Here is a 50,816-nt window from a genome sequence, read left to right as displayed (position 1 = left end):
CCACCCAGGAGAAGGACACCGAGCGCCTGATTCAAGAGGGCAACGTCGAAATCCGCCGCGCCTTCATCCGGCTGGCCCGGACCTACAACTCGCCCCTGATGACCCAGCGGCTCGCCGCCGCCCAGGCCAAGGCGCATGAGGTGCTGGCCTCCGCCCCCGACAGCGAGGTGCCCTTCATCCGGGGCCTGGAGGACCGCTTCGGCGAGCTCCAGGCCCGCTACCGCGACTACGGCCGCGCCGCGGAAGCCGTCTTCGCCGTCCTGTCCACGGAGAATCCGGACCGCGAACAGGTCGCCATCGCCACCGCCGAGCTGCGGCAGGAAGAGAACTCCATCGGCCGCGAGATTCGCGTGCTGCGCGCCGCCCTGTCCAACCGCATCCGCGAGCGCGTGGACGGCGCCGAGGAGCGCGAGCGCACCACCGGCCTCTTCATCATCGGCTTCTCCGTGGCCGCCATCGCCGTGGGCGTGGGCGCCACCGCCTGGTCCGCCCGCACGCTGCGCCCCATGCGCAACCTCATCCGGGGCGTGTCACGCATCGGCCGCGGTGACTACAACGCCCAGCTCGGCGTGCGCGGCGACGACGAGGTGGCCGTCCTGGCCCGGGAGTTCGACCAGATGGCCCGCTCGCTCCAGGCGCGCGAGGCCCAGCTCAAGGCCCAGGCCGAGGCCCTCATGCGCGCGGAGCAGCTGGCCGCCGTGGGCCGCATCTCCGCGCAAATCGTCCACGAGGTGCGCAACCCCCTGTCCTCCATTGGCCTCAACGTGGAGTTGCTCCAGGACGGGTTCGAAACCGCCCGCTTCGCGACCCCCGAGGACGCGGCCGAGGTGAAGGACCTCATCTCCGCCGTCACCCAGGAGGTGGACCGCCTGGCGGATGTCACCGAGCAGTACCTGCGCATGGCCCGCCCTCCCCGGCCCGACCTGGACCCGCGCGACGTCACCGCCGTGCTGGACACCGTGCTCGACTTCACCCGCGAGGAGTTGGAGCGCGCCGGCGTGGAAGTGGTGCGCGACTTCGCCCTGGATACCCCGCACGTGCTCGCCGACGAGGGCCAGCTGCGGCAGGTCTTCCTCAACCTGCTGCGAAACAGCCGCGAGGCCATGCCGTCCGGCGGCCGCCTCACCATCATCACCCGTCCGGCGGAGGACGCCGTGGAAGTCACGGTGCGCGATACCGGACAGGGCATGACGGAGGATATCCGACAGCACCTCTTCGAGCCCTTCTTCACCACCAAGGAGGGGGGCACGGGCCTGGGCCTGGCCGTCAGTCAGCAAATCCTCCAGGTGCACGGTGGCTCGCTCTCCTGCCAGAGTATTCCCGGCCAGGGGACGGCCTTCGTGTTAAGGCTTCCTCGCGCATGAGCTTCACTACGTACCGGGACGTGCTGCCCTCCGGGCTGCGCGTCGTCACTATCGAGACGCCCCACCTCCACACCGCCCTGCTCGCCGTCTATGTGCGGACGGGCAGCCGCCACGAGACGCTCGTCAGCAATGGCGTCAGCCACTACCTGGAGCACCTCTTCTTCCGCGGCAGCGAGGGCTGGCCGGACACCGTGAAGATGAACGCGGCGGTGGAAGAGGTCGGCGGCAACCTCAACGGCGTCACCACCCGGGACCACGGGTACTACTACACGCCCATCCACCCCGCGCACCTGCGCGTGGGCCTGGACATCATCGGCGACATGCTCACCCGTCCCCGCCTCACCGACATGGAGGTGGAGCGGCAGATCATCCTCGAGGAGATGCTCGACGAGGTGGACGAGAAGGGCCGGGACATCGACCTGGACAACCTGTCCAAGCACCTGCTCTTCCCCGGGCACCCGCTGGCCCTGAAGATCGCCGGCACGCGCGAGTCCGTCACGAACATGACGCACCCGCAGATTCTGGAGCACTTCGCCCAGCACTACGTCGCGGGGAACATCGTCGTCACCGCCGCCGGCCGGGTGAAGCGCTCGGAAGTCGTGGAGATGACCGAGCGGGCCTTCGCCCGGCTCCCGCGCGGCCCGTCCAGCGTCGAGGCGCCACCGCCCCCCACCCCGGCCGGCCCGCGCCTGCACTTCGTCAGCCATGACGAGTCGCAGACGGAGTTCCGCCTCAACTTCCGCGGCGTCCCCGAGCAGCACGAGGACTACCCCGCGCTGCAGATCATCCGCCGCGTGCTGGATGACGGCCTGTCGTCGCGGCTGCCGTTCGAAATCGTGGAGAAGCGCGGCCTGGCGTACTCCGTGAGCGCGTCGCTGGACGCGTACCACGACGCGGGGCTGCTCGAGATTGAGGCCGCCAGCGCTCCGGAGAAGGCCGCGACGGTCATCACCGAGGCCTTCCGCGTGCTGTCCACGCTCTGTGAGAACGAGGTGGGCGAAGAGGAGCTGGCGCGCGCCAAGCGCCGGCACCGCATGCTGCTGGAGTTCTCCCAGGACTCGCCGGGCGAGCTGGCCGGCTGGTTCGGCGGCACGGAGCTGTTCCGCACGCCGGAGTCGTTTGGCCACCGCGCCGACCTGGTGGACTCGCAGTCCGCCGCGCGCGTGCGCGAGGTGGCCCGGCGCTACTTCAACCGGGAAAACCTCACGGTGGTGGCAGTGGGCCAGCGCAAGGGCCTCAAGGCCCTGGAGCGCGTGGTGGCGGATGCCCCGGGCCTTCCCGGGCCGGAGGCCGCGCCGCTGGCGGTGGTCAGCGGCGGCCGCGGATGATGATCGGGCCCGAGGACTTCTTCTTGGGCTTCGGCAGCAGCGCGTTCAGCGCCTTCTGGGTGCGGAGGTAGTCCGGGTTCTCCGGCTCCCGCTTCAGGGCCTCGTCGATGAGCTTGAGGCCCTGCGTCACCTTCGTCTGCATCCGCGCGTAGAGGGCGGCGAGCTGGGCCTTCTCCTCGATGGTGGCCTCGCTCATGCTGAGCAGCAGCTCCAGCGACGTCTCCGCGTCCGTGATGCGGTCCGCATTCAAGTGGATGCGCCACATCCGGGCGTGAACGGGCGCAAAGCGGGGCTCCGCGGACAGCGCGAAGCGGTAGGCCTCCTCCGCGCCGCGGCGGTCCCCTTGCTCCTCCAGCGAGCGCCCGCGCACGTACTGCGCCCGGGCCAGCCGGGGGTTGAGCTGGAGCGCCTGGTCCACCAGGGATTGCGCATCCGCGCGGCGCCCCTGCACCCGCACCGACTCCGCCAGCCACGCCAGCGCGTCGGCGTTCTGCGGCTGCGCCTCCACCAGCTTGCGCAGGGCCTCCTCCGCGTCCGCGGCCCGGCCCAGGGCCAGCAGCACCCGTGCGCGCAGCGTCACCACCTCCGGCCGCTCCGCGTCAGCTCCCTTCACGGCGTTCAGGTCGGACTCGGCCAGGTCCGGGAAGCCGCTGACCAGGAAGTAGCGCGCGCGCAGCAGCCGCGCGGAGGCCAGCGCCGGGTCCTGGTTGAGGAGCCGGTCCATGAGGTTGGCGGCCAGGAGCTCGTCGCCCTTGAGCCAGAGCACCTCGGCCTCGACGGACTTGGCCTCCGCGTCGTCCGGGTTCTCCCGCAGGATGTTCTCCAGCGTCTTGAAGGCGGCATCAATCATGCCCTCACGCGCCTGGATACGGGCCAGCCGCAGCACGTCCGCGTCCGGCAGATTTCCCGCGTCCCGCATGGTGATGAGCGCCGCGAGCGCGTCCTTGGTGAGGCCCTGCTGGAGGTAGATGTCGGCCAGCTGGCGCTGGATGGTGGGGTCCGAGCCCGGCGACATGGAGGCGGCCTGCTTCAAGGCCAGGATGGCGGCGCCCTCGTTCCCCGCCATGCGGTGGGCCTGCGCCATGAGCAGGTGCGGCTCCGGGTTGTCAGGCGCCGCGGTGGCGGCCCTGCTCAATGCGGCAAGCGCGGCGTTGGCCTGTCCGCTGGACAGGTGGCCGCGGGCTTCAGTCAATGCTGCCTGGGCCCGCTTGGCCTGGTTCTCCGCGGCGGCAACTTCCGGCTCTTTGCAAGCAAGCAGCGGAAGGAGCGCCAGGGTCCACGGTCTGATTCGAAAAAGACGGTGCATCGCTGAGGCGCAGGGTACCGGATGTTATCCTCCTTCGTCGATGGACCCATTCGTTCGGCGCCTCGTGGAGAGGCTCCATGACCCCAGCAAGCCGCTGTCGCGGAACCGGCACTTCCACACGTTCGACACCCCCGAGGGGCGAGCGGCGCTGAAGGTCGTCCGACGGCTGCGCAGCCTCCAGAAGGACATCCTCGCGTGTCACGCGGAGGGCTTCCGCGCGCGGATCTTCCGCCACGCGACTGGGAAGGGTGAACACCGCATCGAGCTCCTCATGGAGCGCCTCTCCGGCCGCCGCGTCTCCATGCTCCAGTCCGACGAATTCGAGCTGCTCACCGCGCTGCCTGGCGTGCGTGACGCGCTGGAAGTGTTCGACGAAGCGGCATAGGCTCCTCGTCATGGATTCCTGTCGGCACCTGGCCCCCGTGTCCCTGCGCCGCCTGCGCGGCTGAGCGCGGCAGCAAGCGGACTGCTCCGCGCTGTTCGGACGCCGCAGCACTGCGTCCGTTCCAGGCGAGGTGTGCCCTGACAGGGCCTCCCCGGTCTCTTTGCTGCCTTCGTGCCCGCTTTCCGCGTCGCGGAAGGCCCGGGCGCGATGTGCCGCGCTCCTGTTCCTGAGCCACGGCCTCGCCTGGCGTGCGCCCCGTGCGTGACGAACCTCCGTCATGCGTGTGCGGCTTCCACGCGCGTGCGGGCTGCCGGGCGCTCACGCCAGGGTCCTGACACCCCGCGCCTGAGGGCCTCCCGCGACTCGTTCCCGGCCATGCGCCGCCACGAGCCTCTGGAGCCCTTTCCGCATGTCAGCGCCCGCCTCGCCCCGCTTTCCGCCGCCCCTTCTTCCACTGCTCTGCTGTCCCATCTGTCAGTCACCGCTTCGCCAGGAAGCAACGGCGCTGCGCTGTGTGGCCCGCCATGCCTTCGACGTCGCCAGGCAGGGCTATGTCAACCTCCTGCCGGGCCACCGCGCCCCGGGCAATGCCGACACCCAGTCGATGGTCGCCGCGCGAGAGGCATTCCTCGCGCGAGGCCACTACGAACCGTTGGCCGCGCGATTGGCGGAGCATGCCGCGCGGCTCACCGGCGCTGATGTGACCGAGGGCTGCGTGCTCGATGTGGGAGCGGGTACCGGGCACTACCTGGCCCGTGTACTCGACCGGTGCCCGGCGCTGACGGGGCTCGCCATCGACATCTCCCGCTTCGCTGCCCGCCGGGCCGCCAGGGCCCACGCCCGGGCAGGTGCCCTCATCGCGGACGGCGAGCGGACGTTGCCCATCCGAAATCACAGCGTTGCACTGGCGCTCAGCGTCTTCGCTCCTCGCAACATCCCAGAGCTCCACCGCGTCCTGAATCGCCGAGGCGCACTGCTCATCGTGACACCCACGGCCCAGCACCTGACACAGCTCATCCAACCCATGGGGCTGCTGAGCGTCGACGCGCGCAAGGAGGAGCGGCTCCACGCGCGGCTGCGGAACACGTTCGAGCCCGGCGTCCGGGAAGCGCTGGAGCTGACGTTGCGGCTGACGCGCGACGACGCGTTCCACATCGCGGCCATGGGGCCCAGCGCGTTCCATGCATCCACGGAGGAGCTGCGGCGGCGCGCGGACGTGTTGCCCGAGCCCTTCACCGTCACCGCGTCCTTCACCGTGGCCAACTACCACCGCGTGGAGAGGGACGGCTCCGCGCGCGCCTGAGCAGCGCTCGCGCGAGGCGCCCAGACCGCGCTGCGACGCGCGGTCTGGGCCCCTGCCCCGCACGGGGCATGGGGTTGGAGCCCAAGGAGAAGCCCGCCGTCCCGCCCCACGGGCTGACGCCGGAGCCCGTTCGGACGATGAAGCGCTTCTCCCAGGCGACGCGCAGGCCACCGCCGGAACGGCTACTCCGGAGGTCCACGCCGAGGCGGCGGCGCGTTCTTCATCCGTTCGTATTCCTCGTCCGTGAAGACGCGGCTGCGGGTGAGGAAGCGCACGCCCAGCGGGGACTCCAGGCTGAAGCCGGCGCCCCGCCCCTTCACCACGTCCAGGGTGAGGTGCGTGTGCTGCCAGTACTCGAACTGCGCGCCGCCAATGTAGACGGGGCAGCCCTCCACCTCGCCCAGGAAGACGTCGCGCTGGCCCACGCGGAAGTCCCCCACGGGGTAGCACATGGGCGCGCTGCCGTCGCAGCAGCCTCCCGACTGATGGAACATCAAGGGCCCGTGCGTGGCGCGGAGCTGGCGGATGACGGCGGCGGCCTCGGGCGTCACGTCCACCCGGGCCACCGCCGTGGCGCCGTCCTGTCCGCCCGTGCCGGGGCCGGCACCGGCGCTACCCATCAGAAGAAGCCCATGGCCTTGGGGCTGTAGCTGACCAGCAGGTTCTTCGTCTGCTGGTAGTGGTCCAGCATCTTCCGGTGGTTCTCCCGCCCGATGCCGGACTGCTTGTAGCCGCCGAACGCCGCGTGCGCGGGGTAGATGTGGTAGCAGTTGGTCCACACGCGGCCCGCCTCGATGGCGCGCCCCGCGCGGTAGGCGGTGTTCCCGTCACGCGTCCACACGCCGGCGCCCAGGCCATACAGCGTGTCGTTGGCCTGGCGGATGGCGTCGTCGAAGTCCTTGAAGGTCGCCACGCTCACCACGGGGCCGAAAATCTCCTCCTGGAAGACGCGCATGCGGTTGTGGCCCTGGAAGACGGTGGGCGCCACGTAGTAGCCGTCCTTCAGGTCGCCGGACAGCGCCAGGCGCTCGCCGCCCGTGAGGACCTTGGCGCCCTCCTTCTTGCCGATGTCGATGTAGCTGAGGATCTTCTCCAACTGGTCGTTGGACGCCTGGGCGCCGACCATGGTGTCGGTGTCCAGCGGGTTGCCCGGCTTCACCTTGCGGACACGTTCGAGCGCCTTCTCCATGAACTGGCTGTAGATGCGCTCGCTGATGAGGGAGCGCGACGGGCAGGTGCAGACCTCGCCCTGGTTGAGCGCGAACATGGCGAAGCCTTCCAACGACTTGTCGAAGAAGTCGTCGTCCCGCGCCATCACATCCTCGAAGAAGATGTTGGGGCTCTTGCCGCCCAGCTCCAGCGTGACGGGGATGAGGTTCTCACTGGCGTACTGCATGATGAGCCGGCCCGTGCTCGTCTCGCCGGTGAAGGCCACCTTCGCGATGCGCGGGCTGCTGGCCAGCGGCTTGCCCGCCTCGACGCCGAAGCCGTTGACGACGTTGAGCACACCTTCGGGCAGCAGGTCCTGGATGAGCTCGGTCCACAGGAGGATGCTGGAGGGCGTCTGCTCCGCGGGCTTGAGGACCACGCAGTTGCCCGCCGCCAGCGCCGGGGCCAGCTTCCAGGCCGCCATCAGGAGCGGGAAGTTCCAGGGGATGATCTGCCCCACGACGCCCAGCGGCTCGTGGAAGTGGTAGGCGACGGTGTCGTGGTCCAGCTCGCTCACCCCGCCTTCCTGCGCGCGGATACACCCGGCGAAATATCGGAAGTGGTCGATGGCCAGCGGGATGTCCGCGGCCAGCGTCTCACGCACGGGCTTGCCGTTGTCCCACGTCTCGGCGACCGCGAGCATCTCCAGGTTCTGCTCCATCCGATCGGCGATCTTGTTGAGGATGTTCGCTCGGGCGGTCGGCGAGGTGCGGCCCCAGGAGAGCCGGGCCGCGTGGGCCGCATCCAGCGCCTTCTCGATGTCCTCGGCCGTGGAGCGGGCCACTTCACAGAAGGGCTTGCCCGTCACGGGGCTGATGTTCTCGAAGTACTGACCACGCGTGGGTTCGACCCAGCGCCCGCCAATGAAGTTCTGGTAGCGGGGCTTGAACTGCACCTTGGAGCCGGGCTGATTGGGGGCGGCGTAGATCACTGCGCTCTCCTGGGCTGGTTTGGTGAACGGGCCACCCCAGAGCAGCGCGCGTGCCAGTGCTCGCATCCGTCGACGTTGCGGCGCGTCGTGTCCCGCTCTGCGACACCTGTCCGGACACGCATGGCGCGGAGCGCGACAGGTGCGTCGCGCGATGGACACCGTCCTCCAGTGAACGTTCAGGCGCGCGAGGGCAGCGTGATGCCGAAGCGCTCCGCCATCCGGTAGAGCGTGCTTCGTGCAATGCCCAGACGCCGGGCGGCCTGCGCCACGTTGCCGCCACTGAGCGCCAGGGCCTCCTGGATGGCGCGGGCCTCCAGCTCGCGCAGCGGGCCGGCGGCGGCGGCACCCGCGCTCGGTTGACTCGGCGGAATGGAAGCAGGCGGCGCGGCGGGCCGTGGTTCTCCCTGGGCCCCGGGCGAAAGCGGGCTTCCCAGCCCTGACGGCAGGGCGTCCACGTCCAACACGGGGGCGCCTCCCGCGCGCACCAGCGCCAACCGCAGCACTGTCTTCAGCTCGCGCACGTTGCCGGGCCAGGGGTGGGCTGCGAGCCGGGTGAGCGCGGCGGCGGAGATGCTCGGCGTGGCCAAGCCTTCTTCTTCCGACAACCGCCGGAGGAGTGCATGGGCCAGCTCCGGCAGGTCGTTGCGCTCGCGCAGCGGTGGCAGCCGCAGCACCGCGCCCTGGAGGCGGAAGTAGAGGTCGGAGCGGAACGTGCCGTTGCGCACGGCCGCGTCCAAATCCCTGCAGGTGGCGCCCACCAGGCGGAAGCGCGAGCGTCGCACGCGGGACTCTCCCACGCGCGAATAGGCACCGTCCTCCAGCACCCGAAGCAGCAACACCTGGAGCGCGGGCGGCATCTCCGCCAGTTCGTCGAGGAAGAGCGTCCCGCCGTCCGCCGCCGCCAGCTTTCCCTCCGCGCCGCCGACACGCGCGCCGGTGAAGGCGCCAGGCGCGTGGCCGAACAGCTCACTCTCCAGCAACGCGGGCGACAGCGCGCCACAGTTCACCGCCACGAAGGGCCCCGTGGCGACCGCGCTGGCCGCGTGCAGTGCACGAGCGAGGAGCTCCTTGCCCGTGCCCGTCTCCGACAGCAGGAGCACCGGCAAGCTCGTGGGCGCGAACCGCTCCGCTTCTCGCAACGTGGCGCGGTGCTGCGGGTCGTTCCCCTTGAGCGCCGCCCACGGTCCAGGTGGCACCACCGTATCCGCCCCCCACAGGTCCCGGGACAGCGTGCGAGGCGCACGGCCCTCAGAGGAAGGCTCCGCCACCACAGGACGTGAATCCGCGCGCCCAGGGGTCATGCCCAGGGACCGGACACCCGAAGACTCCAGCCGCACCAGCACCGCGAGCGCCGAGCGCCCATCCCCCGTCCCCACCGCCTCCGCATGGATGCGCCACGCCGGCCCCTGTGAAGCAAGACGCGTCTCCAGCGCCACGCCTCGCAACGCGGCGTCCGTCAGCACCCGCCACGACACACCGAGCGCCGCCTCCACCTCCATTGGCCCCTGCCCACCGAGCAACGCGCGCGCGGCCGCATTGAAGCGACTCACCCGCCCCATCGGCTCGACGACGAGCACCGGGCCCTCCTCACGCGACAGGCGCGACTCCAATCCTCCCCGCGCCGCCGCGGCCACCCGGGCCCAGGCGACCTCGCGCAGCCGCGCCTCGGCGGCATGGGCCACACTGGCCACCGCCACCAGCACCAGCGGATCCGCCGCGCCAGCCGGCCCCGTGACGTCCAGCACGGCCACCAGCTCTCCAAAGGGGTCATGGACCGGCGCCGCGTAGCAGACGAGCCCATGGTGCCGCTGCGCGTAGTGCGCCGGCCCCACCACCGCGACGGCGGAGGACTCCGCCAGGGCAGTGCCAATGGCATTCGTCCCGCGTGACGTCTCATCCCAGCAGGCCCCCTCCACCAGGCGCACGTAATCCGCGTGGTGGGTGAAGTCCCCGCCCGAGCTCCGCGTCGCCAGGATGACGCCCTCGCGGTCCGCGAGCAGCGCCACCCGCCCCGAAGGAAGGGGCGCCGCCGACAACATCTCCAGCATGCCGCCCAGCTCGTGCCACACCGGCTCCAGCCGGGCCCGGCGCTCGACCAGCGCCAGGCTGCCCACACTGGGCCCTTCGTCCGGCTGTCCGGTGCTCGGGGCGCCCAGCGACCGTGAGCGCTGCCAGCGGGGGAGGATGGAGCGCAACTCCGGGCGCAACCCCGCCTCCCCGTCGAGTGCCCCCACGAGGAACTGCTCCCACAGGAGCGGTGATGCGCTGAGCGTCAGCGTCCCCAAGGACCTTGAATCTTGGTTGAATCCCGATGGCGACAACAACCTGGGAACGCCGCAATGTTTCTGGCCCAACCTGACGCAGCGCATCACACAGTACGGGTCGCCCCCCACCCCACCTTCGACATCCGGTGCCGGGACCTCGCCTGACACGTCATTGACGCGTCAGGCGGCGGTGCGACACGGCGCTGACACGTCAACGGCCCCCGTCCAAACCCAACCCACTCCCCAGGTCCCTCTCACACACCTCTGAGGTTCCCCCCCCATGGCAAACGTGGCGCGTTGCGTGCAGAACACCCCGCGTCTCAAGCATGGCGGACACACCCGCGTGCGCTTTTCCGGCGCCACGTTGAGGGGGAGGAACTCTTGTCTTCACATCCGTATCACCCGTGGCTTGGAGGTCTGGCCGTCCTCTGGGCGGTCACGGCTCAAGCCCAGGCGCAGCGCATCCCCGGCATCGAGCTGGAGCGGCTGCAACTCAATCCCGGTGCACGCGACAGCCTGGTGCTGTCCACCGGCGACCTCATGTCCCGCGGCGAGTACCGCCTCGGCTTCACCGGACACTATGAGAAGGAGCCCTTGGTGCTCGTCTCCGGTGGAGAGCAGCAAGGTGTCATCGTCTCCAACCGCGTGACGGTGCACCTCAGTGGTGCCTATGCCATCACCGACTGGTTGGAGCTCGGCGCGCAGGTGCCCATTGTGTCCCAGTGGGGACCGGACACCGCGGCGCTGGGCGTCGCCACGCCGTCCACGAGCGCGCTTGGCACGCCGTGGGTCCAGGCGCGCGCGGGAATCCTCTCCGAGCAGCGCGGCGGGCTGATGGATTTGGGCCTGCACCTCGGCGCGGCCCTGCCCATTGGCAGCACGGAGACGCTCACCCGGGACCAGGGCTTCGTCTTCTCGCCTCGGCTCGGCCTGGGCAAGCAACTGGGTGGCACGTGGCGCGTGGGCGCCGACCTGGGCGCGCTGGTGCGGACCAAGACGTATGCGCTGTCCCCCAACACGCAGCCGCACCTCGACGAGCTGGGCACGGAGCTGAACGGCGGCGTCAACCTGTCCGCCGGCCTGCTCGGCTTCCGCCAGGAGCTGGTGGTGCGCGGCACCCTGCCCGTCGCGGATGCGCCGGAGTCGATGGAAGTGCTGCTGGGCGTGCGCGTTCCCATGCCCGCGGGCACGGAAGTCTACGCCATGGGTGGCCCTGGCTTCGGCAGCACGCCGGGCACGCCGTCGTTCCGGGTGCTCGCCGGGCTCACCTTCGGCACCCCCGCCGCCACGCCCAACGCATGTGTGGAGGGTCAGCCGCATGACCCCGCCCGCTGTCCAGACTTCGACCTGGACGGGGACGGCATCAAGAACGCCGCCGACCGCTGCCCCACCGACGAGGGCCTGTCGGAGCTGTATGGCTGCCCGGACGGGGACGACGACGGCGACGGCCTGCCCAACCTGGCGGACCGCTGCCCGAAGGAGGCGGAGAACCTCAACGGCTTCGAGGACCAGGACGGCTGCCCGGATGACCCGGACACGGACGGGGACGGCATCTCCGACGCCAAGGACCAGTGCCCGGACCAGGCCGAGGACAAGGACGGCTTCCAGGACGAGGACGGCTGCCCCGACCCGGACAACGACAACGACGGTGTGCTCGACACCGCCGACCGCTGCCCCAACGAGGCCGGCATCAAGGAGAACCGCGGCTGCCCGGACAAGGATACCGACGGTGACGGCATCGTCGACCGGCTCGACAACTGCCCCACCGAGCCTGGCCCGGCGAAGAACCACGGCTGCAAGGAGAAGCAGCTCGCGCAGATTGGCGAGAATCGCATCCAGCTGCTCGAGGCCGTCTACTTCGAGAACAACAAGGACGTCATCATCGCGCGCAGCAACAAGCTGCTCGACACGGTGGCCAACATCCTCATCGCCCACCCGGAAGTGGAGAAGGTGCGTGTCGAGGGCCACACCGACAACCGCGGCAATCCTGACTACAACCTGGACCTGTCCCAGCGCCGCGCCGACGCTGTCGTTCGCTACCTGGTGAGCAAGGGCGTGGCCCGGGAGCGCATGGATGCCAAGGGCTTCGGTACCACCCAGCCCATCGCAGACAACAACACCACCCAGGGCCGCGCGAAGAACCGCCGCGTGGAGTTCAAGATCGTCGGCGACGCAGAGGGCGTGCAGACGCAGCAGGGCGAGCCCTCTCCCGACACCCACTGAGAACCGAGGCAGACATCCCCATGAAAACGCGTGTCCTCTTCAAGACGGCGGCGCTCTGTCTCGCGCTGCTCTCATCCCTGACCGGCTGTGATTCGGGCGGTGCCCGGACAGCCGTGCCCCCCACCGAGCCCGTGCTCGTGAGCCGGACCGCCTCCCTCTTCGGAGACGGCCAGCTCGAGCCCGGCGAGGAATGTGACGACGGCAACACCACCAGCGGCGACGGCTGTTCCGCCTCTGGCACCATCGAAGCAGGCTACCTGTGCCACGTGCCCGGGCGCCCCTGCTCGCTGGCGAGCCTGTGCGGCAACAACGTCGTCGACTCCGGCGAGGCCTGTGACAGCAACGTCCCCGGCTCCGACTGCACGGCGGACTGTGACCTGTCCCTGTGCGGCGACGGCGTGTTCGACAACCGCGCCCACCCGTCCTACGCGCAGGAAGTCTGCGACGACGGCAACCGCTTCGAGGGCGACGGCTGCAACCGCCTGTGCGAGGTGGAGCCTGGCTTCGCCTGCGCCGGCAGCCCCAGCCGCTGCGTGCGCGCGGGCGTGACGGTCTTCAACACCGGCGTGGACGAGAACAACCGCCGGCTGGAGGTCGGCCCGGATCCGCACTGGTTCTACAGCGGCACCACCACGGGCGCGGCCACCGGTCCGCGGACCGCCATCGACTGGCCCCAGGAAATCCAGACGGCCCGCTTCATGGCGGCGCCGCTGGGCGCCCCCGTCTGCGTGTACCAGGACTTCATGGTGCCCTCGACGACCAACGTCTCGCAGTTCCGCCTGCGGCTGGCCACCTTCAACGACAACGAGTTCGCCAGCGCACGGGTGAACGGGCAGGACTTCACGCCCACCGTCGTCAACGAGCCAGCGGGCATGCCCTGGGAGAAGAACATCTTCCGCGAGTTCGGCACCAACGCGCCGTGGGTCGAGGGCCGCAACCGCATCGAGCTGTGCAACGAGAACGCAGCCACCGAGCCCAACGCATTCCGCTACCTGTTCGTGGACGCGTACGACGACCGCTGCGGCGACGGCGCCGTGTCCCTGCGCGAGGAGTGCGACGACGGCAACGCCACCGACGGTGACGGCTGCTCCGCCACCTGCGGCATCGAGGCGGGCTACGGCTGCACCGGCCAGCCCAGCACCTGCGCCCAGACGTGTGGCAACGGCACGCTGAACCCGGGCGAGCAGTGCGACGACGGCAACACCACGGCGGGCGACGGCTGCAACGCGAGCTGCCGCGTGGAGTCCCGCTACGCCTGCCCCACCCCGGGCCAGGCTTGCGTGATGACGTGCGGCAACGGCGCCATCGACCAGGGCGAGCAGTGCGATGACGGCAATGAGTACGACTCGGACGGTTGCTCCTCGGCGTGCCGCATCGAGCGCGGCTACGAGTGCCAGGGCACTACGTCCACCTGCGCCCCCCTGTGCGGCAACGGCCGGATGGACGCGGGTGAGCTGTGCGACGACGGCAACACCACCCTGGGTGATGGCTGCTCCAACGCCTGCACCCTGGAGCTGGGCTACGCCTGCCCCGCCCCGGGCCAGGCCTGCGTGCTCACCTGCGGCAACGGAAACGTGGACCCGGGCGAACAGTGCGATGACGGCAACCTGAGCTCGCAGGACGGCTGCAGCACCGAGTGCCGCGTGGAGGAGGGTTACGCGTGCAGCGCGCCCGCCACCGGCCCGTCCGTGTGCGTGCAGAGCTGCGGCAACGGCGCGCTGGACTCGAACGAGACGTGCGACGACGCCAACACCACCAGCGGCGACGGCTGCTCCTCCGGCTGCCGCGTGGAGCCGGGCTATGCGTGCAGCGGCGCGCCCAGCACCTGCGCCACCACCTGTGGCGACGGCATCCGCGCGGGCGCCGAGGCGTGTGATGACGGCAACACCACCGTGGGCGACGGCTGCAACGCCACCTGCGCGGTGGAGCCGGGCTGGAGCTGCCCTGGCGCTGGCAACCAGTGCTTCTTCACCTGCGGCAACGGCACGGTGGACAGCGGCGAGCAGTGCGACGACAGCAACACCACGGCGGGCGACGGCTGCAGCGGCAGCTGCCGCGTGGAGCCGGGCTATGCGTGCAGCGGCGCGCCCAGCACCTGCGCCACCACCTGTGGCGACGGCACCCGCGCGGGCGCCGAGGTGTGTGACGACGGCAACCTCAACAACGGCGACGGCTGCTCCTCGCGCTGCCTCCTGGAGGACGGCCAGCCCTGCAATGCGTCCGGCGTCTGCGAGAGCGGCGTCTGCAACCCCACCACCAACACCTGCATCAGCCCCAACGTCTGCGGCAACGGCATCCTCGACGAGGGTGAGCTCTGCGACGACGGCGACACCACGGCGGGCGACGGCTGCTCGGCCACCTGCGCCATCGAGGACGGGTTCGGCTGCACCGGCATCCCGTCGGTGTGCGCCGTGACGTGTGGCGACGGCATCAAGGCGGACAGCGAGGCCTGCGATGACGGCAACACCGCCAACGGGGACGGCTGCTCGGCCACGTGCACCGTGGAGAGCGGCGCCGCGTGCCAGACGGCGGACGTGAGCGTGTTCATCACCCGCCAGGGCAACACGCACTGCACGCAGGTGTCGGACATCGACGCCCCCGTGCTGCCCGACGCGGCCATCCAGGCCGGGCTGGGCGTGCCGGGCCGCTACCGCATCCGGTACGTGTCCGGCGCGGTGAGCTACTCGGGTGGCACCCATTGGTACCCCGGCGTCATCGGCGTCAGCGCCAACGCGGGCACGCAGGTGCAGGGCTTCTCGCTGGGCTACACGCCCCACGGGGGTCCGGGCGCGGCCACGCGCGCCGAGGCCATGCCCCTGGGCTTCCCCCTGTCCCGCGACTTCACGGCGGCCACGGGTGACGTGCGCATCGCGCTGGTCGACACCGACTGCGACCTGGCCAACAACTCCGACACGGCGGTGACGTACCGCGTGGACGCGCTGTCCATCTGCCAGACGGCCCCTGTCGTCACGTCCCCGACGCCGGGCGGCACCGCCGGCGAGGAACTGGAGGGCACCGCCACGCCGGGCGCCACCGTGGACGTGTACCTGGACGGCAACCCCGCGCCGGTGTGCACCGTCATCGCCGACGCGGAGGGGAACTGGAGCTGCACGCTGCCGACGGACCTGGAGGAAGGACCGCACACCGCCGTCATCACCTCCACCTTCCCGGGCGCGCCGCAGACGTCCACGACGGTGGACTTCATCGTCGACTACTCGCCGCCGGCGCCTCCGGTCATCACCGGCCCCACGCCGGACGCGGTGCTGGACACGCAGACGCCCGTGCTGAGCGGCACGGCGACCCCGGGTGACGAGGTGACGGTGTACGAGGGCGGAACCGCCCTCTGCACCACCACGGCCGATGCGGCGGGCAACTGGAGCTGCACGCCCACCACGCCCATGGCCGAAGGCCCGCACACGGTGACGGCCACCGCCACGCCTCCGGGCGGCAGCCCCGGCCCCACCTCCACGCCCGTCACCTTCACCATCACCCTGACCACGACGGAGCCGCCGGTCATCACCGGGCCCGCCGACGGCGCGGTGCTCAACACGTCGACGCCGCCCCTGAGCGGCACGTCGGCGCCGGGCACGGTGGTGACGGTGTACGAGGGCGACACGGTGCTCTGCACCACCACCACCAACGACGTGGGCGCGTGGACCTGCACGCCGGCCCAGCCGCTGGAGGATGGCCCGCACACGGTGACGGCCACCGCCACCGACAGCGAGGGCCGCACCAGCGAGCCCTCCGCGCCCAGCGAGTTCATCATCGACACCCAGGAGCCCGACACGCGCATCTCGCGCACGCCGCCCTCGCGCGGCGGAAACCGGACGGCGCCCTTCGAGTACGGCGCCTCCGAGGAGGACGTCACCTACGAGTGCAGCTTGAACGGGGGCCCCTTCGAGCCCTGCCGGGACAGCTATGACGTGGGCGAGGGTCAGCACACCCTGCGCGTGCGGGCCACGGACCGCGCGGGCAACGTGGACAGCACCCCCGCGGCGTACTCGTGGACGGTGGAGCTCACCCGGGCCTTCGCCGGTGGCGGCTGCAGCACGGCGCCCGCCGCGTCCTGGCTGGCGCTCCTGGGCCTGCTCGGCCTCCGCCGGAGGAAGCGCGGCTAAGGGCTGACCGCTACACCTTTCCGCCGGGAGGTCCACACCTCCCTCTGAGGCCAACTCCGCCGGCCTCGTGGGCCTCCCGGCGGATTTTCCCCCCGCCACGCGCCAGCCCGTATGCTGGGGCCGTGCACGTGGCGGGGCGATTGAATGAGACGTACGAGGAGGAGCTCCTCCTCGCGATGGACGAAGGACTGCTCTCCGGCGAGGAGGTGGCGGTCCTGCGTGAGGAAGCGCTCCGCCTGCGGCGTGGCCCTCTGGAGCTGCTGCGAGAGCGAGGCCGGCTGTCCGAGGACTCCCTGGTGGCGCTCCGTGGCGAGCTCGCCTCCGAGAGCACGGACCCGAGCGCCGGCCGGCCGCTCGAGGCCGCCACCCTGACGCCTGTCACCCCGGGCGTGTCCCCGCCCCCCGCCGTGGAGCCGGACGGCCCCACCTTCCCGGTGCCGGACTGGGACCGCTACCAGCCCGTGCGCTTCCTGGGCCAGGGTGGCATGGGCCGGGTGTTCCTGGCGTATGACCCCATGCTCCGCCGCAACGTGGCGCTGAAGTTCGTGCGCGGGGACGACCCGGAGCTGGCCCGGCGCTTCCTCTCCGAGGCCCGCGCGCAGGCCCGCGTCCGACACGAGCGGGTGTGCGAGGTGTACGAGGTCGGCGAGGTGCGCGGCCGGGGCTACATCGCCATGCGCTTCGTGGACGGCCAGCCGCTGGGACAGCTGGCGCGGTCGCTCACGCTGGAGCAGAAGGTGCTGGTGCTGCGCCAGGCCGCCGAGGGCGTGCACGCCGCCCATGGCGCGGGCCTCATCCACCGCGACATCAAGCCCGGCAACATCCTGGTGGAGCGCACCGAGGACGGCGGGCTGGCCCCCTTCGTCATGGACTTCGGTCTGGCGCGTGACTGGCGCGAGGAAGGCGCCGCGCCCAACGCCGTGCAGGGCACCCCGCACTACATGGCCCCGGAGCAGGCGCGCGGCGAGGTGTCCCGCCTGGACCGGCGCGCGGACATCTACGCGCTGGGCGCCACGCTCTACTCGCTCCTCACCGGCCGGCCGCCCTTCACCGGCGCCACCGAGGTGGAGGTCATCACCCGGCTCCAGCACGAAGAGCCGGCGCCGCCGCGCGCGCTCGACGCCGACATTCCGTCGGACCTGGAAGCCATCGTCCTCAAGTGCCTGGAGAAGCAGCGGCCCGCCCGCTACGACTCGGCGCGGGCGCTGGCGGAGGACCTGGAGCGGTTCCTCGAAGGAGAGCCCGTCCTCGCGCGACAGGGACTGGGCTACCGCCTGCGCCGCAAGGCCCGCAAGCACCGGGTGGCGCTGACGTTGGGCTCCGCGGCCTTGACGGTGGTGTTGCTGGCGCTCATCCAGGCGGGCATCGCCCGCAGCGAGGTGGCCGAGCGCGAACGCCTCACGCGCCGCTTCACCGAGCGGGTGGAGCGCATCGAGGCCTCCGCGCGCTACTCCGCCCTGTCCCGCCTGCACGACACCCGTGAAGACCGGCGCGAGCTGCGCGCCAGCATGGACGCGCTGGAGGCCGAGGTGCGCGAGGCGGGCCCCCACGCACTGGGCCCCGGTCAGTACGCCCTGGGCCGCGCGTTGCTCGTGTTGGATGAGCGGGACGCCGCGCGCAAGCGCCTGGAGGCCGCATGGGCCCAGGGCTACCGCGAGCCCCGGGTGGCCTGGGCGTTGGCGCAGGTGCTGGGAGACCTCTACCAGGAGCGGCTGCTGCTGGACGTGGAGCGCCGCAGCCCGGAGCAGCGCGAGGTCCGCCGCAAGGAGCTGGAGCAGAACTACCGGGACCCGGCCCTGGCCTACCTGCGCCAGGCCGAAGGCCCCGACGTCCCCGTCCCACCGCTGTATGTGAAGGCGCTGTTCGCCTTCTACGAGGGCCGCCACGAAGAGGCCCTGACCCACCTGGAGGCCATGGGCCGCGCGCAGCCCTGGTTCTACGAAGCACCCTTGCTGCAAGGCGACGTGCTGCTGGCGCGGGCCACGCAGCGTTGGCACCAGGGCGACAAGGCCGGCTCGCAGGAGGACCTGGACGCGGGCCGCCGCGCCTATGCCGCCGCCGTCGCTACCGCGGAGAGCCAGCCCATGGGCCACTACGTCCTGGCGCGCCTGGAGCTGGCCGCGCTGGTGATGGAGTTGTACGGCGAAGGCAACGTGCTGCCCCACTATGAGCGCGGCGTGGAGGCGGCGACCCGCGCGCTCACCGCCGCGCCGGATCACCACCGCTCGCTGGTCGTCCTCTCCCGCCTGCACCGCCGGCTCGCGGAGCAGCGCACCAGCCAGGGACGCGAGGACGCCGAGCCGCTGCTGGAGAAGTCCATCCACGCCGCGCGCGAGGCCCTGGCCCTGGCGCCGCCCAGCGACCGTGTCGCGCTGGAGCTCGCCATCACCCACAGGCTGTGGGCCCGCTACCGCCAGGAGCGCGGGCAGGACCCGAGCGAGCAGCTCCGTCTGTCCATCGAGGCCTTCGAGCGCCTGCGCCCCGAGGAGCGCGACTATGCCTTCCACGCCAACCTGGGCCTGACCTATCAGGTGTGGGCGGACGCGGAAGCCGAGCGCGGCGTGGACCCGCTGGAGCACCAGGGAAAGGCGATTGACGCGTACCTGGAGGCCATCCGCGTACGGGAGAACCAGGCCGACGCGTGGATCAACCTGGGCAACGCCCTGCGCCGCCGCGCTTCGAATCCACGCGCCGCCGACGCCGCGGGAGATTTGACGCGGGCTCGTGACGCACTGGCGAAGGCGCTGGCGCTCAATCCCGGCAACGTCGTGGCCAGCTTCCGCGGCGCGGAAATCTCCGAGCAGCTGGCGCGCTGGCGCTGGAGCCACGGCGAGCCCTTCCAGGCGGACCTGGAGCAGGCGCTGGCCCTGTTCAGACAGGGGCTGGGCATCAACGCGAAGCTCCCCCCGCTCCACAACGGACTGGGCGTGGCGCTGCTGTGGCAGGCCGAGCAACGCTGGGAGGAAGGCGGCGCCCCCGAGCCTCTGCTCCAGCAGGCGCAGGCGGCCTTCGAGGAAGCCCGGACGCTGGCCCCCAGACAGGTGTACGCCCACAACAACCTGGGCGAGGTGTGGACCCTGACCGCCGCCTTCCAGTCCGCGCGCAGGGAGAATCCAGGACCGAGTGGCCGCGCCGCCGTGGAAGCCTACCGTCAGGCGCTCTCGCTCCAGCCCCAGGACGCCGACCTCTGGGCCAATCTCGGCCGCGTGCAGACACTGCTGGCGACGTGGAGCATGGAGACCGGCGGTGACCCACGGGCGGAGCTGGCGAAGGCCGAAGAGTCCCTGGCGCGGGCCACCGCGCTGAATCCCCGCCAGGGCCACACGTGGCGCAACACGGGCGAGGCCCGCGCGCTCAAGGCCCGCTGGCTGGCACACCGGGGCGCCGCCCAGGAATCGGACTTCGAGCTCGCGTCACAGGCCTTCCAGCAAGCCCTGTCCCTGGAGCCGCGCCGGCATGACTACCGGCTGACCACCGCGAGATTCCAGCTCGACTGGGCCGCGTGGCGTCAGCAGCGGAACGAGGACGCCGCGCCGCTGCTGAACCAGGGGCTCGCGCTCGTGGCGGAAGTCCTGGCGGACCGGCCCAGGTGGGCGCGGGCCCAGGCGCTTCGTGGCGGCGGGCTGCTCGCCCTGGCGGAGACGCGCGCCTCCTCGGAGCAACGCCAGGCCTGGCGTATCGAGGGCCAGGAGGCGTTGCGGCAAGCACTGGCCCGCAACCCTCACCTGGAATTCGAATGGAGTGGCCGGCTCGGCGCGGCTCGCGAGCCACTGGCCGGCCCTCCTACGCCCTGACGTGGCTCAGCACTCCTTGGGCGGGTCCGTCGTCACGTCCAGGTTGCCGTTCTTCGTCTCCAGCTCGCTTCCCAGGCGCGACGCCGCGGGCGCGCTGGGGACTTCCACCGTGAACGGATACGAGCCGACCGCGGCCCCGTCGGAAACGGGGTCATCGCGCTGGGCGGCGGACAGAGAGGTGTTGTTCAAGCTGAACGACGCCGTCGAATCCAGGCACGCGGGGGGATTCACCGTCACGTCCGATGCGCCGCCAATCATTTCAATGGCGAAGCGGACCGTGTCTCCGTGCCGAACCTTGTTGTTGGGGATGTAGCTCAGGTTCCCGGACTTGTTGATGAGAACAGTGATGATGGCCATGGGCCGTGGCTCCTGTGCCCCGCTGGGGCGTGTGATGAACTGCTGCCTGCTGTGATTTGCACACACCATACCAGACAGGTCTGGTTCACAGCGCCCTCGAAGACTCACCACCGGAGCATCTCCTCAGCGGCACCTGGACGCGTCAGCCCCACCCATGAGGTCTGGCCTGACACGTCAGGGCGGCTCAGAGCTTCGGCGGATCCGTCGTCACGTCCAGGTTGCCGTTCTTGGTCTCCGCCTCACCTCCGAGGTGCGGCTTCTCCGGCACGGGAGGGACCTTCACGGTGAACGGATACGTCGTGTACGCAGCCGATTCAGAGACCGGGTCCTCATAGACGGGGGGCGTCGCCGAGGACGTCTTGTCCAGGGTGATGGGGTTCGTTGAAACCAGGCACGTGGGCGGATGCACCGTGGCCCACAGAGGACCGTTGACCGGGTCGAGCACGAAGCGGACGGTGTACCCGCGCCCGACCTGGTTGCTGGGCTCGTAGACCAGATCCCCCGACTTCTTGATGGTGACGGTGACAAAGGTCATGGGCGCGGCTCCCGTACCCCCAATGGGGCAATGAGAAGGATTGCTGCGGGCTGTGAGTTGCAGACACCGTACCAGCCAGGAATGGCGCGCGGCCCCCCCTCGACCACCGACACCCGAGCCCCCTGAAAGGACGAATGGACGCGTCAACCGAACCCACCAGGTCCGGGTTGACGTGTCAGCCAACACTACCCACCACTGAGGCCCAGCTCCCGGACCCGCCGCTGGAGCGCGCGCTTGGAGACCTCCAGCTGCTGCACCATCTTGTCGAGGTCACCCTCGCACTCGTGGAAGCAGCGGGTGATTTCCTCGGGGCTCAAGTCGCGCGCGGTGCGCAGGAGCGAGCTCTTGTCGATGAGGACGTAGACGGACGGCCGGGGAATGCCCAGCCAGTCCGCGGTGGCCTTCAGGTCCCAGGAGCAGGCGCGCAATGCCTCCAGCAACTCCTGTTCACCCACCTCCGCGGGCTTGCGCCGCGGAGCCTTCGCGCCGTCGCCCCCCTCCTCCCCCGTGCGCACGGTCAACGGACGCCCGGGGACTGGCTGCGCGTCCGCGTCCAGCACCTGCTCCAGCCGCTCATCAGCGCGCAGCCCCGGCATGCCCCGGCTGCCAATGACGAGCTGACGGGTGACGTTGCGCAGCTGGCGGATGTTGCCGGACCACGCGTGGCGCACCAGCCGGACGGCCAGGGCCGCGGGCAACCAGGGCTCGGCGCGCGGGTCCGCGGACGTCAACTGACCGCCCTCCCCCATGGCCTCCAGTTCCTGGCGGGCGAAGTGGAGGAAGAGCAGGCCCACGTCCTCGCGGCGCTCGCGCAGCGGAGGCACCAGGATTTCAAAGCCGGCCAGCCGGTGCAGCAGCGGGGCCTTGAAGGTGCGCTCCTGGATGCGGGCCTCCAGATGCGCGTCCGTGGCGGAGACCAGCCGGACGTCGACAGGCACCGGCGTATGGCCGCCCACCGGATAGATTTCTCCCGTCTCCAGCACGCGAAGCAGCGCGGCCTGCACCTCGGGCGGCGCCTCGCCAACTTCATCGAGGAAGAGCGTCCCGCCCTCGGCCGCGCGGAAGAAGCCTTCCCGGTCCCGGCTGGCGCCCGTATAGGCCCCGCGCTGCGCGCCGAAGAGCTCCGCGGCGACCAGCTCCTTGGCGAGCGCTCCCAGGTTGACGCTGACGAAGGGACCGGCGCGGCGGGGACCGCTGGCGTGGATGGCGCGCGCCACCAGCTCCTTGCCCGTGCCCGTCTCGCCGCGGATGAGCACCGGCACGGCGAGGTCAGCCACCCGGATGATGTCCTCGCGCACGCGGTGGATGCCCTCACCGTGGCCGACGATGCCCAGGTCCAGCACGCCCGGCTGGCGGAAGGACGAGGCCAGGTGGAGCAACAGCACCACGCGGTCGGCCAGCACCAGCGGCACTCCAGCGGACAGCTCCTCGCGAGAGAACTCCCGGCCGCCCACGACGGGCTCGTTCGCCACGCGCACCTGGGTGCCGTCCTCCGGCACCAACATCCGGAGGCCACCTCGTGGGCCGGGCTCGAACTCCACCGGCTTGCGGCTGAGGAATGGGTCTCCCAACGGGAGGGCCATGAGCCCCCCGGGCCGGGAGAAGTCCGGCGCGTTGCGAGAAAGGGCCGCCGTGCGCCCCTGGGACGCGAGCACCTCCAGCAACAGCCGCTCGCCAATGCGCTGCGGCTGGGGATGGGACACGATCGTCAAGGCAGGCACGGAGAGCGCCACCGGGCTCTGCCCGGCCTGTGCGCGGCCCGCGGTGGTCGACATGTCTGCGGCGAGTTTCTGCTGCATGGGTATTCGTGTGAGTCCTGGGATACCCGTTGAGCCTACACCTCCGGCCGCCCGAGCGCTGGGTTCATCCACCGAGGAAACGACGTGAGAATCCCGTGGGTTGGGGGAAGTGGCCGGTGCCGGGCCGCGACCTGTCCTCCTCCGCGGCCGCCAACCTCCGAACCCCATGGGATACGTCCACAGCCTCCGAGACGTCGCTTCCCCGCGTGAGTGGGCGCACACGCACTGTCCGCATCTTCACACCCGATGCGTATGACGCCTCACCTGACAGGTCCTTTCCTGTCCTCTCCATTCAGGACTTGCAGAACGTGTTCGCCCATCCCGAGTCCGCGCGCTTCGATACTTGGTGCACCAACCGCCGTGGGACGAGCCCCAAAGCAACGTGGCGGCCCGGACCGAGCCCTCCGTGCGCTTCGTCATTGAAACACTGAAGCCATACATCGAACGCACGTACCGCGCCCGCAAGGGGCCCTGGACGGGGCTACGCGGACCACGAGCGGGACTTGCGACGGCGGCTGCCGGAGGCCATGCGCTGGCTGCTGGGATGACGGCCCCGGCCAGCGCGTCACGGGAGAATGGTAGGGTTTCCGCCAGATGGACGCATTGCTCCCCGCCACGCCCACCGAGTTCTTCGTCTTCCTCCTCGTCGGCGGCATCCTCGCGTACGCCGCCTGGGTCGTCAGGCGCTTCGCCCGCGACGCGGCGGTGGAACAGCAGGTGCTCAAGCACGGCGAGGACGCCGAGGCCACGGTGCTTGAGTTGCGCGACACGGCCTTGCGCGTCAACCGCCGCCCCGTCTTCGAGCTGCTCCTGGAGGTCCGTCAGAGGGGACGCGCGTCGTATCAGGCGCGAGTGAGGAAGCGGCTGGGTCCACACCAGAGCGTCGAGTCGCTCGGCGTGGGGATGCGCCTGAACGTCAAGGTCGACCGGGACGAACCGAGCAAGGTCGCCATCGTCGGCGCGGTCATGACGGCGCCTGTCGGGGCCTTCGTGCTACCGGGAATGCCGTCCGCGGGGGACCCGGTGAAGGCCATGCAGGACCTTCAGTCGCTGATGGACAAGGGACTCATCACCCCGGAAGAGTTCGAGGCGAAGAAGGCGCAGATTCTCGCGCGTATCTGAGAACGCGCATCGAGGTGCTGGGTGCTGACCGCGGTCCTGACGATATTGCCCTTCCTGCTCTTCTCACTCGTCGGCTTCGGCGCTGCGAGGTTCTTCTTCTATTCGCACGCGCAGAAGAAGCGCCTCCGCGAGCACGGAACCGCTGGCGAGGCCACCATCCTCCGGATGGAGCGCACGTCGATGAAGATCAACAGGAGCTACGTCTACGACTTCCTGCTGGAGTTCGAGGTACCGGGCCTCCCCACCTACAGGCGGCAGCACCGCAGCCGGGCGCATGATTGGAAGGCCTTCATCCTGGAGCCCGGCGTGCGCCTCAAGGTGAAGATCGATCCGAACGACCCGCAGCGGTTCGTCGTCCTGGGGCCCGTCAATCAGCAGCGCCCCCAGAGCATCCAGGCCCTCGTCGCGGCGGCCACTGGCTTCACCGAGGCCAGAACCGTGGCCCCCGCGGACCCGGTGAAGGCCCTGAAGGACCTCCAGTCGATGCTCGACAACGAGCTCATCACGCAGGACGAATACGCGCAGAAGAAGGCGGAGATTCTCTCGCGTCTTTGAAGCGGCCTCGCCCTACACGATGGACGCGGCGGCCCGCTGCACCTGGGGCACGCCGGGCAGCGTGGGCGCCGGGTTGAGCGCCTGGACCAGCAGCGAGCGCAGCGCGTCCGCCAGGTCATCCGCCGCGCCCAGGGCTCCCGCGGGAGCCCCCTGCAACGCCGCGGGGACCTCCGCGCCCACCACCACCACCGGCATTCGGACCTCCCAGGCCAGATAGTGCGCGAGCCGCACGGAGGGCTCGGCCACGTCCATCAGCAGCGCGCCCATGGCGCCCGCCGTGAAGGGACGCCACAGCGGCCGCGCCGCCTCCGCGGGGGGCAGCACGCAGAAGTCCAGGCGCAGCACCTCGCTGAGCACCAGGCGCCCCAGCGTGCCGAAGCCGCTCTTCACCGCGGTGGGCTCGGCGGACAGCGCCTCCATGCCGGGCATGCGCGAGAGGACCCGCCGGGCGGCGCTCGCGCCACTGCCGCACACGAAGATCTTCGCGGTGGCCACCTTCGCGGGCGCTCGCGTGCGGAGAATCCGGCCGCGCAGCGCGTGCACCTCCGCCGCGCCCAGCAGCTCGCCGGATGCCGCTTCCACGCCATCCCCGTCCGCGGCCCTCGCCACGCCCCGCTGCATGAGCGTGGTGAGGACGTTGAGCACCTCCAGGTCGGTGGCCGGCGCCAGGTCCAACACCTCGCCCAGGGCGCGTGGCTGGCGAAGCAGGTCCACCACCTGCTGCGTCACCGGATGCTGGTCTCCTTGCAGGTCCGCGTCCGGCGCCAGCATCAGCCGCGTGTGGCGCGGCGGCAGGCCGGGCATCAGCCGGTTCACCTCGTCCGACTGGCGCATGCCCTCCAGCAGCGCGTCATCCATGCCGCGGTTGATGCGCGGCCGTGCCGTGTTGCCTCCGGGTGAGAAGGTGAACGTCCCGTCCACCCACGCCAGCAGGCGGAACAGGGCCTTCTCCCCTTCCACGCGCCCCAGCTTCGCGTTCACCGGGCGGCCTTCGACGACGGAAATCTCGCCCCGGTCGTTGCCGCGCTCCAGCGTCAACCGGCCGCTGCGCCGGTTCATGCCCAACAACTGCATCAGGTCCGGGATGCTGAGCTGACTGAGCGAGCCTTCGATTTCCTGCTGCTCGCTCTTGAGGTCCTTGGCCGCCTCGCTGCGCCGGAAGATGTGCTCGATGCGGCTGAGCACCTCGTCCAGGTTGAAGGGCTTGCGCAGGTAGCCGTCCCGCAGGCCGCGCAGCCGGTCCGACTCGAAGCTCGCGGTGGTGAGCACCACCGGGATGTCCTCGGTGCGCGGGTTGGTGCGCAGAATCTGGATGAAGGTGCGCGCGTCCAGCAGCCGGCAGGCCTCGTCGAACAGCGTGAGGTCCGGGTGGCGCAGCACGGCCACCTCCAGGGCCCGCGAGCCATCCGGCGCGTAGTGCACCTGATAGCCCTTGGTGCGCAGGGCCCGCGACAGCGAGCGCACGGACTCGAGGTCAGGGTCGGCGATGAGGATTTTCCGGACCGGGGCCACGGTGGCGCTCCGCTTCGTGTCAGTAGGGCTGCAGGTCGTATTCGGCCTGCAGCTTGGAGATGAGCCCGTCCACCACCGCGGTGTCCGAGGTGTGGAACCCCCACGTCGCTCCGTGGCCCCGCCGCTGGATGAGCGCGTAGGCCGCGTTCTCGGAGAGCCAGAGGATGAACTCGTGCCGCGCGATGCGGTCGTCGCCTTCCAGGAACACGGGCGTCAGCGCGGGGTGTGACTCCAGGTCGACGCGGCGGCCCAGCAGGTAGATGCGCGACGCCAGATCTGGAGGCGCGGACTCCAGCCCGGCGGCGATGTTCAGGTCCGTGCGAATCTCCGGCCCGCCCACGTACAGCAGGCCGCGCGAGCCTGGGTCCCGCATCATCTCCCGGGCAATCTCCGCCTGGAGCTCGTCGAAGAGGACGTCGGACACCTTGCCCCGGCGGCTCGGCTCGGAGCGCTCGTCCACCGGCAGCCGGGGGCTGTTCGGCGTGCCCAGCAGCAGGTCCACCTCGTCCCAGAAGGGCAGCCCGTCCAGCATCAGCCGGCGCTGCAACGACGCGCGCCGCTCGTCCATGCGGCGACGGCAGCGGTGCACCAGCTCGTCAAAGTCCTCGCCATCCTTGGGGAAGGTGCTGGCCCCGCCCACCATCGCCAGCGGGAGGCGCTGGTCCACCTCCATGGCCTCGGGCTCCTCGCGCACGGCGGCCACGGCACGGCGCACGAACATCAGCGCCCCGAAGAAGTCCGTCTCCGGCAGCAGGAGGTAGAACTCCTGGTCGCTCGCCTTCGCGATGACGTCCGAGTCGCGGATGATTTTACTGAGCGCCTTGATGATGCCGCGCACCGCCTTCTTCGCGTCCGCCGCGCCCTGGCGCACGCGCACCAGCGGCAGGTTGTCGATGGAGAAGGTCAGCAGGGAGAACGTCCGCCCGTAGCGCCGGGCCTTGTAGATTTCCTTGGACGCGTAGTCGGTGAAGTAGCTGAGGTTGTACGCCGCCGTCTCGCGGTCTCTCAGGCCCAGACGCTGGAGCGCGAGCATCTTCCGGCCGTTCTTCAGGCCCACCGCCGCGAAGTCACCCAGCACGCGAGCATCGCGCGAATGCTCGGGCCGGAAGTCCCCCGACAGCGGGTCGGAGAGCTGCGCCAACCCGACGACCTCCCCCGACGCCACCAGGGGCACGTACATCACCGACGAGCGCTCGTCGCGGGCCAGCCACGGCTGGGCCTCGCGCAGCCGTCCGGACAGCGGCCCTTCCGGGCTCATCTTCTCCGCGAGGAACTGTCGGTCCAACAGCCCACGGTAGGCCCGCAGCACCAGGTCTCCCCGGTCGTCCACCACCCACAGCGCGGCGCTCTGCGCGTCGCAGATGGCCGCCAGCTCCGAGGTGAGCCGCTCCTGGAGCCACTCCAGGTCGGGATGGGACAGGAGCTCCAGGCAGCGCTGGTGCAGGTTGTGGAAGCGGGCGAACTCCAGGTTCTCGTCACGAAGCTGCGTCCGCTCGCGGCGCAGGGACGCGCGCTCCAGCGCCCGGTCCACGGCGAGCAGCATGTCGTTGGCGTCCACCGGCTTGGTGAGACAGTCCGCCGCGCCCGAGCGCAGCGCCACCTCCGAGTTCCGGATGTCGGTGCGATGGCTGACGAGGATGACCTCCTGGTCGGGGTCCCGCTCGCGCAGGCGCGCGGTGAGAGCGAAGCCGTCCACGCCTGGCATCACCACATCGGTGATGACCAGGTCGAACGACGTGCGTGCCGCCTCTTCGAGCGCGAGCGTTGCGTTCTCCACGGCCACCACGCGATGCCCGTTATGCGTGAGCAAGTCGCTGGCGAGCTGACGGAAGAACAGGTCGTCGTCGACGACGAGGATGGGTCCGGCCACGGCGCGTTCTGACCTGGGAGCGAGAGGAACGCGGGAGGTTACCGGCCCGAGGGAATCGCGACAACGCCCTCGAAGACGAAGGCCACCGGTCCACGGAGGCGGATGTCGGACAGGTCGGCGGGGACGCGGATGCGCAGGTCTCCCCCTGGCAGGGTGACGCGCAGCCAGGCATCGGCCGGGAGCCGTTTGGCCAGCACGGCGGCCACGGCGGACGCGCAGGCGCCCGTCCCACAGGCCTGGGTGAGGCCGCAGCCTCGCTCCCAGACCACCACGGTGAGGCCGTCCGAGTCCACACGGACGAACTCCACGTTGGTGCGGTCCGGGAAGGACGGGTGGTGCTCCAGCAGGGGCCCCAGGCGCGAGGCATCCTCCAGCGGCTGGTCCAGGAGGACCATGTGGGGATTGCCCATGCTCACCGCGTAGGCGCGCAGGGGCGGATGGCCCGGCACCAAGGCATCCAGAAAGGGCTGCCCCGTGGCGCCCGAAGGCAGGTTGGAGGCGACCAGCCGGGCGGGCCCCATGGAAATGTCCACAGCGACCACACCTCCCTCGCCATACGAGGGGTAGCAGGTGAGCACGCCCGCCCCGGTCTCCACGTCGAGGTGGCCTGGCGTCCGGCCCGAGTCATCCACCAGGAACTTCACCGCGCAGCGCAGGCCGTTGCCACACATCTCCGCGATGCTGCCGTCGGCGTTGTGCACGACCATGCGGGCGACGCCACGCTCGGAGGGAAGCAGCGCCAGCACCCCGTCCCCGCCGATGCCCAGGCGCCGGTCGCACATCCACCGCGACGTAGCGGCGTCGATGTCCTCGCCGGAGCCGCGCCGGTCCAGCACGACGAAGTCATTGCCCAGGCCCTGATACTTGAAGATGCGCTCGCGAGCTTCCACGGGCGCAATCCTAGTCCCGAGCGGCTATTCGCGCTCGCCCGGCTTCGGGGGCGTTTTCTGGGGCGGCAGGTCCAGCGCGGGCACCGCGCCTCGGGGGCGCCGCGCCGGGGCCTTGGCGCCCTGCTCCGTCCCGGCCGGGGGGACCAGCTCATTCCGGGCCGGCTCGGGCGCGTCCAACAGGGCGAAGCTGTCCGCGCGGGACGCCGGCCGCTGCGCCGCGGCCAGCTCGGCCTCGCGGTCCGCGAGCTTCTGCTGGAGGTCCTCCACCAGGGACTGGAGGAGCTCCATCTCCGCGGCCATCTCCAGCACGTCTTCGGGCTGGGAGGACACCTTGAGGGACTCCACGGTGGACAGGAGTTCGGTGCGCTCCGCCTCCAGCGCGTCCACGCGGGCCTTCTGGGACTGGAGCTGGGTTTCGAGCCCCCGGAGCTGTTCATCGAGCTGGGAGCGCTCGGTCTGGAGCAACGCGAGCTGCCCGGCCGCGCTGCCGTCGTGCTGCTGGAGCTGCTGCGTGGCCACTTCGAGCGCCTGGGACAGGCGGGTGCGCTCGGCACGCTCGGCGTCGAGGATCCGGACGGCGTCGGTGGACGCGGCTTCCAGGGCGGTGACGCGGCCTTCGAGGCGGACCCGGGCGGCGCGGGCGACGGACAGGTCGGACTGGAGGCGCTCGCGGTCGGAGTCCGCACGGGCGAGGCGCTCCTGGGCGGACTGAAGCGTGGCCGCCCGCTCCGTGGCGGCGGTCAGGTCGGCGCGAAGCACATCGAGCTGGGACGTGAGCTCGGCGACGTGGGATTCCAGTGTGGCCCTGTCGGCTTGGGCACGGTCGGCGGTGTCGGAGAGCCGGGCCGCGCGGTCGCTGGCCTCCGCCAGTTGCGCGTTGAACTTCGCGGAGGCCTCGGCGAGCCGCGATTCCAGCTCCGCTTGCTGGGCCTCGAACCGGGCGTTGAGGTCCGCCAGGCGGGTCTCCGACTCGGCGCGCTGTGCGTCTGCGGAGGCCGCGACTTCCGCGAGCCGGGACTCCAGCGCCGCGCGTTCGGCCGCGGCGCGAGCCGTAGCCTCCGCGAACTGCTGCCCCGACTCCGCACGCAGCGCGTCGGAACGAGAAACAGCTTCCGCGAGCTGCGCTTCGAGTTCAGCGCGCTGCTGCTCCGTCTCTGCGCGGAGTGCATTGGCCCGCTCGACAGCATCGGCGAGTCGCGCTTCGAGCTCCGCCCGAAGGGCCTCGGAACGAGAGGCGGCGTCCGAGAGCTTTCCTTCGAGTTCGGCGCGCTGGGCCTCCAGCTCGCTGCGGGCCCGCGTCAATCCATCGGCGGAGTCCGTGAGCTGGGCCTCCAGCGCGTTCGCCCTCGCCTGCTCCGTCGCGGCTGCCTCGGTCGCGCGGGCCAGCTCGGTCCGCAGCGTCTCCAGTGCGGCGCGCTCAGCTTCGAGCGAGTTCTCCATCGCGGTGGCCTTGCCCGCGAAGCGCCGCGCCGTCTCGAGCTGCACCATGAGCAACTCGGCGTTCTCCCGCTGCGCCGCGAGCCGGTCCTGCGCATCCACCAACTCGGCATCGAGCCGAGCGATGTGCATGCCCCGCTCGTTCAGGGCCGCCATGGCGCGCTGGAGCTGTGCCCCCAGACGCATGCTCTCCTGCCGCGCGGCGCCCAGATGCGCCAGTTCCTGCTGCGCCGCGGCCAAGGCCGTCCGTTCTCGGTCTCGCTCCGCCGCCAGCGCTTCGATTTCGCCCTGCTGCTGCTCCGCCCGAGCAAGCGCGTCGTCCAGCGACCGCTCGACCGCGGAGAGTCGCTCCTGCGCGGCGGCTTCCTGTCGGGTCAGCGCCTCGCGAGCCTCGGCGGCGGCCTCACTGACACGGCCCGCATCCTCCTCACGCGCCGCTACCTGCTCACGCAACTGGGCGACCTGCGTCTCCAGCGCCTCGATGGTTCCCGCACGCTCGGCGAGCTGGGCATCCGCCGCGCTTCGGGCCGACTCGAGGTCCGCCAGGGACTGAGCCAGCGCGACCGCACGCGCCGCGTCCGACTCCTGCGCCGCGCGCGCCTCCGAGAGCTGGGACTCCAACGCCGAGCGCTGTTCCTTCGCGGTGTCCTCCGCCCACGCCCGCTCCGACTCCAGGCGCGTCACGGTATCGCGCAGCTCCTGCTCGCGAGCCTCGGCCGCCAGGCGCTGCGCTTCGAGCGCGCGCTCCTGCTCAGCCATGACACGTTCGGCGGCAGCCAGTCGCTCCTGCCGTGCCTGGTCGCGCTCGGACGCCTCCGTTCGCAGCGTTTGCAGCGCGGACTCCGCTTCGGTTCGCGTGCGTTGCTCCGCTTCGAGCACCGCGCGGACCTGCGCCAACGCGGCTTCGGCCTCGGCACGGCCCTGCTGCTCGGACTCCAGTGCCGAGCGAGTCTGTCCAAGCGCGGCACCGGTATCGGCGCGAGTCTGCTGCTCCGCTTCGAGCGTCGCACGCGACTGCGCCAGTGCAGACTCAGCCTGAGCGCGAGCCTGCTGCTCCGCGGCAAGTGCCTCACGGGCCTGGGACAGGGCGGCCTCGATGGCCGCGCGAGCCTGCTGCTCCGCGGTGAGCGATTCACGAGACCGCGACAGTGCGGTCTCAAGCTCGATGAGCGTCTGCTGTTCCGCCGTCAGCGACTCACGCGACTGCGACAGGGCCATCTCAAGCTCGGCACGAGCCTGCTGCTCCGCCGTCAGCGACTCACGCGACTGCGACAGGGCCGTCTCAAGCTCGGCGCGAGCCTGTTGCTCCGCCGCGAACGCCTCGCGAGATTGCGCCAGCACGGCCTCGGTCTCCGCGCGAGCCTGCTGTTCCGCCGCGAACGCCTCGCGAGACTGCGCCAGCACGGCCTCGGTCTCCGCGCGAGCCTGTTGCTCCGCCGCGAACGCCTCGCGCGACTCCGCCAGCACGGCCTCGGTCTCGGCGCGCGTCTGCTGTTCCGCAGTCAGCGCAGCACGCGCCTCGGCCAGGGAGGCTTCGGTATCAGCCAGCGACTGCTGTTCCGCCCCGAGCGTCGCGCGGAGCTGAGCCAGCGCGGCCTCCGCCCCCGTGCGGGCCTGCTGCTCCCCCCCAAGCAACCCCTGCACGCGGGCCAGCTCGGCCTCGCCATCGCCGCGCCCCTGGCGTTCGACGTCCAGGTCCGCACGAACCTGGGCAAGCGCCTCACGCTCCGCTGCGAGCGCCTCCTGCGCCTGGGCACGCGCCTCGCGCTCGGAAGCCACCTCGGCCTGGAGCCGGGTGACGACCTCGTCCGCGCCGAAGGCTCGCTCCCGCATCGCGGTGAGCTCCGCGGCCAGCCGTTCACGCTCCTCACGTTCGGAAGCGAGCGCCGTCTGGCCCCGAGCCTCGTGCCGGACCAGCGCCTCCTGGGCCGAGACCAGCTCCGCCTCGGTCCGCTCGCGCGCCGCCAGCGCCTCGTCCAAGCGAGCCTGAACCTCTACAAGCAAGCCCTCCGCCTGAGCCCGTCGCTCCGACTCCGCGGTGAGCGCCACCTCCAACCGCGCGCGCTCTTGCCCCTCCACTTGGAGCAGCGCCTGCGCATCCCCGAGCGCCGCTTCCCACCGAGCGCGCCGCTCCTCTTCGGAAGCAAGCGCGTCCCGAACCTGGCTCAGCGTCTGGCGAGCCTCATCCAGTCCAGCCCGAGTCTCAGCGAGCGTCGCCTCGGCATCGCTGCGCCGCGACTGCTCGGCCTCGAGCTGCGCACGCAGCGCCTCCAACGCACGGGCCCGCCCCTCCTGCTCGGAGTCCAGCGAGTCCCGGACCTCGGCCAGGGAGTTCTCCAGCGCCGTGCGCCGAGCAACCTCCGCGTCCAACGCCTCACGGGTCCGCGAGAGCGTGGCCTCGGCCTCCGTCAGCCGCTGCGCCGCGCCCTCCAGCTTCCCACGCGCCAGCCGCAGCGCCTCTTCCACCGCGGCCCGAGCCTCACGCTCCGAGTCCAGTTCCCCGCGAACGCGCCCGAGCTGCTCCTCCGACGCCTGCCATTCCAGGTGCGCGGACTCCAGCTCCTCGCGAGCGGTCCGCAGCGCGGCCTCCAGCTCCGCCGCGCGCTCCGAGGACTGCCGTCCCGTACGAGCGTGCGAGGAAGCCTCGGCCTCCAGCTCCACCACGCGCCGGACCAGGGCCGCGCGCTCCTCCGCAAGCTCCTGCCGCCGGGCCTCGACCTCGCCCTTCGCGGAGACCTCATCCAGGACCTGCCGCTCCAGCGCCGTCGCCCGAGCCCGCTCGTCCTCCAGCTCGCGCTCCAGCGACGTCAGCCGGGCCTGGAGCGCGTCCCGCTCCGTCTCCAGCGCCTGCCCCAGCCGCTCCTCGGTCCGAGCGCGCTCCGCCTCCAGCGCCTCCAACCGCTGCGAGGCGTGATGAAGCGACTCCTCCCACTTCTGCGCCGTGGCCCGCGCGGAAGCCTCCGCGTGCGTCAGGGCCTCCACCTCCTGGCCCAGGCGGGACTGCGACTCGCGAGCGGCGGCCAGCTCCGTCTCCAGGCCCCGGACCTCCGCCTGGAGCGACTCCAGCCGCGACTCCGCGTCCTTCCGAGCCCCCTCCGCCGAGGCCGTCCGCTGCCGCGCGTCCACCAGCTCCCGAGCCGTGCGCGCCAGCTCCGCATCCTTCACGGAGACGGCGGCGCCCGCGTCCCGGGACGTCTCCGCCGCCTGAGCCGCCTCGGCCTTCAGGTGCTCCACGGCCGCCAGGGCCGCCGAGTACTGCTCCGCGATGCGCAGCTCCCGCTCGCGCGCGGCCTCCGCGGCACGCCGCCGGTCCTCGGACTGCTCCACGGCGCGCTCGGCCGCCAGCCGGTCCCGCTCGCGCTCGATGCGCAGCGTGGCCTGCTCCTCCTGGAGGTCCCGCACCTGCGTATACGCCTGCGTCAGCCGCTCGCGGGCCTCCTCGAGAGAAGCCGCCGTCTCCTCACGACGAGCACGCTCCAGCCGCAGTGACTCCTGGGCCGCCAACACCTGCACGCCCGCGTCCGCCTGGGCGCGCTGCGCGGCCTCCACCTCCAGCCGCTGCGCCGCCAGCCGCCGGTCCGCGTCAGCCAGCCGCTCCTGCGCTACCTGGAGCTCCAGCTCGCGGCGCCGCAGCTTCCCGGACAGGTCGTCCCGCTCGCGCTGTGCCTCCTGGCTCCCTCGCGCCTGCTCCAACTGCGCGGTGAGCCGGGCCACCTCATCCCGGGCCGTCTCCAAGGAGGGACGCAGCGACGCCGCCTCCGCCTCCCGGTCCGTCAGCTCCGCGCGGAGCTTCGTCAGCGACTCCTTCAGCCGGCCGCTGCGCTCCTCCCAGGACTTCGCGCGCGCCACCACTTCATCGAGCTTGCCCCGCGTGAAGGCCAGCGGCTCGGGAGGCAGCTGCACCCAGGTCGGGTCCACCACGCGCGCCGGGTCCTGCCCCGCCACCACCAGGAAGTAGGCGGCCTCGCTGTGATTCACCAGGGTGCCGTCCACCTGGAGCCCTTCGCCCCGCTCGAAGGCGAGCTGGTAGCCCAGCACCGGGGACTGCGTGGCCACCTCCACCTGGGCGAAGTGGACCGACAGGGCGTCCAGCAGTTGACCATAGGTGGGCGGCACGCCCTCCTCGGCCTCCAGCAACTGGGGCAACGCGAGCCCCGCGACGTTGCGCAGGCCGCCCACGAGGAAGCCCTGCTTCGTCACCAGCCGCGCCAGCTCCGCCAGCAGCTCCGGCGCCTTCACGTACGGCGCCAGGTCCGCGACCAGCACCACATCGAAGCTGCCCGACTCGAAGTCGTCGTAGACGTTGGCCCGGAAGCGCAAGGCGGGACCGCCGTGCGCCTTTTGCGCGGCCTCGACCGCCGCTACATCCCTGTCGCACGACACGACCGCGCGCGCGCCTCTCTCCACGAGGAAGCGTGCGCTCTCGCCCCCGGTGGAGGCGACCGCATCGACTTCCAGGACCCGTCGACGGGCGAAGAGGCTCTCCGCGAAAATGTAGCGGGGCAGCAGCTCGCTGGGCCCCAAGCGGCGGAATGTGTGGTGCATCGGTGTGTTCGGGAGTGGGAGTATACCCCCGGGCAGGCGCGCCCCAAGTTAAGCGCCGGGGCTGGAAATGGGCCTCGCGCTCGTACGTCAGGAGGGCAGGCGACATGAACGGAACGGCACAACAGGGATTCGGCTATCGGGCGCGGCGTACCTTCACGCGGCTCCTCGTCTTCACTCTCATCCTGGGCCTGGGCGGCGTGGTCGTCTTCCTCCTCTCCCAGCTCAACGCGCGCACCTTCACCCTGGCCCTCCAGGACGGGCAGCTGGTGGTGATGAAGGGCCGCAACGCCCCCATGGGCGCGGTCCCCTACCGGACCGGGGACCCGCGGCTGGCGGACGCCTATGCGCCCGTCGCCATCGAAGGCCAGGACGTCTCGGCCCTCCTGACGCGCAAGTTCACCGACCGGGACGAACTGGACCAGGCCCTGTTCCCCGTCCTGGAGGCCCTGGCCCGGCCGCGCATCGCTTCGGACGAGCCGGCCCGGGTCGACCAGGGCCTCTACTACCTCCGGCGCGCGGAGAAGCTCTCCGGCATCACCGAGGAGCAGCGCCTGACGCTCCAGAAGCACATGGTGGACGTGGCCTACTACCAGGCCCGGCAGAAGCTGGAGGACGCCCGCCGGCTGGTCAGCGAGGCCCTCACCCAGCTCAAGCTGGCCGCGGAGAGCCAGAGCCGCCACGCGCGCAGCGCCAACCAGATGCTGTCCGCCGTAGCCCCGTCGGCCCGCGATTTGGAGGAGTCGCTGCGGCGCGCCGTGCACACCCTCAGCGGCCCCCAGGCTGCCCCCCAGGCGCCGTCCCAGCCCGCGCCGCAGCCCGCCCCCACCGCGCCGCCCCCGGCCCCCACGCCGCAGCCAGAGACCACCGGGGAGGCCCTGGACGGGGCCCCCCAGGCCCCCACCGGGACGGATGCGGGCGGTGTGGTTCCAACCCCTCCGTAGGGCCCTTTCTGACCGTCCACGGTGGATTCCAGGTGGCCCACACTCCACGTTTCTGAGTGGGGTCACCGAGTGTTCACGGAATGACTGCGAGATCGTCTCGGAGATCGATCATAGATTGCACGGGCCATGCCGGACCGAGCACTAGATCTCGCGTTGACAGGCTGGGTACCCCCCCATAGCTTGTGGCTGGTCGATGGCGCCCCACCAGCCGATGTGGCTGAGAGCGGGGAAGAGGAGGGACTGTGGGTTTCTTGCTTACAACATCGGTCTGCCCCATAAATCCCCCCAGACACACCGTCGACTCCAGCCGCTAGTCCCGTCCCGCCGGAACGGGACTTACCTGAACAATTTTCCAGTAACGTGGTGGGGAAGTCCGCTTCCCTGGACAGGCCTCGTGTCTGCCCGAAGCGCCCTGCTTTTGTCTGGAGTGAGCCGCTCGTGAACTTCGATACGCCCGTGAAGCCGTCCGCCAACATGTCTGTCCCGCCCGTCACCTCCGGTCCGTCCACGCCGGCGACGACGACAGCGCCGACGGGCGCCGCTGCCTCGGGCGCGGTTGCTTCCGAGCCCACGGCGGGCGACTTCAGCGCCACCTCCATGCGGGTGCGTAAGCGCAACGGCGGCACGGAGACGGTGGACCTCAACAAGATTGTGCGCGCCGTGGGGCGCTCCTGCGTGGGCCTGCCCCGCGTGGACGCGATGCGCGTGGCCACCAAGACCATTTCCGGCCTGTATGACGGCGCGACGACGCGCGAGCTGGACAGCCTCTCCATCCAGACGGCCGCCGCCCTCATCGTCGAGGAGCCCGAGTACGGCCGCCTCTCCGCGCGCCTGCTGGCCACCTTCATCCAGAAGGAGGTCAGCAACCAGGACATCCACTCGTTCAGCCAGTCCGTCGCCGCGGGCCACAAGCACGGGCTCATCGCGGACCGGCTGCTCCAGTTCGTCCAGGCCAACGCGCGCAAGCTCAACGCGGCCATCGACCCGTCGCGCAACGACCTCTTCGAGTACTTCGGCCTGCGCACCGTCTACGACCGGTACCTGCTGAAGAACCCGCAGACGCGCGAGGTGCTGGAGACGCCGCAGGAGTTCTTCCTCCGCGTGGCCAGCGCGCTCAGCGGCGACAATGTGAATGAGGCCATCGAGCTGTACCGGCTGTTCAGCTCGCTGGAGTACCTGCCCAGCTCCCCCACCCTGTTCAACTCGGGCACGCGCCACGAGCAGCTGTCGAGCTGCTTCCTCTTGGACTCGCCCGCGGACGAGCTGGACGCCATCTACAAGAAGTATTCGGACATCGCGATGCTGTCGAAGTTCTCCGGCGGCATCGGCGTGGCGTACCACCGGGTGCGCGCGCGCGGCTCGCTCATCAAGTCCACCAACGGGCACTCCAACGGCATCGTCCCCTGGCTGAAGACGCTGGACGCGTCCGTGGCGGCGGTGAACCAGGGCGGCAAGCGCAAGGGCGCGTGCTGCGTGTACCTGGAGACGTGGCACGCGGACATCGAGGACTTCCTCGAGCTGCGTGAGAACACCGGCGACGACGCGCGCCGCACGCACAACCTGAACCTGGCCAACTGGGTGCCGGACCTCTTCATGAAGCGCGTGGAGGCGGACGGCGACTGGAGCCTGTTCGACCCGAAGTCCGTCCCCCACTTCACGGACCTGTACGGCGACGCCTTCGAGCAGGCCTACGCGAAGGCCGAGGCCGACGGCCTGGCCATGCGCAAGGTGAAGGCGCGTGACCTCTACGCCCGGATGATGAAGTGCCTGGCGCAGACAGGTAACGGCTGGATGACCTTCAAGGACATCAGCAACCGCAAGAGCAACCAGACGGGCAAGGCGGGCAACGTCATCCACCTGTCCAACCTGTGCACCGAAATCCTGGAGGTGACGAGCCAGGGTGAGACGGCGGTGTGCAACCTGGGCTCGCTGAACCTGAGCCGGATGCTGGTGGACGGGAAGTTCGACTTCGAGCGGCTGCGCGCCAACGCCCAGCTCGCGATGCGGCAGCTCGACCGCGTCATCGACCTGAACTACTACCCCATCCCCACGGCGGCTTCGTCCAACAAGCGCTGGCGCCCGGTGGGCCTGGGCCTGATGGGGCTCCAGGACGTCTTCTTCCAGCTCAAGCTGGCCTTCGACTCGGCGGAGGCGCGTGCGCTCTCCAAGAAGATTTCGGAGGAGATCTACTTCGCGGCGCTGACCACGTCCTGCGAGCTGGCCGAGCAGTACGGCGCCCACGAGTCCTTCGCGGAGACGCGGGCGGCCAAGGGCGAGCTCCAGTTCGACCACTGGGGCGTGGTGCCCGAGGACACGGCGCGCTGGGACGCGCTGCGCCAGCGCATCATGAAGCACGGCCTGCGCAACTCGCTGATGATTGCCATTGCCCCCACGGCGACGATTGCGTCCATCGTGGGCTGCTACGAGTGCATCGAGCCGCAGGTGTCCAACCTGTTCAAGCGCGAGACGCTGTCGGGTGACTTCCTCCAGGTGAACCGCTACCTGGTGCGCGACCTCCAGGCGCTGGGGCTGTGGAACGAGAACATCCGCAACCGCATCAAGATGGCGGAAGGCAGCGTCCAGGACATCACGGAGCTGCCGGAGAACCTGCGCGCGGTGTACCGCACGGCGTGGGAGCTGCCGATGCGCTCGCTGCTGGACATGGGCGCGGACCGCGGGGCGTTCATCGACCAGAGCCAGTCGCTCAACCTCTTCGTCGAGACGCCGAACATCGGGAAGCTGTCCTCGATGTACTTCTACGCGTGGCAGAAGGGCCTGAAGACCACCTACTACCTGCGCTCGCGTCCGGCGACGCGGATTGCGAAGGCGACGGTGGGCGCGGGTGGCGGCGCCAGCGTGGCGCAGGCGGCTCCTGCCCCGGTGGCGAAGGCGACCGAGGCCGAGGCAGTGGCCTGCTCGCTGGAGAACCCGGAAGCGTGCGAGGCCTGCCAGTAGGTCTGGGACGTTGGCGGTTTTGCTTTTTGAAGAACGACTGAGACACCGCGCCGCAGCGCAGCGCGAGGAGCACGGAAGCAATGCTGTTGAACCCTGGCCTCAATCTCACGCTGCGCCCGATGGCGTATCCGCAGTTCTTCGAGATGTACCGGAACGCCATCAAGAACACCTGGACCGTGGAGGAGGTGGACTTCTCCACGGACCTGGTGGACCTGCGCTCGAAGATGACGGACGCGGAGCGCCACCTCATCCACCGGCTGGTGGCGTTCTTCGCGACGGGTGACAGCATCGTCGGCAACAACCTGGTGCTGAACCTGTACAAGCACCTGAACGCCCCCGAGGCGCGGATGTACCTGTCGCGCCAGCTCTACGAGGAGGCGCTGCACGTCCAGTTCTACCTGACGCTGCTGGACACCTACGTACCGGACCCGGCGGAGCGGGCGATGGCTTTCGCGGCCGTCGACAACATCCCCTCCATCCAGCGCAAGGCGCAGTTCTGCATGAAGTGGATGGACAGCATCCAGGGGCTGGACACGCTGCAGACGAAGAAGGACCGGCGCCAGTTCCTGCTGAACCTCATCTGCTTCGCGGGCTGCATTGAAGGCCTCTTTTTCTTCGCGGCCTTCGCCTACGTGTACTTCCTGCGCAGCAAGGGCCTGTTGAACGGCCTGGCTGCGGGCACCAACTGGGTGTTCCGGGACGAGAGCGCGCACATGGGGTTCGCGTTCGAGGCCATCCAGGTGGCGCGCAAGGAGGAGCCGGACCTCTTCGACGCGCAGATGGAGCGCGACGTGGTGGCCATGCTCCGCGAGGCCGTGGAGTGCGAGACGCAGTTCGCGCAGGACCTGCTGAGCGGCGGCGTGATGGGCCTGTCCGTGCAGGACATGCGCGGCTACCTGGAGTACGTGGCGGACCAGCGGCTCCAGATGCTGGGCATGACGCCGGTGTTCGGCACGAAGAACCCGCTGCACTTCATGGACCTGCAGGACGTGCAGGAGCTCACGAACTTCTTCGAGCGCCGCGTGTCGTCGTACCAGGTGGCCGTGGGTGTAGGCGCGGCCACGGACGTCGTGCTCGACGCGGCGTTCTGAGCGTCTATGCGCTGTGTCCCGGGGCGTGGTTCCAGGCGCCCCGGTTGAGGTCAGCGCGCGGTTCAGTCGTCGTTCTGTAGTGAGGCTCGCTCTGCGGCCTCAAGTCTCATGGCCTGCGTTCCCGTTTCGGTGAGCGCGATGGTGAATGGGCTCAACACGACGATTTCGGGTCTCGCCCCTGCTGCGATGGCACCGTCGAGTTTATCAAGCAGGACGCTCCGATTGATGATCGCGTCGAGCTGAGCTTCGCTGAGCCCCGACCGTCGAGAGTGCGCTTCGCAAGGCGGCTTACCTCAAGCCAGAGCGGATCCTGGGCCAGCACGACGTCATACGTAACCGGGCCGTTCCACTCGACGAACTGAACAGACGCTGGGACCTTCTCACCCACGGTCGTCGCGCAGGCTGCGCCAAAGGTCAAGTCCCGAATCTTGTGTAGTTGGTTCGGAGAGGGGGCTGGGAGGAAGGCTCCTTGGTGCCATCATGCAGCGGCAGTGTCAGGGGTTGATTTCAGCAGGGACATGTCGAGGTAGCGGCGGTCATCCCAGACGCCGGTGACTTCAAGGGCGACGGCGATGATGAGGCGCAGGGCGCTGCCTCGTTCGGTAGACGCCGTCAACCAGGGCGTGGTATCCAAGCAAGAAGATTAAGGCGTCTTTCGGGCCAACTAATGGCTCGCTCATTGTGGCAAGCATTCCGCACTTAGTTGGCCTGGAGGGGTATGCATGTCGGCGGGACCTTCATCACGAGCAAAGTCCGTTTGCTTCTTCAATAACAAGGGCGGGGTGGGGAAGACGACGCTCATCTGCAATGTTGCGTCATATTTTGCCCTTGAGAAGAAGAAACGAGTACTCCTTGTTGACGCTGACCCGCAGTGCAATTCATCCCAATTGGCATTGGATCCGGAAATTTCAGAGTCCACTTACTCTGCGGCATCTTCGTCAACAACCATAAACACACTAGTAGAGCCCATTCTTGTCGGCGAGTCTGAGATAGCAAAAACCAGTGCATCATCCCTTCTGCTGTCCACAAAGTTCGGAGTGCGACTTCTCGCTGGCCATCCTCGACTATCTCTATTTGAGGACAAGCTTGCCAATAGCTGGCGTGATTTCAAAGGAGGGGATGCTGGCGGAGCTCGCGTAACCAACTGGATTACTCAGTTTTTTGCTGCGGTCGAAAAAGACTTTGACTACATATTTATTGATGTCGGCCCAAGCTTGGGAGCCCTCAATCGTTCAGTGCTGATTGGTTCTGACTACATGGTCGTTCCCATGGGGTGCGACATCTTTAGCCTGATCGGGGTTGACAACATTGCCGATTGGCTAAGCAGTTGGAAGCAACTATATGCAACAGCCTTAGGTACGGCACTCAAAGAACACAAGGGGCTTGTGACTGATTTTCCAGTCCGAGCATCAGTGACGGATTCTGCGCAAGTTGTCGGCTACACGGTTCAACAGTACATAACAAAGACCATTCGAGAAGAGCGCCGAGCAACCAAGGCCTACGATAAAATCCTAAAGGAAGTGCCAGTCCGAATCGACGCAAAGCTAGGGGCGCATTTTGCAAGTGGAATCGACAAAGACAACGTGCGACTTGGCGATGTACCTCATATGTTTAGCTTGGTGCCATTAGCGCAGGATGCGCACGTTCCCATTCATAGGCTAACGAGTGCAGACGGACTTGCTGGGGGACAGAGAACTCAACTCGACCAATACAAAGTCTTTATCAAGGACCTCTGCGAGAGACTTTTAGCTAATCTGGAGGGCTCTCCCGCAGCCAAGGAGCACGGTGCTTCGCCGAAGGCCGAGGTTCTTGCTGCCAAGGAAGGTAGCAAGTAATGACGATTGCATGGTCAAACGACCTGATCCGAGACCTCGCGAAGCGTCGCTGCGTCATATTTCTTGGGGCCGGCGTTTCGGCGAACGCAAAGAACGACAAGGGCACATCTCCGCCGCTATGGGATGCCTTTTTGGAGGCAGCAACCAAACGGCTCACATCTCAGCAGGCGGCCGAAGTTTCGCAATTAATTGCAGCCAAGGACCTCCTAAGCGCAGGGGAGCGCGTGAAGCGCTACCTTGGCCCCCTGTTCATGGGAATGGTTCAGGAGGCGTTCATCAATCCGAAGTTTCGGCCTGCGGAAATACACAAGCACATCCTTCGCCTTGACCCACGGATTGTCGTTACGACGAATTTCGACAAGGTCTACGAGAGCTTGGCTAACTCCCCAGACGAGCTTGCAGGAAGCTTGGTGACCAAGAATCTCTCGGACATTGACCTGACAGCAGTGCTGCGTGGCGAGGGGAGATCAATCATCCGACTTCACGGAACGGCGGACCGGGTTGATGATCTAATTCTCGCTCGTAGTGACTATGCGAAAGCTCACGTCCGAATGCGCTCAAGCTATGAGGTGCTTGAGGCACTGGCATTGACCCATACATTTTTCTTCGTAGGCTACTCTCTGAGGGATCCGGATCTTCAGCTTATCTTAGAAACCCATGCGGTCAAGCATCCTCATGCCCGCTACCATTACGCGACGGTCCCTGGTCCTGCGGATTCAATGCAGGTTGATACTTATCGCGATGTTCTCCGAGTGGAACTGCTACCTTACACGGTTGTTCCTGGCTCGAATCCAGGAACCCAGGACCATTCAGATCTGACAAAGTCGCTGGGAGAACTGGTTCCCTTGGTTGAGAACGAACGGGACGCTCTTCGGACGTCACTTGAGTGGTGAGTGCGGATGCGAATCCTTACGCAAGCGCCAGCAGTTCCTTCTGATTGGGCGACCTTAGACTTCGATGAGTCATGTAGCCTTCATGGTGTTGCACCGTATATCGGGCGCCTGAAGGCAGCTATCGCTCGGAGCTTGGTGCTCCAATATAGTCGTCCTGGGGAATTGGTTGCGGATCCCTTCTGTGGGTCAGGAACAATTCCCCTTGAGGCACTGCTTCACGGACGAAGCGTAACAGGTGCGGACTGCAACGAGTATGCTGTTTTACTTACTCGCGCAAAGACGGCCAAAGAAACGCTTGATGATGTGCGAATCCGCCTTGCCTCTGCGCTTACTGAAGCCGCTGGCATCTCGATCGATCTTCGGAGGGTGCCGCTATGGGTGCGCCGGTTCTTCCACCCACGAACGCTAAAAGAAGCGCTTGCTTTTGCAAGCGTACTCAAATCCCGAGACGACTCATTCCTGCTTGCATGCCTCCTTGGGATTCTTCATCACCAGCGCCCAGGCTTTCTGTCGTTTCCATCAAGCCACCTAGTGCCGTATCTGCGTACTCGGAGTTTCCCGCCTGAACGATTCCCGGAGATGTATGAGTACCGGGATATTGAGTCGAGAATGCTTCGAAAGATCGAACGCACGTTTTCGCGCGTAGGGCCAACTGTTTACTCACCTGCGACATCAGCCACAATCTCGCTCAATCGTCAACCATCGCGCATCCTCATACCAAAGCATGTTGACTGCATCATAACGAGCCCGCCATACATGAACGCGCTCGACTACGTGCGCGACAATCGACTAAGGCTCTGGCTGCTTTCGGGGCGCCATGATTATTCTCACTCGGACGAGTCTGTTCGTTCATCCCATGGTTTTCGCAATTTAATGCGGACTTTTCTCGATGCGGCATCAAGGTCGCTCCGGGCGCGTGGCTATTGTGTGCTGGTGGTTGGGGAGGCAACGAGGAGAAGCGACCTACTGTCGCATCCAGCACGCGTCGTACTTGAGGAGGCGAAAGGCTTTCATGATTTGAGAGTGGTGGAAGTCTTGCGTGATGCCATTCCTGACATCCGGCGTTCTCGTAGAAACTGCGAGGCGACCAAGAGTGAGGTATTTATTGTACTGCGAAAACGCGCGACTCTCCGACCCGTGTAACCAAAGGCAAGGGCGCGCCCTGCAATTACTTGTCCGATTTCCGTGCCCGGAGGTTGATTCTTCGAAGGCAAGAACGCCTCTCGTGCCCAGCAATTGCGAACAGGTCCAAAATCAGAGTCGGCGGCTCCTTAAACGCCTTTAGCCGATATTGTTGGCAACATCAGATCAACTCGACATCCCGTGAAGCCACCACATCAACGCCCCCACCACGAGCTGGCCACCGACGAACAGCGCCACCCTCCACGGTAGGCGCACCGGCCGCCCCTGGAAGTCATCAAACCGCACCAGGGCGAACAGGGCCCAGAGCAGCGTCATCACACCGCTGAGCACGAAGCCCTTCACCGGGCTCTCCACCGGTGGGGCGAAGATGAAGTGGTACAGCACCGCGGGCACCACGAAGGCCACCAGCAACACCAGCCCCCAGACGCGCGCCGCAGGTACCAACGTCGCCGCCCTGCGCATCCTACGGGCCCGGCCCAGCTTCGGCGCCATCTCGCTCACCGGCGTCGGCTTGGGCAGCACCTTCCCCTTCCACACCAGGTAGTGCGTGGCCAGCAGCCGCGAGGCGCGCGTCAGGTTAAAGCCCTCCACCGGCGTCCCCGCCGCCATCGCGCTGCGGCAGCTCACCGCCCAGTCGATGTAGTGGTGGACCTCCTCCAGCGGCAACTTGACGATGCTCCGGATGACCTCGCGCGCCACCACGGGCGCCAGCGGGTCCACGGTCCACCCGTCTGGCCCCAACGTGCGCAGCGCCTCGTCCTCCCGCTTCGCACCAATGGGCACGCCCTCTTCCCCCTGGGACTCCAGTTCCCACGCCATGGTGCCCACGTCGCCCATCCACACCCGCGTGCTCTTGAAGCCCGCTTCCTTCGCCAGGCTGGCCACGCGCGTCAGGAAGCCGTCCTGCTCGGCCGCCTCCGCCTCGCCTTCGACGCGCGGCGCACCGAGCACCTGCACGTCGATGAGCGTCAGCGCCGGCCCGAACTGGAAGACGTCCGCGACGACGATATCGCTCCGAGGCTGCTCCCCGAACGACGTCCCCAGTGCGGCGTCCATCCACTGACGAACCCTGGACCGGTCCGGGCTCCCATGAATCCAGAGGTGATTCGCGATGCCGTAAGCCATGAGCTCCTCAACCCGGATGCCTACCAGAGACGCGGCGCCACGCTCCAGGATGATTGGTGCCCCGCCCCTTCACGGATACCACCCCGGGTCATGGTAGACAGGGACGCACCGCATGAGCCGGACCGCCTGCCCCAGCACTTCTGGTTCTGGGGGCGCATCTTCGCCGTCCACGCCCTTTGGGCGCTGGCGTAGACCGCAGAGGCCAGCGCCTTTGGGGCACGGCCCGTGCCCCAAAGGCCTCGGCGACGGCCCCCCCTACTCTCCGCCCGCCTGGAGAGCATCCTATGGGCCGTCCGCCCGGTCATGCGCGGCAGCGCGGTGAGTTTTGACGAGCCCGGCGAGAGCGCCTCCGCTCCAGCCCGCGCGCCCCCTGCACGCCGCCGGTATCCTCCTGCCTTGAACTCACCGGGTGTGCAGCCTACTTCTTCACCTGGAGTTCCGCGACGCGCGCGGACGAGATCTCTCCCAGAATTCTCCGCAGGCTTCCGACATTATTGCCGCCGAGGTCAAAAGCCCTCCGATTCCCGGTTCCCGCTCTTGGCGTGCCCGTGCACACCATGACTGCGTCCGGTCGCTCATACAATCTGCAGAACGGGCCAGTGGGAATGGGCTGGATGAATCCAAGACTGCTCATCACTGGGTCGAGGTCCATCAGGAAGTCAGGGGTGTCCCCCTTGAGACTGCCGCTGCTGGAATGCGGAGCCCTGTCGATGCGGAAGAGGGAGAGCGCTCCCCACGCCAGCATCTCCCTCAACGTCTCGAAGGCGTCGGTCAGTTCCTTGCCGCGCGCTTCGCGGGAAGTGACCATGGCATCGTTTCGCGAGGGCGCATTGAAGTCGTAGAAGAGGTGCAGCGGCATCATCTCATCGGACTCATAGGCGATGAGCAGAAATCGAGGTTCGGGCTTGACCAACTTCTGGGCGTAGCACGCCAGCACGCGTTCAGCCGAGAAATCCAGGGTGGGGTAGGCCATGGGCCCCATGCTCTGGCCCATGCGACGCAGGAACCAGCAATAGAACGGCGGCAGGGGACGACCGGCAATCCGCTCGAGCTTCTCAATCGTGGCAGGCGCTGCGCCCCGCCACTGCTCCGCGAGCCCAGGGACAGTCCGCAACAGCAGGCGCTCCATCTCGAACTCGACTTCCTCGTGTGTTGACATGGCGTCTGCTGGACTTCCGTAATCATCCGGAGGACGTCGTAGTAGACCTCAATGAACTCGACCAGCGCGGCGCAAGCGTGGTGAAGCGCTCGTCGAGCAAGAGTTCCATGCGAGTCATCCAAGCGCTGGGGTCCATTCGTCGACTTCGGCCTCCAGCGAGGACTCGGTGGTGAGCCTTCCCAGGAGCTTTCTAAGGACTCCGGCATCACGGCCGCCCAGAGTGAAGGCCTGGTTCCCCAGGAGTTCTTCTCTGGGCGTGCGCTCGCATATCAAGACCGCATCGTTCCGTTCATACAGTCCACAGCGAGGACCGGTTGTAATCGGCTTGGTGAAACCCAGACTGAACATCACTGGATCGAGTTGAGAGAGGAGGTCTGGATCGTCACAAGAGAGCATTCCCTCACATCGCTGAGGCATCGTGTTGACCCTGAACTTCAGGAGCGCCCCCCAAGCCAACATTTCACTCAGAGTTTCGAACCGGTCATGAAGCTCGCCGCCATTGGCGTACCGCTCCGTCACCAGCGCATCGTCCCGTGCCGGTGCGTCAAAATCGTAGAAGAGATGCAGTGGCATCATCTCATCAGACTCATATCCAATGAGCAGAAACCGCGGATCTGGATGGATCGCCTTCTCTGCATAGCAGCGGAGAATGCGCTCTGCTGAGAAATCCAGGCTCGGATAGGTCAGAGCCCCCATGCACCGTCCCATGCGACGCAGGAACCACAGATAGAGCGGAGGCAGAGGCCGACCTGCCAGTCGCTCGATATGTGCAATCATCTCCGGGCTGGCACCCTGCCACTGCTCTGAGAGTCCTGGAACGATCCTCAGGAGTAGATCTTCCATCTCGGCTGCTAGTTCGTGTGCTGACATTCCAGTACCTTGTCTTCAGGACAGAGCATCGCGGGGAGGAGAAAGTTGCATGTCAGACATGGTGGAACGGTCTTACCATGACCGAAGTGACCTTCGACTTCTTCGCCACTCTCCGCATCGCGAAACTTGATTTTCGCATCAACTGGCTGCTTTTCGCTGTGGTGCCAGCGCTCTGTGATGCCTCTTGGATAGGCATTGTCCTCCAGGCAGTATACAAGTGCCTTGGGCCCAGCACAGGAGCCGGGCGGATATGCTGCGGACGAGGTCTCGCCACGCTTGCTCTTCCTTGCGCGGGACTCAAGTCTCTCCCATGCCTTGTCAAACTCTGTTTTTCGACTACCGAATCGCCCCCTAATGAAGGATTTGACCTTTTGCTTTGTGGCGTCAATCGGCAGTCCACTCTCCGGACCGACCCACTTGAGGTCCGAGATGCTGTCACAGACGCCTTTGAGCGTTGGCCCTGAGTGATCCGCATAGATCTTCTTCTTGCCGCACATGCACTGGACCACGCCCAGCATGGTTGAAAAAGGACTGGGGAGTTCGCCGCCACGCACTTTCCTCGCAACCCTCTGAGCCAGCCGCCCCGCGTTGACCTTCGTCGTAGGATTCTCTTCGAGCGTGCTTTCGGGGCCATGGCGCTTCCTGCAAAGTGGGCATCTGTCATTCCCGTTGACAGCAGTGACCGCGCCGCTCACTTGAAGCAAGCCCATCATCGTCGCCGCATTGGCTGGGCTCCCGCTCGGTCCGCAGTTGTTGAGCATGGGGTCGCCGAGCAGTTGGACGTTTTTACCCTCGATCTTCGTGTCCATGGACCCGGGCCCGACGAAACTCGTCGGACCTTCCACATTGGAGGAAACCACTCCGCCGCCGGTTCCTTTGCTGGCCACATCCCCCATGGAGCCAAACGTTGCGCCCCGAATCGCAACCTTCTTCCCTTCAATTGTGACGCTTTTCGAGTAGTTCTTTGGCTCCGTCCCGCTTTTGCCGATATTGGGTAGCGGTGTTGGTACGAACGGGGCCGGCGGCCCTGGCATCTTGCACACGTTCGGAAGGGTCGCTGCGGCAACCCCACTGCTTCCTTCAGTTACCGGGGTCTTGGGCGCATTCACTGAGACCTTGGGCATGGGCATCCTCTCCTTACGAGACTTGGGGCGCATGGAGGAGCATCGCCCCCCGCAACCCCCCATCCGAACCGGCCGTCACCAGGGCCCGTGGGCCTCGCGCATACCCCCGGGCGAATGCCCGGACCGCAAGGACGCCCCCGAGCGCTCCGGAGGCAGCACCGACATCGCCCCAGCAGGTGCTCGGGACCCTGTAACTGGTGGACTTCCAGACGGATGGCGTCCGCAGCACGACGAAGCCCCACTCCTCGCTTCGATAGCGCTCGCCATTGATGTCCGTATACAGGTCGTCGACCCCTTCATGGGGCAACTTGAGTCCCGTGACGACACCCTCGACTGCCTGGGTCATCCCAACGCCGAGAGAGCCCCTACTGCTGTCGCGAAGCTGGCGCTCTCGTGCGGTGTGCGCTCCCCGCACGACAGCCAGCGCTGACAGCCCCAGGCGGCGCCGCGTCCCGGCGCTCATCAGCGCCAGACAGGCGGCGCCCTCGCCAGGCGTGAAGCCACCGCGAATCCCCGGCTGCGCGAAGCGACGAGCCTGCTCCAGCCAGAGGAACGTCTCCGTGTGGTGGTAGCTGTCCGCGCCCGCCACCAGGAACAGGTGGTCCCCGCCATCGGCACACTCCCGCAGGGCCTGCTCCACCGCCCGCAGCGCTCCCGCGTGGCCGCGCCCCGCAAGTACGACGCGCGTGCCTGCGCTTCTCCCTCGATAGCGCGCCTCCGCGGCGTCGACCAGCCAGCCCGCATCCTCCTCCAAGAACCCCGGGCGGGATTCCGGACACGACAGCAACACGCTGAGCCGGCTCCGCAGCAGCGCATCAGGACCCAGTTTGGCTTCGACCTCCCCCAACGCACTCTCGAGTAGCGGCAAGAGCCGATTCCGCCCCTCCAGCGATGGGTCAAGGATCCCGTCCGATGCAATCACCACAGGCTCCCCCCGGGCGTCGGCGAAGGGATACTCAGCGTAGCGAGAGATGCCAGCGCGCACGGCCGCCGCGCTGCTCTCCGCCGTATATCCGACGGGGGTTCGCGCGCCGACCGCAACGACCTCCAGGGAGGTGCTCATTCATCCTCCTTCAGCTCTGCAATCTCCGTCTCGTCGAGGTAGTCCGCATCCTGCGCGGGCACACACAGCGTACCCTGCCACACCAGCGAGAGGCGCCTGGCTTCAGGCTCCACGAGAACCGTGGTCAGGCGTGCGCCGTGGGCCTCGCGCCGCCGCCCCACGTGCGTAGTGAAACCAAGCGAGATGCGGGGCAGTTCGAAGCGCAGGACACCTTCGGGCGTCATGTTCATCAATTCGACCCGCTCGCCGCCGGTGAGCGTCCCGTCGAGTCGCTGGTCCCAAGGGGCGCTCAACGCGAAGGCGGGGTCGTAGTCATCGGGAAGCAGGGGCTTCTTCGTGCGCTCCCACCGGGCGTCGTACGTCCCCGCGAGCTTGCGTCGCGGCATCCAGGCGGCGTCGATGGGCCCGAACCCCGCGGGGCCTCGGGTCGCCGGGTCGCCACTGGGATACTCGATGGTATGGGCGGGCTTGCCCGCCAGTTGGGCCTGACGTGTCGCGAAGCCACGCCCGAGGGGATTTCGCTCGTCGAGCCGATGATTGCTGGGGTCGGAGTCCGTCATGTCATAGCCCCCGAACGCGGCTTCATAGCGAATGGGGCTCGTGGTGAACGGCCGGGGCCGGCTCACCGCCATCCCGAGCATCCCCCGAGAGTAGGTGCGTGGCCCGTGCACGAGCAGGACCTTGTGGAGCGGTCCGAGCCGCAGCGAGACCGGCACCGTCTCTGCGGGCTTGCCGCGAGGCGCGTGCGCGCAACCATCGAGCAGCACCTCCAGGCCCGGTTTCACCGCCAGCAGGTCCGAGTCATAGCGCAAGCTCGACTGACCGGGCGCTCCGAAGTACTCCGGCATCAGCACAGGAGGACGCTGTTCGTCCGCCAGTTGGAGTCTCCCGCCGGGAGCGATGTCAAAAGTCGCTTTGACCGCGACGAGCCACCAGTGAACCCCCTCCTTGTCACGCGTCCAGTTTCGCTCCGCAGCGTACGCAGTGCGATTCTTCAGTGACCACATGGAACTTCACCCCCCAAAAGCACGCTTCAATGGACGTGTCGATAAGTGCTCACGCACGCGCTGTGCTCCGGCCAGCTCCGCGCTCTGTCGGGCCGTGAACGCACGTGTTTGAACGTAGTGCATGCCCTGCGTCCTCAGCGCCAGTTCTCGTGCGTGGACGTGACGTCGACGCATGGGCCCCCTCGCCAGCGCGTCCAACAGCGCCGCGCCACTGAACGGCTTGCCGCCCAGGTAGCGTCCACTCCGAGAGTAATCCTGACGCGCTCGCTGCCACCAGTCAGCGACTGCTGCACGGGCCGGCACCGGAAGATTGTCCTCTTCCTTGGAAGAAAGGTCGGCATCGAGGTCATCTTCCTCCAATGGCGGAAGCGAATCCCCCTCCTCTAACTCCACGGCGTAAGTGTCCTTCAGCACCAGCCCGGTGATGGCGCTAAGAGCTTCTAACAAATGTGAGGGTAGAGGCTGCGCAGGAGGATGACGCAGCAACTGAGGACGAGGAAGCCGAAGTGAACGTCGGCCCTGCGCTCGTCGCGGACGCGGAGTCGGCGGAACTGGTTCTTCCAGGCCTGCGTGCGCTCCGCCACCCAGCGGTGCCGGCCCAGCCGCTCCTTGGACTCCACTCCAGGACGAGCAATACGTGGGGCGATTCCGCGCCTGCGCAGCCCTCGCCGGTTCTTCTTGGAGGCGTAGGCCTTGTCACCATGAGCCTTCATCGGTCGAAAGCGTCGCTGTCCCGAGGGAGTCTTCACCGGAGGTATTGAGT

At 68.5% G+C, this 50,816-nt stretch carries 33 protein-coding genes and 1 pseudogene; 15 read left to right on the top strand and 19 right to left on the bottom strand.

Features of this window, described 5'->3' with window-relative positions:
- Nucleotides 1–1,364 (top strand): sensor histidine kinase (locus BLU09_RS36715; protein WP_090495802.1); only part of this gene is annotated, 1,364 nt, incomplete at its 5' end.
- Entirely contained in the window at nucleotides 1,361–2,692 is a 1,332-nt protein-coding gene (locus tag BLU09_RS36710; RefSeq protein WP_090495801.1) for a M16 family metallopeptidase, read from the top strand. The genes BLU09_RS36715 and BLU09_RS36710, both read left to right, overlap by 4 nt.
- On the opposite strand, the gene BLU09_RS36705 is transcribed toward BLU09_RS36710, so the two are convergent.
- The gene (locus tag BLU09_RS36705; RefSeq protein WP_090495800.1) at nucleotides 2,673–3,998 is read right to left on the bottom strand and encodes a tetratricopeptide repeat protein; all 1,326 of its coding nucleotides are present in this window, start codon (nucleotides 3,996–3,998) and stop codon (nucleotides 2,673–2,675) included. The two genes, BLU09_RS36710 and BLU09_RS36705, sit on opposite strands and share 20 nt — an antisense overlap.
- A 40-nt stretch (nucleotides 3,999–4,038) precedes the next feature.
- On the opposite strand from BLU09_RS36705, the gene BLU09_RS36700 reads away from it, so the two are divergent.
- Entirely contained in the window at nucleotides 4,039–4,383 is a 345-nt protein-coding gene (locus tag BLU09_RS36700; protein ID WP_090495799.1) for a hypothetical protein, read from the top strand.
- Nucleotides 4,384–4,792: 409 nt separating this feature from the next.
- Complete coding sequence (locus tag BLU09_RS36695) at nucleotides 4,793–5,686, top strand: putative RNA methyltransferase (RefSeq protein WP_244172364.1); 894 nt, start codon at nucleotides 4,793–4,795, stop codon at nucleotides 5,684–5,686.
- A gap of 182 nt (nucleotides 5,687–5,868) precedes the next feature.
- Here the strand turns inward: BLU09_RS36695 and BLU09_RS36690 are convergent, their stop codons facing one another.
- The 3 genes from BLU09_RS36690 to BLU09_RS36680 all read right to left on the bottom strand — a co-directional run bounded on the left by BLU09_RS36690 (nucleotide 5,869) and on the right by BLU09_RS36680 (nucleotide 10,111).
- Nucleotides 5,869–6,306, bottom strand: coding sequence for a DUF779 domain-containing protein (locus BLU09_RS36690; RefSeq protein ID WP_090495797.1), 438 nt, complete (start codon nucleotides 6,304–6,306; stop codon nucleotides 5,869–5,871).
- On the bottom strand, nucleotides 6,306–7,826 hold the full coding sequence (gene adh / locus BLU09_RS36685) for an aldehyde dehydrogenase (protein WP_090495796.1): 1,521 nt from the start codon (nucleotides 7,824–7,826) through the stop codon (nucleotides 6,306–6,308). The genes BLU09_RS36690 and adh overlap by 1 nt, the downstream gene beginning before the upstream one ends.
- Nucleotides 7,827–8,002: 176 nt before the next feature.
- Nucleotides 8,003–10,111 carry a sigma-54-dependent Fis family transcriptional regulator gene (locus BLU09_RS36680; protein ID WP_090495795.1) on the bottom strand — a complete coding sequence of 703 codons (2,109 nt, stop codon included), beginning with the start codon at nucleotides 10,109–10,111 and terminating at the stop codon, nucleotides 8,003–8,005.
- A 360-nt stretch (nucleotides 10,112–10,471) separates the two neighbouring features.
- Here BLU09_RS36680 and BLU09_RS36675 point away from each other — a divergent pair, with 360 nt between their 5' ends.
- The 3 genes from BLU09_RS36675 (at nucleotide 10,472) to BLU09_RS36665 (ending at nucleotide 20,225) form a co-directional block, all read left to right on the top strand.
- Nucleotides 10,472–12,313 carry an OmpA family protein gene (locus tag BLU09_RS36675; protein WP_373284073.1) on the top strand — a complete coding sequence of 614 codons (1,842 nt, stop codon included), beginning with the start codon at nucleotides 10,472–10,474 and terminating at the stop codon, nucleotides 12,311–12,313.
- Nucleotides 12,314–12,333: 20 nt separating this feature from the next.
- Entirely contained in the window at nucleotides 12,334–16,431 is a 4,098-nt protein-coding gene (locus tag BLU09_RS36670) for a DUF4215 domain-containing protein (RefSeq protein ID WP_090495793.1), read from the top strand.
- 122 nt (nucleotides 16,432–16,553) lie between these two features.
- Entirely contained in the window at nucleotides 16,554–20,225 is a 3,672-nt protein-coding gene (locus BLU09_RS36665; RefSeq protein WP_090495792.1) for a serine/threonine-protein kinase, read from the top strand.
- A gap of 6 nt (nucleotides 20,226–20,231) precedes the next feature.
- Here BLU09_RS36665 and BLU09_RS36660 read toward each other — a convergent pair whose 3' ends face one another.
- The 3 genes from BLU09_RS36660 to BLU09_RS36650 all read right to left on the bottom strand — a co-directional run bounded on the left by BLU09_RS36660 (nucleotide 20,232) and on the right by BLU09_RS36650 (nucleotide 22,916).
- A complete protein-coding gene (locus tag BLU09_RS36660; RefSeq protein WP_244172362.1) occupies nucleotides 20,232–20,582 on the bottom strand; it encodes a hypothetical protein in 351 nt (116 codons plus the stop codon).
- 184 nt (nucleotides 20,583–20,766) lie between these two features.
- Nucleotides 20,767–21,117, bottom strand: a complete 351-nt coding sequence (locus tag BLU09_RS36655) for a hypothetical protein (protein ID WP_090495790.1) — start codon at nucleotides 21,115–21,117, stop codon at nucleotides 20,767–20,769.
- 185 nt (nucleotides 21,118–21,302) lie between these two features.
- Nucleotides 21,303–22,916: a sigma 54-interacting transcriptional regulator gene (locus tag BLU09_RS36650; protein ID WP_090495789.1), complete on the bottom strand. Its 1,614-nt coding sequence runs from the start codon at nucleotides 22,914–22,916 to the stop codon at nucleotides 21,303–21,305.
- A 594-nt stretch (nucleotides 22,917–23,510) separates the two neighbouring features.
- Here BLU09_RS36650 and BLU09_RS36640 point away from each other — a divergent pair.
- Nucleotides 23,511–24,038, top strand: coding sequence for an SHOCT domain-containing protein (locus BLU09_RS36640; protein WP_090495788.1), 528 nt, complete (start codon nucleotides 23,511–23,513; stop codon nucleotides 24,036–24,038).
- Nucleotides 24,039–24,059: 21 nt separating this feature from the next.
- Complete coding sequence (locus BLU09_RS36635; RefSeq protein WP_090495787.1) at nucleotides 24,060–24,593, top strand: SHOCT domain-containing protein; 534 nt, start codon at nucleotides 24,060–24,062, stop codon at nucleotides 24,591–24,593.
- 12 nt (nucleotides 24,594–24,605) lie between these two features.
- Here the strand turns inward: BLU09_RS36635 and BLU09_RS36630 are convergent, their stop codons facing one another.
- The 4 genes from BLU09_RS36630 to BLU09_RS39970 are packed head-to-tail and all read right to left on the bottom strand — an operon-like array spanning nucleotide 24,606 to nucleotide 34,847.
- Nucleotides 24,606–26,105: a DUF4388 domain-containing protein gene (locus tag BLU09_RS36630; RefSeq protein WP_090495786.1), complete on the bottom strand. Its 1,500-nt coding sequence runs from the start codon at nucleotides 26,103–26,105 to the stop codon at nucleotides 24,606–24,608.
- A 19-nt stretch (nucleotides 26,106–26,124) separates the two neighbouring features.
- The gene (locus BLU09_RS36625) at nucleotides 26,125–27,975 is read right to left on the bottom strand and encodes a GGDEF domain-containing response regulator (protein ID WP_090495785.1); all 1,851 of its coding nucleotides are present in this window, start codon (nucleotides 27,973–27,975) and stop codon (nucleotides 26,125–26,127) included.
- Between the two features lie 38 nt (nucleotides 27,976–28,013).
- Complete coding sequence (gene dapF / locus BLU09_RS36620) at nucleotides 28,014–28,865, bottom strand: diaminopimelate epimerase (protein WP_090495784.1); 852 nt, start codon at nucleotides 28,863–28,865, stop codon at nucleotides 28,014–28,016.
- Nucleotides 28,866–28,889: 24 nt separating this feature from the next.
- Nucleotides 28,890–34,847: a methyltransferase domain-containing protein gene (locus tag BLU09_RS39970; RefSeq protein WP_090495783.1), complete on the bottom strand. Its 5,958-nt coding sequence runs from the start codon at nucleotides 34,845–34,847 to the stop codon at nucleotides 28,890–28,892.
- Between the two features lie 104 nt (nucleotides 34,848–34,951).
- Here BLU09_RS39970 and BLU09_RS36610 point away from each other — a divergent pair, with 104 nt between their 5' ends.
- The 3 genes from BLU09_RS36610 (at nucleotide 34,952) to BLU09_RS36600 (ending at nucleotide 39,834) form a co-directional block, all read left to right on the top strand.
- Nucleotides 34,952–35,788 (top strand): IF-2 protein, encoded by an 837-nt coding sequence (locus tag BLU09_RS36610; protein ID WP_244172361.1) that lies wholly within the window; start codon nucleotides 34,952–34,954, stop codon nucleotides 35,786–35,788.
- A 438-nt stretch (nucleotides 35,789–36,226) separates the two neighbouring features.
- Nucleotides 36,227–38,743, top strand: coding sequence for a ribonucleoside-diphosphate reductase subunit alpha (locus tag BLU09_RS36605; RefSeq protein WP_090495782.1), 2,517 nt, complete (start codon nucleotides 36,227–36,229; stop codon nucleotides 38,741–38,743).
- A gap of 80 nt (nucleotides 38,744–38,823) precedes the next feature.
- Nucleotides 38,824–39,834: a ribonucleotide-diphosphate reductase subunit beta gene (locus BLU09_RS36600; RefSeq protein ID WP_090495781.1), complete on the top strand. Its 1,011-nt coding sequence runs from the start codon at nucleotides 38,824–38,826 to the stop codon at nucleotides 39,832–39,834.
- Between the two features lie 478 nt (nucleotides 39,835–40,312).
- Here BLU09_RS36600 and BLU09_RS38990 read toward each other — a convergent pair.
- Nucleotides 40,313–40,444 (bottom strand): annotated as a pseudogene (locus BLU09_RS38990) (IS256 family transposase); the annotation flags it as partial.
- Between the two features lie 112 nt (nucleotides 40,445–40,556).
- On the opposite strand from BLU09_RS38990, the gene BLU09_RS36595 reads away from it, so the two are divergent.
- From BLU09_RS36595 to BLU09_RS40160, 3 genes are read left to right on the top strand one after another with little or no spacing between them, the layout of a single operon-like run.
- Nucleotides 40,557–41,669: a ParA family protein gene (locus tag BLU09_RS36595; RefSeq protein WP_090495780.1), complete on the top strand. Its 1,113-nt coding sequence runs from the start codon at nucleotides 40,557–40,559 to the stop codon at nucleotides 41,667–41,669.
- Entirely contained in the window at nucleotides 41,669–42,562 is an 894-nt protein-coding gene (locus tag BLU09_RS36590; protein WP_090495779.1) for an SIR2 family protein, read from the top strand. Before BLU09_RS36595 ends, BLU09_RS36590 begins: the two co-directional genes overlap by 1 nt.
- Before the next feature lie 6 nt (nucleotides 42,563–42,568).
- Nucleotides 42,569–43,705 (top strand): DNA methyltransferase, encoded by a 1,137-nt coding sequence (locus BLU09_RS40160; RefSeq protein WP_143043262.1) that lies wholly within the window; start codon nucleotides 42,569–42,571, stop codon nucleotides 43,703–43,705.
- Nucleotides 43,706–43,870: 165 nt separating this feature from the next.
- On the opposite strand, the gene BLU09_RS36580 is transcribed toward BLU09_RS40160, so the two are convergent.
- The 7 genes from BLU09_RS36580 to BLU09_RS36545 form a co-directional block, all read right to left on the bottom strand.
- Complete coding sequence (locus BLU09_RS36580; RefSeq protein WP_244172359.1) at nucleotides 43,871–44,830, bottom strand: hypothetical protein; 960 nt, start codon at nucleotides 44,828–44,830, stop codon at nucleotides 43,871–43,873.
- A gap of 418 nt (nucleotides 44,831–45,248) precedes the next feature.
- Nucleotides 45,249–45,989, bottom strand: coding sequence for an SMI1/KNR4 family protein (locus tag BLU09_RS36575; RefSeq protein WP_244172358.1), 741 nt, complete (start codon nucleotides 45,987–45,989; stop codon nucleotides 45,249–45,251).
- A 114-nt stretch (nucleotides 45,990–46,103) separates the two neighbouring features.
- On the bottom strand, nucleotides 46,104–46,832 hold the full coding sequence (locus BLU09_RS39690; RefSeq protein ID WP_244172357.1) for an SMI1/KNR4 family protein: 729 nt from the start codon (nucleotides 46,830–46,832) through the stop codon (nucleotides 46,104–46,106).
- Between the two features lie 8 nt (nucleotides 46,833–46,840).
- Nucleotides 46,841–47,983 carry a PAAR-like domain-containing protein gene (locus BLU09_RS36565; RefSeq protein WP_090495776.1) on the bottom strand — a complete coding sequence of 381 codons (1,143 nt, stop codon included), beginning with the start codon at nucleotides 47,981–47,983 and terminating at the stop codon, nucleotides 46,841–46,843.
- Nucleotides 47,984–47,996: 13 nt separating this feature from the next.
- Entirely contained in the window at nucleotides 47,997–49,046 is a 1,050-nt protein-coding gene (locus BLU09_RS36560) for a hypothetical protein (protein ID WP_090495775.1), read from the bottom strand.
- Nucleotides 49,043–50,053 carry a DUF2169 family type VI secretion system accessory protein gene (locus tag BLU09_RS36555; RefSeq protein WP_090495774.1) on the bottom strand — a complete coding sequence of 337 codons (1,011 nt, stop codon included), beginning with the start codon at nucleotides 50,051–50,053 and terminating at the stop codon, nucleotides 49,043–49,045. The genes BLU09_RS36560 and BLU09_RS36555 overlap by 4 nt, the downstream gene beginning before the upstream one ends.
- 440 nt (nucleotides 50,054–50,493) lie before the next feature.
- Nucleotides 50,494–50,816, bottom strand: a 323-nt coding sequence (locus BLU09_RS36545) for a transposase (protein ID WP_341865194.1), incomplete at its 5' end; no start/stop codon positions are given.

The organism is Myxococcus virescens, from assembly GCF_900101905.1.
Classification (GTDB): Bacteria; Myxococcota; Myxococcia; order Myxococcales; family Myxococcaceae; genus Myxococcus; species Myxococcus virescens.
The sequence above is the reverse complement of the archived record's forward strand: the minus strand, read 5'-3'. Positions and strand labels throughout refer to the sequence as shown.

What these genes read in the sequence shown, in the direction of transcription:
- BLU09_RS36560 (WP_090495775.1), bottom strand. Translation starts at nt 49,046, where the DNA reads ATGAGCACCTCCCTGGAGGTCGTTGCGGTCGGCGCGCGAACCCCCGTC.
- BLU09_RS36610 (WP_244172361.1), top strand. Translation starts at nt 34,952, where the DNA reads ATGAACGGAACGGCACAACAGGGATTCGGCTATCGGGCGCGGCGTACC.
- BLU09_RS40160 (WP_143043262.1), top strand. Translation starts at nt 42,569, where the DNA reads ATGCGAATCCTTACGCAAGCGCCAGCAGTTCCTTCTGATTGGGCGACC.
- BLU09_RS36710 (WP_090495801.1), top strand. Translation starts at nt 1,361, where the DNA reads ATGAGCTTCACTACGTACCGGGACGTGCTGCCCTCCGGGCTGCGCGTC.
- BLU09_RS36555 (WP_090495774.1), bottom strand. Translation starts at nt 50,053, where the DNA reads ATGTGGTCACTGAAGAATCGCACTGCGTACGCTGCGGAGCGAAACTGG.
- BLU09_RS36670 (WP_090495793.1), top strand. Translation starts at nt 12,334, where the DNA reads ATGAAAACGCGTGTCCTCTTCAAGACGGCGGCGCTCTGTCTCGCGCTG.
- BLU09_RS36600 (WP_090495781.1), top strand. Translation starts at nt 38,824, where the DNA reads ATGCTGTTGAACCCTGGCCTCAATCTCACGCTGCGCCCGATGGCGTAT.
- BLU09_RS36640 (WP_090495788.1), top strand. Translation starts at nt 23,511, where the DNA reads ATGGACGCATTGCTCCCCGCCACGCCCACCGAGTTCTTCGTCTTCCTC.
- BLU09_RS36595 (WP_090495780.1), top strand. Translation starts at nt 40,557, where the DNA reads ATGTCGGCGGGACCTTCATCACGAGCAAAGTCCGTTTGCTTCTTCAAT.
- BLU09_RS36575 (WP_244172358.1), bottom strand. Translation starts at nt 45,989, where the DNA reads ATGTCAACACACGAGGAAGTCGAGTTCGAGATGGAGCGCCTGCTGTTG.
- BLU09_RS36695 (WP_244172364.1), top strand. Translation starts at nt 4,793, where the DNA reads ATGTCAGCGCCCGCCTCGCCCCGCTTTCCGCCGCCCCTTCTTCCACTG.
- BLU09_RS36580 (WP_244172359.1), bottom strand. Translation starts at nt 44,830, where the DNA reads ATGGCTTACGGCATCGCGAATCACCTCTGGATTCATGGGAGCCCGGAC.
- BLU09_RS36655 (WP_090495790.1), bottom strand. Translation starts at nt 21,117, where the DNA reads ATGACCTTTGTCACCGTCACCATCAAGAAGTCGGGGGATCTGGTCTAC.
- BLU09_RS36690 (WP_090495797.1), bottom strand. Translation starts at nt 6,306, where the DNA reads ATGGGTAGCGCCGGTGCCGGCCCCGGCACGGGCGGACAGGACGGCGCC.
- BLU09_RS36660 (WP_244172362.1), bottom strand. Translation starts at nt 20,582, where the DNA reads ATGGCCATCATCACTGTTCTCATCAACAAGTCCGGGAACCTGAGCTAC.
- BLU09_RS39690 (WP_244172357.1), bottom strand. Translation starts at nt 46,832, where the DNA reads ATGGAAGATCTACTCCTGAGGATCGTTCCAGGACTCTCAGAGCAGTGG.
- BLU09_RS36700 (WP_090495799.1), top strand. Translation starts at nt 4,039, where the DNA reads ATGGACCCATTCGTTCGGCGCCTCGTGGAGAGGCTCCATGACCCCAGC.
- BLU09_RS39970 (WP_090495783.1), bottom strand. Translation starts at nt 34,847, where the DNA reads ATGCACCACACATTCCGCCGCTTGGGGCCCAGCGAGCTGCTGCCCCGC.
- BLU09_RS36590 (WP_090495779.1), top strand. Translation starts at nt 41,669, where the DNA reads ATGACGATTGCATGGTCAAACGACCTGATCCGAGACCTCGCGAAGCGT.
- BLU09_RS36565 (WP_090495776.1), bottom strand. Translation starts at nt 47,983, where the DNA reads ATGCCCAAGGTCTCAGTGAATGCGCCCAAGACCCCGGTAACTGAAGGA.
- BLU09_RS36705 (WP_090495800.1), bottom strand. Translation starts at nt 3,998, where the DNA reads ATGCACCGTCTTTTTCGAATCAGACCGTGGACCCTGGCGCTCCTTCCG.
- BLU09_RS36650 (WP_090495789.1), bottom strand. Translation starts at nt 22,916, where the DNA reads ATGCAGCAGAAACTCGCCGCAGACATGTCGACCACCGCGGGCCGCGCA.